This window comes from Herbidospora galbida, from assembly GCF_005233835.1.
Classification (GTDB): domain Bacteria; phylum Actinomycetota; class Actinomycetes; order Streptosporangiales; family Streptosporangiaceae; genus Herbidospora; species Herbidospora galbida.
The window spans coordinates 1-55,099 of sequence record NZ_SZQA01000043.1 but is presented as its reverse complement, the minus strand read 5'-3'; the positions used below and the strand labels follow the sequence as shown (position 1 = coordinate 55,099).

The window sequence follows — 55,099 nt, the reverse complement described above, 5'->3', positions numbered from 1 at the left end:
ATCAACCGGCTCAAACGCCACCGCGCCATTGCCACTCGCTACGACAAACTCGCCGTCCGCTATGAGGCCACCATCCAGATCGCCGCTCTCAACGACTGGCTGACCCGACTTCGAAACAGGCCCTAGCCGGTTCTAGGCGATGCGCTGACGCCGTCGCGACGCCGTCGGGAGCCCGGAGAGCGGCAGCGACTCCGGGCACATCGCCTCCAGCTCTTCCTTCCTGGCCCGCTTGAGCCAGGCGACCCGCGCGGCCAGCACCGCCGACACCAGCAGCAGCGTCGTCAGCCCGGTCGCGACCGGGTCGTAGGCCTGCCTCGGCCGCACCGGCACCTTGCGGGTGTCGCTCATGAGCTCGGGGATGAGCTGGCCCGGCCAGAGCAGCGGCGGGGCGACCTCGTCGACGCGGACCGGCTCGGGCTCGGCGACCGGCGGGGGCGTGGGCTCGGGCGAGGCGGTGATCGGCTCGCCCGAGGTGACGAACTGGGGGCGGGGCTCCGGCCGCCGCTCCCTGCGGTCGTCGCGCCGGCCGCTCGTTGCGGGCTCGGTGGACTCGGCGGGGTCGCTGGGCTTCACCCGCACCGGCTCGGCGTCGAGCGTGGGCGCCGGGCTGTGGCCGCAGGAGGACGCGCAGACGTCCACGGAACCGCCGTCGCTCGTCCCGGTCTCGACGCCGGTCGACGACTCCTTCTCCTGGTCCTTCTCCGGCTTGCCGGAGTCCTTGTTCTGCCCGGGAGCCGACGACGACTTCGAGTCGTCGCTGCCGGTCACCCCGCCGACGACCTTGTCGACCGTGTCGGTGACGTCGCCGAGCCCGCCCTTGGTCACGTCGTCGACGACGTCGGTCGCGCCGTCGACGACCTTGCACAGCGTGTCGGTCACCCCCGGCAGCAGGCCGCCCCGGTCGCAGTCGGCGGCCATGGCGGCCTCGGCCATGACCAAGGGGAGGGCGGCGCCGATGGCCACCGCGAGAACGCCGGCGCCGAGGGTGGACGCGCGCCGCCCGATCCTCATGTGCCCCTCCCCAGTCACCGGCGGGGCCCCTCCCCTGTGGGCGCACCGCTCCCGTTGGCGCGCTCCAGTCTCTCCCCAGCGCCGGGTGGATTTCGCGCTGTGTCGCCCTTCGGTATCCAGGTGTGATACGCGAGACCATTTCTCGTTCGGTTTCTGAACCTTTCACCGGCCACCTGCTGCGGGCCGGGCCGCGACGCCCCGCGCGTTGACGGGGTGCCCGGCCGGTCCGGACGATCGGGTCCATGCAGATCACCGCTGTGATACTCACCGCCGCTCTGCTCGCGGCCCCGGCGCCGTCGCCGACGCCGTCGCCCACCGGGAGCACCGGTCCGCTGGTGTGCCGGACCGGTCCGATCCCCACGAACCCGCCCGTCAACGCCCCGCCGACCGCGCCGGGCGCACCGGTGGTCGTCTGGTGGTTCTTCAACGGCGCGTCCCTGCGCTGGGCGCCGGCGACCGACGATCACGGCGTGGCCTGCTACGAGGTCTACCAGGACGACGGCGGCAACGGGATCATCCGGGCCGTCTTCCAGGGGCCCACCGAGGGCTGGGTCAACCTCCCGACCCCCATCGGGACCAGGATCTATCCCGTCTACGTGGTCGCCGTCGACCGCTACGGCGTGCGCGGCCCCCGGTCGCCGGTCACCCAGGTGCGCATCAGCAACGACATCGTGCAGCCGCAGCCGAGCCGCCCGATCGCCGCCCCGCTGAGCCCCACCAGCGTGCGCCTGTCGTGGACGCTGCCCTCGTACAGCTCACCCGCCTCGGCCTACCAGGTCATCTCGAACGGGCAGCTGCTCACGACGGTCCCGGGCACCACCGCGACCCTCACCGGGCTGACGCCGGGCACCGAGTACTCCGTCACGGTCCGCCCCGTGTACCTGGACGGCAGCTGGGGGTACGAATCGCCGCCGGTGGTCTTCACTCCCAGCACCCCCAGCGTGTCGTGCCAGGTCTCCTACTCGGCCAGATCCTGGGGCACCGGCATGAGCGCGAACGTCGCGATCAAGAACACGGGCGACGAGCCGATCGAAGACTGGGACCTCGCGTTCACCTTCCCCACGAGCGGGCAGCGGCTGGAGCGGGGCTGGTCGGCCGAATGGGCGCAGAGCGGTCAGCGGGTCACCGCCACCGGCATGAACTGGAACAAGGACATCGCGCCCGGCCGGACCCTGTGGATCGGTTTCAACGGTGAGCACACCGGCGCGAACCCCGCGCCGGCCGACTTCACCGTCAACGGCTCCGCCTGCGCCTGACCCGCAGGCGGCGTTCACCCGGGAGGCCCTGGGCGAGGTGTCACGACGACACGTCGTCCAGGGCCTCGCGGATCTCCCAGGGGAGTACGAGCGTCTCGGACTGCAGCACGCCCAGCAGCTGGGCGTGGGTGCGCGCGCCCACGATCGCCGAGGCGACCCCGGGCCGGTCGCGGACCCAGGCCAGCGCCACCGCCAGCGGCGAGGCGCCCAGGCCCTCGGCGGCGGTCACGCACGACTCGACGATCCGGCGCGACCGCTCGTCGAGATAGGGCTGGATGAAGTCGGCGAAATGCGGCGTCGCGGCGCGCGAGTCGGCCGGGATGCCGGTCCGGTACTTGCCGGTCAGCACCCCCCGCCCGAGCGGCGACCAGGCCAGCACGCCCGCGCCCACGTGGGCGGCGGCGGGGATCAGCTCGTCTTCGGCCTCACGGGCCACCAGCGAGTATTCGACCTGCGCGGCCACGATCGGGGCCCGCCCCGGCGCCGAGCGCTGGTGCACCCCCGCCGCCGCGACCTGCCAGCCCGCGTAGTTGCACACCCCGGCGTAGGCGGCCCGCCCGGTCGAGACCGCGATGTCGACGGCCAGGAGGGTCTCCTCCAGCGGTACGTCGGGATCGAAGGCGTGCAGCTGCCATAAGTCGACCTCGTCGACGCCCAGGCGGTCGAGCGAGGCGTCGAGGGCGCGGATCAGGTGGCGTCGGGAGCCGTCTTTGCCGCCGGGCGTGAGCACGGCCTTGGTGGCGATCACCAGGTCTTCTCTGGGGACCACCTCTTTGACCAGCCGGCCGATCAGCCGCTCGGCGTCGCCGCCCGCGTAGACGTCGGCGGTGTCGACCAGCGTGCCGCCCTCGTCGGCGAACGTCATGAGCTGTGCGGAGGCCTCGTCGGCCGACGTGTCGCGCGCCCAGGTCATGGTGCCGAGGCCGATGCGCGAGACGGACAGGCCGCTGCGCCCGACATATCGCTGATCCATTGCGAGTCAGAGTATCGCGTTTGAGGCTCTAAGCTGGCCGACCGTGAACGTCTTTGAGGCGGTCGTCCTCGGCATCGTGCAGGGGCTGACCGAGTTCCTGCCGATCTCCAGCTCGGCGCACCTGCTCATCGTGCCCAAGCTGGCGGGCTGGGAAGACCCCGGAGCCGCGTTCACCGCAGTCATCCAGCTCGGCACCATGCTGGCGGTGCTGATCTTCTTCTGGCGCGACATCCTGCGGATCACCGGGGTCTGGCTGCGCAGCCTGGCCGACAGGGAACTGCGCGACCACCTCGACGCGCGCATGGGGTGGTACATCATCCTCGGCACGATCCCGATCTCGGTCGCCGGCCTGCTGTTCTCCGACGCGATCGAGGGACCGGCGCGCAACCTCTGGCTCAACTCGGCCATGCTGATCGTGTTCGGGCTGATCCTGCTGGGCGCCGAGCAGTTCGGGAAGAAGGCCAAGCAGCTGTCCGACCTGGGGCTGAAAGACGGCCTCATCATCGGCGCGTGGCAGATGCTCCCGCTGATCCCCGGCGCCTCGCGCTCGGGCTCCACGATGACCGGGGCGATGTTCCTCGGCTACACGCGCGAGGCGGCGGCCCGCTACTCCTTCCTGCTGTCGATCCCGGCGGTGGTGCTGTCGGGCGTCTACGAGATGCGCCACGTCGGCGACGGCGGCGGCCCGCCCCTGGTCGGCACCCTGGTGGCCACGATCGTGTCCTTCGTCGTCGGCTACGCCTCGATCGCGTGGCTGCTGAAGTGGGTGGCCAAGAACTCGGTCAACATCTTCGTGATCTACCGGGTGTTCGCCGGCACCCTGCTGCTGACCCTTCTCGGACTGGGCGTGATCACGGCATGACGACCCTTCTGCTGCTGCGCCACGGCCTCACCCCGCTGACCGGGCCGGTCCTGGCCGGGCGCGCGCCGGGCGTCCATCTCGACGAGCGGGGCCGCAAGCAGGCCGCCGACGCCGCCGAGCGCCTCAAGGACGTGCGGTTCGACGCGGTCGTCTCCAGCCCGCTGGAGCGCTGCCGCGAGACCGTCGAACCTTTCAGCGCCGAAAACCTCCAGATCGACGACCGATTCGCCGAGTGCGACTACGGCGACTGGACCGGAAAGAAGCTCGGCGACCTCGCCAAGGAGCCCGAGTGGCGGGTCGTGCAGGCCCACCCGAGCGCCGCCGTCTTCCCGGGCGGCGAGTCCCTGGCCGCCGTCTCGGCCCGCGCGGTCGCCGCCGTCCGCGACTGGAACGCCCGGCTGGGGGAGCGGGCGACCTATCTGGTCTGCTCCCACGGCGACGTGATCAAGGCGATCGTGGCCGACGCGCTGGGTCTCCACCTCGACCAGTTCCAGCGGATCAACGTCGATCCAGGATCGGTCACAGTTATCGAATACACCCCCATACGCCCCTTTCTTCGCAGACTTAACGACACCCGAAATTTCGGGCTTCCGGAGCCGCCTCCGGAGCACAAAGATGGGGGAGAAAACATCGCCGGGAGCGACGCCGCCGTCGGCGGCGGAGCCGGGACCACGTAAGGTCGGGGCTATGCCGGTCTTCGATTACGATCCGCCTGAAAGGTTCGTGGCCGGTGCCGTTGGGCAACCGGGCGCGCGAACCTTCTTCCTTCAGGCGAGGGCGCAGGGGCGCCTTACGACGGTATCGCTCGAGAAGTTCCAGGTCGCCGTGCTGGCCGACCGGCTCGACGAGTTGCTCGACGAGGTGCTGCGCCGCAGTGGCGGCCGCGCCCCCGTCCCGGCCGTGGCTCCCGGAGAGGTCTCCGACGAGGGCCCCCTCGACACCCCCATCGAAGAGGACTTCCGGGTCGGCACCATGGCCCTGGCGTGGGATCCCGACACCGCCCAGGTGATCATCGAGGCGCAGGAGGCCACCGCCGAAGAGGAGGAGGACCCGATCTTCGGCGATCCCGACCGGCCCGAGCCCGCCGTCCTGCGGGTGCGCATCAGCGCCGCCGCCGCGCGCGCCTTCAGCCGCCGCGCGCTCGACATCGTGGCCGCCGGGCGGCCGCCGTGCCCGCTGTGCGGGCAGCCCCTCGATCCCGAGGGTCACATCTGCGTCAGGCTCAACGGACACCACCCCGGGGGACTCACCGCATGACCGCTGAGAACGCGGAAGAGGGGACGAGACTCGACGACGCGGCGGCCATGCGGCTGCTGCGCGGCGGGCGGCTCGAGGTCGCCGGCCGCCTGATCGAGGCCACCAACATGACCCTCTACTGCACGATCAGCGCGGGCGAGCAGGTCGCGGCCTGCGTCTACAAGCCCGTGGAGGGCGAACGCCCGCTCTGGGACTTCCCCGACGGCACCCTCGCCGCCCGTGAGGTCGCCGCCTACGAGGTGGCGGTGGCCACCGGCTGGCGGCTGGTGCCGCCCACCGTCTACCGCGACGGCCCCTTCGGCCCCGGCATGGTCCAGCTCTGGATCGACGCCGACCCCGACGCCGACCTGATGGCCGTCATGCGCAGCCGCCAGCCCGCCCTGCGCCGCATGGCCGTCCTCGACGCGGTGATCAACAACGCCGACCGCAAGGGCGGCCACCTGCTGCCGCTGCCCGACGGCCACGTCTACGGCGTCGACCACGGCGTCTGCTTCTCCGTCGACACCAAGCTCCGCACCGTTCTGTGGCAGTGGAAGGGGCGGCCGCTCTCCCGCGAGGCGGTGGCCGTCCTGGTCCATCTCGATCAAGAACTGGAAAGAGGACGACTCGGACGAAGATTGCGCGAACTGCTCACCGCAGCCGAGGTGGAGGCGACCTGGAACCGGGTACGCAGACTGCTGGACACCGGAATCCACCCTTACCCCTCGGGCGACTGGCCCGCGATCCCCTGGCCCCCGATATAACTACTTTCCCGGAGCCTCACTGAGCTGGACGTAGCACTCTATTTCCGGCACTCTGCATGAGTCTCTACCGATAGTGGAGGGAACGGGCATTGTGTACGGTCATCGTGAGCTTCGACCCCGATGCGGAGTCGCCGATCCTGCTGGCCGGGGTCCGCGACGAGTTCGTCAACCGCCCCTGGATGTCCCCCTCCGCCTACTGGCCCGACCATCAGGGCGTCGTCGGCGGCCGTGACCTGCTGGCGGGCGGCACCTGGCTGGCCCTCAACCCCGCCGCGCGGCGCGTCGCGGCCCTGCTCAACGGCCACGGCCTGCTGACGAGTTCGCCCAACCGGGCCTCCCGCGGCGAGCTGCCCCTGCTGGCCGCCTCGGGCGGCGAGATGCCCCTGGTCGAGCTGACCCGCTACGACCCCTTCCACCTCCTGCTCGGCGGGCTCGACGGCGTCCGGCTGTGGACCTGGACGGGCGACCGGCTCTCCGAGGAGAAGCTGCGCCCCGGCACCTACGTCGTGGTCAACGCCGGCCTGCCCGACCCCGCCGAGAACCCCCGGGTGGCCCGCTTCCAGCCCGCCTTCGCCAAGGCGCCCCGGCCCGGTCGGCCGAACGGTGGGAGCCCCGAACGCTATTGGGGCGAGTGGCTCAGCCTCGCCTCCGGCGACGGCCTGCCCTACGAAGACCCGGCCGCCCTGCTGGTCCGCCACGAGCTGAGCGACGGCCGCCTGTTCACGTCGCTGTCGGTCAGTCTCGTCGCGCTGGCCGAATCGGGCGTCCGCTACGACTTCCTGCCCGCACCCGACGATCTCCTCACCTGGCATCCGGTGGACATCCCGCGCGAGGCACGCGGATAGGCTCACACCATGCAATCGTGGTCTTCGTCGAACGTCCCCAGCCTGCCGGGCCAAGGTCACCCGCTCCGCCTCTACGACACCGCCGCCCGCGAGATCCGGACCACGGAGCCCGGCCCGGTGGCCCGCATGTACGTCTGCGGCATCACCCCCTACGACGCGACCCACCTCGGCCATGCGAACACCTACCTGGCCTTCGACCTGGTGAACCGCGCCTGGCGCGACGCCGGCCACGAGGTGCACTACACGCAGAACGCGACCGACGTCGACGACCCGCTGCTGGAGCGCGCCCAGCGCGACGGTCAAGACTGGCGGGAACTGGCCGAAGACCAGATCGAACTGTTCCGCACCGACATGACCGCCCTGCGCATCCTCCCCCCGGCCGAGTACGTCGGCGTCACCGAGGTCGTCGACCAGGTGGCCGCCCTCATCGAGCGGCTGGGCGAGGCGACGTACACGATCGACGGAGACGTCTACTTCGCCCGCACCGCCGCGCCCAAGTTCGGCGCGGTCTCCGGCTACGACGAGGAGACCATGCTGGCCCTGTTCGGGGAGCGCGGCGGCGACCCCGAGCGGCCGGGCAAGCGCGACCCGCTCGACTGGCTGCTCTGGCGGGCCGAGCGCCCCGGTGAGCCCTCCTGGCCCTCGGCCTTCGGCCCGGGACGTCCCGGGTGGCACGTCGAGTGCACCACGATCGCCCTGGCCAACCTCGGGCCCGGCTTCGACGTCTCGGGCGGCGGCAGCGACCTGATCTTCCCCCACCACGAGATGGGCGCCTGTGAGGGCCACGTGGCGACCGGCGAGTGGCCGTTCGCGAAGGCCTACGTCCACGCCGGCATGGTCGGCCTCGACGGCGAGAAGATGTCGAAGTCGCGCGGCAACCTGGTGTTCGTCTCGAAGCTGCGGCAGCATGCCGACCCGATGGCGATCCGGCTGGCCCTGCTCGGCCACCACTACCGCGCCGACTGGGAGTGGACCGACGCCGACCTGACCGGGGCGACCGCCCGGCTCGCCCGCTGGCGCGAGGCCGTCGCCCGGCCGGCCGGTCCGTCGGGCGCCGCCGTGCTGGAGACCGTCCGGGAGCGGATCGCCGACGACCTCGACGCCCCCGGCGCGCTGGCCGCGATCGACGCCTGGGCCGCCGCCGAGGGCGACGACCCGAAGGCGCCGGAACTTGTCCGCGACATCGCCGACGCACTGCTCGGGATCACCCTCTGATCGGTACGCTGCCGTAAGAGGGCCCCAAAAGTGAGGATCGCGGTTGAAGCGGCTATTGGTAGGTCTCCTCCTGATAGCGGGATGCACGACCGCGCCACCGCCTCCCGTGACGCCGAAGAGCGCCCCCACCCCTGAGTTCACGATCACGGCCGGCCTGCGGCACGTCGCCAACGTGCCGCCCGGCGCGCCGTTCGACACCCCCCAGTCGTTCGGGACCGACCTGGCCTTCCAGGGGACGTACGCCTTCGCCGGCAACTACGGCGGCTTCACCGTCTACGACATCGGCGACCCCACCCGGCCGACGGTGGTGACCCGGGTGCTCTGCCCCGCCGACCAGAACGACATCTCGGTCTACGAGAACCTGCTGTTCCTGTCGGTCGACGTGCCCCGCGCCGGGCCCGACTGTTCGAGCGGCCCAGGCGACCCGTCGTCGTCGACGCAGTTCGAGGGCGTCCGGATCTTCGACATCTCCGACGTCGCCAACCCCCGCTACGTCACGGCCGTCCGCACCCGGTGCGGGTCCCACACCAACACGATCGTCCCGGGCGAGGGCGTCCACCACGTCTACGTCTCGTCCGCCGGGCCGGTCCCCGACACGGCCAACTGCCCGGCGCCCCACGAGCTCGTCTCGGTCATCGAGGTGCCGGCCGCCGACCCGGCCGCCGCGCGGGTCGTGGCCACCCCCGTGCTGTTCACCGACCGCGACCCCGGCCGGTTCGGCGGCTGCCACGACGTCAGCGCGCTCCCGGCGAAGAACCTGGCGGTGGCCGCCTGCTACGGCGACGGCCTGCTGCTCGACATCACCGACCGGGCCGACCCGAAGGTGCTCCAGCGGGTCACCGACCGGGAGAACTTCTCGATCTGGCACTCGGCGGCCTTCACCCCCGACGGGACCAAGGTCGTGCTGAGCGACGAACTGGGCGGCGGGGCGGCCCCGATGTGCACCTCGAAGGTGCCGAGGAACAAGGGCGGCACGGCGATCTACGAGATCACCCCCGACCGGCGGATGAGGCCGCTCGGCCTGTTCAAGATCCCGAGGACGCAGGGCGGCACGGAGAACTGCGTCGCCCACAACGGCAACGTCATCCCGGTCGAGGGCCGCGACCTGATGGTGCAGGCCTGGTACCAGGGCGGCGTCTCGGTCTGGGACTTCACCGACCCGGCCGGGGCCCGCGAGGTGGCCGCCTTCGAACGCGCGCCCCTGGCGGCCGGCACGCTCGGGGGGTCGTGGTCGGCCTACTTCTACAACGGCTACATCTACTCCAGCGACATCACCCAGGGGCTCGACGTGCTGGAGCTCACCGAGCCGTCGGTCGCCGGGGCGAAGCGGCTGCCGGGGCTCAATCCGCAGACGCAGGAGTAGTGCCGCGCCTGGCCGCCGCCCATCGGGCCGCGCGGTCGGCGGCGCCGTACAGGACCGGGGTGGAGAGCACCAGGTTCACGGCGCGGCGCCTCGGCTCGTGGACCAGCCAGTGGCGGGCCGCCGCGACCGAGGGGCGGGCCAGACGGCCCTCGGCGACCATCTGGTCGCCGGTCTTGAGGCTGTCCTTGTAGCCCTTCTCGCCGCGGCCCAGGTCCATCAGGGTCACCCCCGCCTCGGCGACCGCCCGGCACAGCCGCAGGCGGTGGATCAGGCCGGGGGAGTAGAAGGCGAAGGCCGGGTCGTAGACGGGGAACCAGGCGATGATCGTGGTCTCGGTGCGGACCCCGAAGTTGCCCGCGACCAGGGTGTCGCCGGCGTAGAGCAGGCCGAGGGTGCCGGTGAACACGGGGGTCCGGACGTCGTGCAGGCGTTCGGTGACGGCGACCACCCACGGCTCGGCGAAGCGGTCGGGGCGGCCGGTGCGGCGGTACTGCGCCGACTTCCACCGCTGGAGGGTGCGCAGGGCCGCGCGGTCGGGCGAGTCGAGCGTGAACCGGACCTCGCCGACCTCGCGGGCCAGCCGCCGCTCCTTCTTCAGGGTCGACTTGTAGATCTTGCTCGACCGCTCGGCCAGCCCCTTGGCGTAGACGTCGTAGCCGCCGGTCAGGTCGATGACCGGGGAGGGGTGCAGGGCTTTGTGGCTCGGTACGAACTGGCCCGGGTCGAGGTGGTCGAAGGCCCAGACCTTGAGGTCGCAGGCCCGCAGGAGCTCCCTCGGGGGCACCTCCAGACCGGGTTCGGCCGCCATGCCCTGAAGGTCCGAGAGCACCGAGCCGATCGGCAGGCCGACCGCGCCGCGCCGCTCGAACGGGAAGAAGGCCCGGCCGCCGTCGACCACGGCCACGTGGGCGTCGACGCGGACCGCGCCGACGGCCCGGGTGTACTCGGGGGCCAGGAACGGGTTCGGGCGGCGGCCGTCGAGGCGCTCCAGCGCCCGCCACGCGGTCATCTGCGCCTCGGAGAGCTCCGAGGGCCGCACCACGTCGATCCTCACGCGCGGCCCCGCATCTTCAGCGCCCGGTCGGCGAGCGCGTGCAACCGCGGGTTGCCGACGATCGTCCGCTTGATCCGCCGCGCGGGCGCGGTGCGCAGCCAGTGGAGGGCCGAGGCCGCTCCCGGCCGCCGCGCCACCCCCTCGGACAGGGGGAGGGTGCCGTTGCAGATGGTCTGTTTGTAGTCTCCGGCGGTGCCGGTGTCGATGTGCCGCAATCCCCGGGCGGCGGCGGCCTCGACCAGGCGTAAATGGTGGATCAGGCCGGGTGAATACGATCCGAGTTCGGGATCGTAGGCGGGGAACCAGCCCGCCATGACCCCTTCGCTGACCAGGCCGAAATGCGCGGCGACCGGTCTGTCGCCGATCTTCAGAACCGACAGCGGGGCGCTGAATTCGGGCGTCTGGACGTCGCGCAGGCGTTCGATCAGCGCGGCCACCCACGGTTTCGCCGTGCGGTCGGCGCGGCCGATGCGGCGATACTGGTCGGACTTCCAGCGCAGCAGCGCGCCGAAATGATCATTTGACGCGTATTCGTAGGTCAGCGGGCCGATGTCCCGCTGGATCTTGCGCTCCTTGTAGGCGATTGTCTTGTACGACTTCGGCGAAGTCTCGCGAAAGAATTTGATATATCCGTCATATCCGGATTCGAGGTCGAGCAGCATCGCCGTCCGATTCTCGTCCGAGGTGAACCACGGCTGGCCGCCGACCAGATATTCGAACTCGAAGACGTCCAGCCCGCAGCCTTTCAGCAGGTCCGAACCGTCGGTCTCGAATCCGGGCCGGTGCACCAGACCCTGCGCGAGGGTGAGCCACGCGGCCAGCGGCCGGGCCGCCCTGGGGCCGCACGGCTCGAACGGCAAGAACCCCGCCAGGTCGGTGTCCTCCCAGATCACGGCCACCCTGGCGGTGTCGCGGACGTGGCTGACCGCCTGCGCGAACTCGGGCGCCAGCCACGGGCTCGCCAGATGGGGGGAGGCCCGGCGCATCTGTCTCCACGCCGATAATTCCGGCTCGCCGAGATCGCGGGGACGTACGACATCGATCTTCATATGCGATGAATTCCGGTGACCTAGGGGGCGATGACCGCGCCATACTAAAGCGAGACGCGGACGGCCGAAGGCCGGCCGTGGCTCGCGTGGTGAGAATGTCCCGAAAAGACACGCGAATATCGCTCCGTCCTCCGACCTGAGGTGCTGCCCCCTATGACCGCCGCGCCAGTCTCCATCGACGACATCGACCTGGGCAGCCTCTCGTTCTGGGGCCGGCCACATCCCGAGAGACTGGCGGCCTTCGAGCGGCTGCGGCAGATCGAGCGGCCGATGTACTTCGGGGAGCCGCGCGTCCCCGGCCTGCGGTCGGGCAAGGGGTTCTACGCGCTGGTCCGGCACCGGGAGATCACCGAGGCGCTGCGCAACCCGGGGGTGTTCAGCAGCTACCCGTCGGTGTCGATCCCGCCGCCGCCGTTCTGGGCCAAGTACATCTTCGGCAACTCGATGGTGAACCTCGACGACCCCCAGCACGGCCGCCTGCGCCGCATCATCGCCCGCGCGTTCACCCCGCGCATGCTCGACAAGAGCGAGCAGGACGTCACCGCCAACGTCAACCGCATCATCGACGGCGTCGTCGCCGCAGGTCCGGGCGGTGACTTCATCACCCAGATCGCCAACCCCATCGCGGCCGGCGTCATCTGCGACATCGTCGGGGTGCCCGAGGAGCACCGGGGGCTGGTCATCGAGCGGGTGCACACCTGGGCCGACTACACCGGCGTGCGGCCCGGCTTCCTCTCCTCCTTACGCCTGGCCGCCAAGAACACCATGGGCCTGGTGGGCCTGCGGCGGATGGTCATCGAGCTCGGCAAGGAGCGCCGCAAGAACCCCCGCGAGGACGTCATCTCGCAACTCGTCACCGCCAACATCGACGGCGAGAAGCTGACCAGCATGGAGCTCGGCGCGTTCTTCACCCTGCTGGTCACCGCCGGGATCAACACCGCCAGCAACGCCATGGCCCACGGGCTGCGGCTCCTCACCGACCACCCTGACCAGCGCGAACTCCTGGTGAACGACTTCGACAAGCACATCGGCACCTGCATCGAGGAGATCGTCCGCTACGTCACCCCCGGCATGCGCACCGGCCGGACGATCAAGGTCGAGCACGAGGTCGGCGGGCAGGTGCTCAAACCGGGCGACAAGGTCGTCCTCTACTTTCTCTCGGCCAATCGCGACGACTCCGTCTTCGTCAATCCCGACGCGTTCGACATCACCCGTGACCCGAATCCACATGTCGGGTTCGGGGCCCCAGGCATCCATTTCTGCCTTGGTGCGAATCTCGTCCGGAAAGAACTCACTGTGGCGTTCCGGGAACTGTTCCGGCGCCTTCCGGACATCCACGCCATCGGCGAAGGCCGCCAACTACGCTCCAACTTCGAGAACGGTCTGACCGAGTTGCGATTCGGCTTCTAGATTCCGGGGTACACCGCGATTTCTTTCTTTCGCCCTATATCGTGTCGGGGTGGCTCGAGAGAATCGGCGGCACTGGCGGCACGCGCGCCGTTCCCTCCGCACCAGGCTCGTCATGCTCTTCGCGACAGTGACGGTCGCCGGTGCGATCGGCGCCCTCGTCCTCGCGATGTCCGGGCCCCCGGCCGTGCCCTGGGAGCCGTTGGGCGACCAGGGGGAGTCGGCGCCCGAGGCGGTGGCCGGTCCGGCGGCGGCCCGCCCGATCGTGATCGGCGGCGGCGCGCCCGCCGGTTTCCCGATCTGGGGCTTCTCCCACACCCGGTTCAGCGTCGACTCGGGCCCGCCCGAGGTCACCGCGGTCGCCGAGCGGAGCCTGGCCCGCGGCCGGATCATCCAGAACCAGCACATCATGGGCTTCGGCACCCTCAACCCCGAGCCCTCGCCCGGCAAGTACGACTGGGACAGCATGGACAGCCGGATGGCCGCCATCAAGCGGTCGGGCGGCCTCCCGGTCATCACGCTCTGCTGCGCCCCCGACTGGATGGTCGGCGGGAAGCCCGGCGAGACCGACTGGGAGAACAACTTCACCCAGTCACCGCTGCGCAAGCACTACAAGGACTTCGCGAACCTGGCCGCCGCCGCGGCCAAGCGCTACCCCCACGTCCGCCACTTCATCGTGTGGAACGAGTTCAAGGGCTTCTTCAACGAGGGCCTGAAGCGGTGGGACTACGAGGGCTACACCGAGATGTACAACCTCGTGTACGACGCCCTGAAGAAGGTCAACCCGAAGATCCAGGTCGGCGGCCCCTACATCAACGTCACCGACCGGCCGGGCTGGAGGTCCGAGGTCTCCGGCCCGTGGGGCAGCCAGGACCAGCGCGGCCTCGACGCGATCAGGTTCTGGCTGAAGAACAAGCACGGCGCCGACTTCATCGTGGTCGACGGCACCTCCGAGTCGTCCAAGGGCATGTACCCCGACGAGTTCAGGGCGCTGGCGAAGTTCTCGGCCGTCAACGGGTGGCTGAAGAAGCAGACCAAGCTGCCGATCTGGTGGGCGGAGTGGTACTTCGAGCCCGCCGAGTCCGACTGGACCACCGGCCGCCGCCTGGCCGTCCAGGCCGCCGCCATGATCGAGTTCGCCAAGAGCGGCACCGCCGCCGCCCTCTACTGGTCGCCCCAGGGCGAGGGCCGCGAGTGCGACGGCTGCCTGTGGACCAACCTCGACCAGCCCAAGGCCGGCCAGCCGCTGCCCGCCCTGACCATGCTGCAGGACTTCGCGCGCTGGTTCCCCGCCGGGACGCGCCTGGCGAGCGTGCGGTCGACGCATCCGGCGATCAGGGTGCTGGCGTCGTCGAAGAAGCTGGTCGTGGTCAACACGCGGGGCGAGGAGACCAGGGCCCCGGTCGACGGCAAGCAGCTCACGCTCAAGTCCTACGAGGTCCGGTGGATCAACCGATGACATGGCCTGCGGTCAGCGTGGTCGTCTGCACGACGGGGAACCGGCCCGAGATGCTGCGCGCGGCGCTGGCGTCGATCAGGGCGCAGGACTACGAGGGCGACGTCACCGCCGTCATCGTCTTCGACCGGTGCGACCCCGACAAGGAGGTCCTGTCGGACGACCCGCACCGCCGGGTGACGTGGACGACCAACGAACGCGTCCCGAACGTGGCCGGGAGCCGCAACAGCGGCATCCTCGCCGCGCCGGACGACCTGGTCGCCTTCTGCGACGACGACAACACCTGGCGGCCGGCGAAACTCCGCCTCCAGGTCGAGGCCCTCCGAGCGAACCCCGACGCGGCGCTGGTCTCGTGCGGGATGGTGTCGACGCAGGAACGCCTCTGGCCGTCCTCCCACATCACCTTCGACGACCTGCTGCGCTCCCGCATCCCAGCCGCGACGACGTCCTCGTTCCTGATGCGCCGTTCGCTGCTGACGGGCCCGGTCGGCATCTTCTCCGAGGAGATCCCGCGCGGCTTCGCCGAGGACTACGAGCTGCTGCTGCGCTGCGCCCGGCACGCGCCGATCCCGTACGTGCCGGAGATCCTGGTCGAGGTGCCGCCGCACGAGGGCTCCCACTTCTACGGTCGCTGGTCGATGATCGCCGACTCCCACGAATGGCTGCTCGACCACTACCCCGAGTTCCGCCGCGACCGCCGCGGCTACGCGCGCCTGGCCGGCCAGGTGGCCTTCGAGAGCTCGATGGCCCGCGACTGGGGCCGGTCGCTGACATGGGCCCGCCGGGCGTTCCTCACCTCTCCGATGGAACCGCGCACCTATGCGGCGCTGGCCATCTGCTCCCGGCTGGTGTCCGGCGAGTGGATCATCCGTCAGGTCCAGGCGCGGGGTAGCGGGACCTGAGCTCCTAGTCGATTGCGTGATGCAAGTTCTGCTGTCTAGAGTAACTTGCATCACGCAATCGACTGCAAGGAGACGTCGTGAGACCAAGCTCGGCACTACTCCGTGCCAGCAGGTGGCCGGGCGTGCCCGATCGCCTGACGGCCCTGCTGGCCGTCCAGCTCCTGTCCGAGCGCAGAGACCGGGAGGGCCTGGAGCACTTCTCGGCGCTCAGCGCGGAGCGGCCCGGCTCGGCGCTGGCGCGAAGCCTCGCGGGCGTCTTCAGGGCCCGCCTCCACGGGCCGGTCGAGGAGGCGCTCGCCGACCTCGACGACGCTGCCGAACGCGAGCTCGGCCTGCCCCACTATTTCCGGGGCACCACCCTGGCGGCTCTTCCCGGGTGCGCGGGCCGGGCCGGCACCGCCATCGCCGATCTGGAATTCGTGCTCGCGGTACGCGACCAGTTCCCGGCCGGTTTCCTGCACGCCGTCCAATGGGCGCTGGCGCGCGCGTACGAGTGCGCGGGTCGCCCGCAGGACGCCCTTGAGGCGCGCCGGCGGGTCGGGCACGACCGTGACGTGGCGCTGGCCACCGACTACGTGGCCGACGCCGAGCACGGAATCCGGTTCGGCCCGCCCCGCCTGGTGGAGAGGGCCCCTGGCGTCCACCTCGCCCAGGGCTACGACTTCGCCGACTTCGGGTTTGTGGTAACCGGCGACGGCGTCGTGGCGATCGACGCCGGCAGCGACCCCCGCCACGTGGAAGCGGCGCTGCGGGACCTGCGCGAGGTCACCGACCAGCCGGTCACGCACGTGATCCTCACCCACGCTCACTTCGACCATGTGGGGGGCCTCGACGCCTTCACCGACGCCCAGGTCATCGCCCAGGCCCGCTTCCCCGAAGAGCTCAGGTCACAGGCCGGGAGCCCGCCGCCGTTCCCCTATCTCCTGCCGCGCGGCCGGGATCACCGCAAGCAGGCCGTGCCCGACCGGCTGGTCGGCTCGGCCGAGACGCTGACCGTCGGCGGGGTCGAGTTCGGGCTCATCCCGATCAGCGGCGGCGAGAGCGCCGACGGGCTGGTCGTCCATCTGCCCGCCACGGGCGTGGTGTTCGTGGGAGACATGTGCATGCCTTACCTCGGGGCGCCGTTCGTCGCCGAAGGCTCGGCGGAGGGTCTCTTCGAGGCCATCCGGACCGTCGGCGACCTGCGGCCGAACCTGCTGCTCCACGGGCACACCGGGTTGACCGACAACTTCACCGTCGAGGCCCTGCCCGGTCTGTCGGCAGCCCTGCGTGAGCTGCACGCCGTCGTCCTGGCGGGGGTCGCCGACGGGCGTCCGCTCGTCGACCTGCTCGAACTCGACCACCTGCCCGAGGTGCTGCGCGACCACCCTGCGGCGATCACGCCCTACCTGGTGATGCGCGACGGCTTCGTGCAGCGGGTGAACCGGCAGGCGACCGGCTACTGGCGAGCCGACGGAACGGGGGTGGAGCACTTCTCCACCGCCGAATGGGCCGTCGCGCTCGACCTGCTGGGCGGCGGCGGCCCCGACGCCTTCGCCAAGACCGGCGAGGAACTCCTCAGCCGGGGCGATCCCGCACTCGCGCTGCGGATCGTCGAGAGCGGGCTGCTCCGTCACCCGCGCGAACCCGCGCTCGCCGCGCTGCGGCAGCGGCTCCTGCTGGCGCTCGTCGAACGGAACCAGTTCCTCGATCCGTTCAAGTTCGCCTACTACGCGGGACTGGCCGGGCTGACTCTGGCCCCCGCCGGCTGAGCCCCCGGACCGGGCTCCATGTCGCAGTCGTGCGGTCCGAGCGAACGGCCGCAACGGCCGCAGGTGAGCCCGGGCTGCAGCGACCCGCCGCAGCCCCGGTGCCGGACCAGCAGCGGTGGGCCGTCGGGCGACCGGTGCCGGTCGCCCCACAGCAGCAACGACATGATCACCGGCCACAGATCGAGGCCGGCCGGAGTCACGTGGTATTCGTACCGATCGGGCCGGGTCTGGTAGAGCCGCCGTTCCAGGACGCCGGCTTCGCAGAGCTTGCCGAGGCGGTCGGAGAGGATGTTGTGGGCGATGCCGAGGTCGGCCCGGAAGTCCTCGAACCGGCGGGTGCCGCGCAGCGCGTCGCGCACGATCAGCAGCGTCCAGCGTTCGCCGACCACTTCGAGCGTGCGGGCGATCGAACAGACCTGGCCTTCGTACGTGCGCGGCAGCATCCGCCCATCCTAGGTCCATTGCATCACGCAAGTCAGGGGTGGGACCGTCAGACGCTCAGCAGCATGAACCTCTCCAGCACGACCCAGCCCGCCAGCAGCAGGAACGGGATCGACAGCCACGCCAGCCGCCGGCTCCAATACCAGGTGCCGGGGCGCTGCCGGATCCGGATCACCTCCCGGGTCAGCACGATCACCACGAACACCGCCAGCGCGATCAACCCGTAGGGCGTCCACGGAGTCTCGCCGATGCGGAACGGCGTCCCCCGGAGCTGGGGCGCGATCCGGCCCGTCGGCTGCTCCTTCAGGGCGTAGACGGCCGCGTCGTCGTTCCAGACCAGGGTCTTCAGGTCGGGGTGCCGGGCCAGCGACACCCGCATCTTCGGGCCCCAGTCGGCCGGGTAGTTGGCGTCGATCTCCAGTGACGCCTCCTGGCTGCGGGTGGCCAGGATGAAGGAGCCGGGCCCGGCGTCGCGGAGCTGTTCGACCACGTTGTCGACCTTGTACGGGTCGCGCCCCGCCGTCGCCCTGATCTGGCGCACCCGTTCGACCCCGGTCAGGCTCCACGAGATCGACGAGCCGCCGTCGCCCTCGGGGACCAGGTAGAGGATGCGGGTGGTCTCCAGATCCTGCTCGTAGATGTAGTCGATGGCGGCGCGTTCCTGGGGGGAGGTCCACTCGTACTTCTCGTTGCCGAACCGGGCCAGCAGGAACGCGCCCGCGAGCCCCAGCACCAGGGCGCAGGCGACGACCGGGCGCAGTTTCGCCAGCACCGGGAAGCGGCGCTGGGGCGGCACCTTGCTCGGCAGGCCCGGGTAGAAGAGGTAGGCCACCAGGATGCTGGTCGCCGGGAGGGTGAACAGGTAGACGCGCAGGCCCAGCTCGCCGCCGTAGCTGAGCATGGCCAGCGACAGCACCGGCACCACCATCATCACGAAGACGACCCGGTCGCCGACGCCCTTCTTCAGCCGCCGCAGCAGGCCGATCCCGGCCAGGCCCAGGATCACGCCCGTGATGGCCAGCCGGGTGTAGAGCACGATCAGGCGTTCGGGGTTGGTGGAGCTGATCCGGCCCGTGGTCTGCGAGGTGAGGTTGCCGCCCACCTGGCCCACCGAGCCGACCATCGCGTCGAGGTGGCCCGACCAGTAGGCGACGGCCATGTAGTTGACGTACGCCGCCACGATCGCGCCGAACAGGACGACCATCATGAAGCTGAGCCGGGTGCGCCGGAACGCCACGAAGCCGAGCAGCACCCCGCACATCATGAACGGCGTGATCTGGTGGGACGTCGCGGTCGCCACGAAGATCATCACGATCAGGACCAGGATGATGATCCGGTCGGTGACCGTGGTCTTCTTGGGGGCGCGTTCGCCCGGGATGAGCGTCCAGCGGCGCTTCCAGAACGAGGAGGCCGGGTCGACGCGGAGGAACCAGGTCACCAGGATCGCGACGAAGAGCAGGTAGAGCAGGTACGTCATGCCCTGCGGCGAGAAGTAGTCCTGCCCCACCCACTGCGACACCACGAAGATCATCAGAGCCAGCCACTTGGCCCGGCGGTCGGCCTGCAGCCGCCTGACGATGACGATCAGCGGGATCAGGTAGGCGACGTTGGAGATCAGCGGCCACCAGTTGAGCAGCGCCGCCGCGTCCTCGACCCCGGCCGCCCTGATCATGAACGCCGAGAAGACCGAGAAGCCGGGCCAGTTGAAGCGGGCGTCCAATGCCGTGAGGGTCTCGCCGGTGCGGGCGATGTAGTCGACGAAGCCGCCGATCGTCCAGGCGACCGGGAACCGGGGGAGCGGCTCGACCAGGACCGCCGCGCCGTGCAGGGCGAACATGACGGCCAGGATCTGGAACAGCAGCAGGATCGGCCGGTTGCGCTTCTGGGTGAGGGTGTCGAAGAAGCTCAGGATCAGCAGCGCGACGGCCAGCAGGGCGACCGGCGGCATGACCGACACCAGGCCCAGCCCGGTCATCGCGTAGAGATCCACGCCGACCAGGCCGGTGGGGCGGGCCTTCATCGCCAGGACGTACATGACCAGGGCCTGGATCGTGATGACGGCGCCCAGCCACTCACGCGGCTGCCGCGCCAGCAGGCCCGCCCTCGTCACCCACCCGCTTCGCCTGGGCGGGGCGACCGGTGGCGTCACCCGCTCGGGCACCACGACGAGCTCACCGGCGGGCGCGACGTCCCACCCGGGCGCGACGACCCGGATCAGCCCCGAGGTCGCGAACTCCTCGGTCTTGGGCCCGACCTCGGCGTCGCTCCAGCCGACGTGTTCTTCGGCGGAAGGCCCGTCCTGGTCGTCGGCCGCAGAATCGTCGCCGGACTCTTCTCCGGAGGCTTCGGGCTCTTCTCCGGGGGGCGGTTCTTCGGTGGGCGGCGGAGCGTCGTCGTCGCCGTCGGGGCCGTCGACGATCGGGTCGGAGCGGGTGGCCGTGGTCAGCCGGCGGATGCCGCCGAAGGGGAGGGCTACGGGTTTGATGGTGTCCACCGTTTCCGAGTCGTCGGAGGTGTGCCGCGACGGTGGGGGTTCGATCGAGGGCACGGAATCTGTTTTCGAACCTTTCGGCCGGCAGAGCCGGAACAGCGCGGGGGCCACCGCCGCCGCGGTGACACTCTGCGTGATGACCAGCGCGATGCCGACGCCCTCGATGCCGTGGCGGGGCAGCAGCAGCCACGTCAGCCCGAGGGCCAGCACGCACCGCGCCGCCTGGATGTAGAGCAGCGGGCGGCCGCGCCCCATGGCCCGCAGCGCGCCCAGGTAGAGCTCGACGAACGCCCGCGCGAGCGTGGCCAGGGCGATCAGGCGCAGCAGGGGGGTCCCGTTGTCGGCGAACTCGGCGCCGAAGACCGACAGGACCAGCGGCGCGGCCGCCACCACCAGGGCGATCATCGGGATCAGCACGGTCAGGCTGCGGTGCAGCGCCCGGCGGGTGTTGCGGCCGAGCGCGGCGGGGTCGAAGGAGCCCTCGACGGTCAGGCTGGTCGCCATCGTGAACGCGAAGATCTCCAGCAGGCCGCCGACGGTGACCGCGATGCCGTAGTAGGCGTAGGTCCGGTGGTCGACCTGGGTGGCCACCACGACCGGCACCAGGTAGATCGCCGCCAGCGTGAACACCGAGCCGAAGTAGTCGCCCCCGGCGAACCGGACGATCCGCCTCAGCGAGGGAGGGGTCCGGTGCGCCGTCTCGGCGACGTGGCGCGGGATCACCCGGGCGAAGAGCAGGTAGTTGACGGGGAGCACGGCCAGCGCGCAGGGCACGATCCAGGCCAGGAACACCTGCCACGAGACCACGTCGCCGCGCGCCGCCACCAGGAACGCGCACGCTGCCACGGCGGCGACCTTCACGAACCCGACGGCCACGTTCACCACGGGCACCCACGTCGAGCGCCGCAGCGCCGACAGCACCACCTCTTGCAGCGTGTAGACCGACCACACGATGACGACCAGCGCGAACACCCCGGCGGGCAGCCAGCCCCACAGGATGCGGAACCCGGGCTCGTCCTTGGTCACCACGATGAACACCGCCGTGGCGGCCAGGCCGAGGCCGCCGCCGAGCAGGTAGACCGCGCCGACGAACCGGCCCGTCGCCCGCCCGGTCTCCGGCACGAACCGGGTCAGCGCCCCCACGAACCCGAACGAGGTGAGCGCCGCCAGCATCCGCATGGCGTTGATCAGCGCCTGGCCCTCGCCCACGTCGGCGGCGGGGAAGAGCCGGGCCGCGATCACCCAGTAGCCGACGCCGAGAGCCGCCCCGATGCCCGCGTTGACGACCAGCGCGTAGGCGTTGCGCAGCAGCGGATCCTGGAGGTCGGCGGGCAACCGCCGGCGAAGCGTCTCGGTCACCGGTTCTCAGTCATCACGGGTCAATTGCGGTCGGGCCGGTCGGGTCAGGCGGCGCCCTGGTCGGCCGGGACCCCCGCCCCGGCGTTCACCTCGGCGGGGGCCGGCAGCCGGGCGTCGCGCTCGCGGAGGATCGTCTTCAGCACCCGCCAGCCGTCGCGGACCGTGCGCAGGTTGCTGGTGCCGTGGATGCGGCCGCGTTCGTGGCTCGGCACCTCGTGGACCTTCAGGCCGGCCTTGGCGGCGCGGATGTTCAGCAGGGTCTCGACCTCGAAGCCGGCGCAGTCGGGCGCCAGGACGTCGAGGCTGCTGGCCCAGAACGCGTTGTAGCCGTAGCAGAGGTCGGTGTAGCGGGTGCCGTAGATCAGGTTGACCAGGCCCGACAGCACCAGGTTGCCCAGGCGGCGGCCGAGGGTGATGTCGTCGCTGCCGCCGCCGTGGGTGAAGCGGGAGCCCTTGGCGTAGTCGGCCCCGGCGACCAGCGCGGCGACGAAGCGGACGATCTCGCGGCCGTCGGTCGAGCCGTCGGCGTCGATCATCACGATGATCTCACCGGTGCAGGCGGCGAAGCCGGCCGCCAGCGCGTCGCCCTTTCCCCGGCCCGGCTGGGCCACCACCCGCAGCCCGGGACGCAGCCGCCGCGCCACCGCGACCGTGTCGTCGGTGGAGTGGCCGTCGACCAGCACGACCTCGTGCACCCACCGGGGGAGCGTCGCGAAGACGTGGGGCAGGTTCTCGGCCTCGTTCATCGCGGGGACCACGATGCTCACCCGAGGTGCGATCGCCATTAAAGGGGTTATTGTGGTGAATGACCCTAAATGGGATATAGGACGAGAAATGCTGCTCTCGGGATTCATGGTGCGGGGATCCTCCGGGGCAAGGTGCGTGCTGCGTCGTTGCAAAGGGGGCACGATTGCCATCGCGAGCTGCGAGGACGTGAAACGTACCAGGGATGGGCTCGCCTTGGGAACCGCGTCCGTCCGGATGTGTCCGGACCGGAACGCGGCCGAATCAAGGAGCGCTAAGACGCTACATGTCCTGATCTCGTGCCGGGTGGAGATCCCGCCGAAACACGCCAGGACGTAAAGAAGATCTTCATTCGGCCCCCACCTCGTATCACCAGGAAGTTCCCTCGCTGGACGTTAGGCGTATGTACGTCCACATTCCAGGTGTATTAGAACGATGTATACATCTGAGCAAGATTGATCACGGCAGTCAACCGTCGCGACCAATTCTGGTCAGATCTACCGAAAGTCCGAAAGGTCGATCTCTGGCCCGTGATCGAAGACGCGCTCCGGCCGTTCGGCGAACATCACGCCCCGGCGCGGCGGCGACGCCTGCTCCAGTTCCCAGGCCAGCGGGCTGAACCGGCGGCCGACCATCCGGTGCCACACCCGCTCGCGCAACTCGGGCAGCAGGTCGTAGAGGTAGTCGCCGGGGCAGCGGGTGTTGTTCAGGTCGCGGTGGCCGACGATCGCCTCGTAGGGGTCGAGGTCGTAGGTCGCGCACAGCCACGCCGTCAGCTTCACCAGCGACCCGAGCAGGGCGAGCGGCGGGCTGGTGCGGGCGTAGGTGCCCTCGTTCTCGATGCCCAGCGAGGTCCGGTTGTGGTCGGCGGTGTGCGCGCCCACGGCGTGCATGCCCCGGGAGAGCGCCAGCAGGGTGCGGTTGCGGCCCTCCATGATGTGGCCGCCCCGGCTGATGGTGAACTGCTCGCCGATGTCGTCCCACCGGTTGCGGCGCATGTGGTGCTTCTGGATCGCCCGCGAGAGCCGGTAGGCGTGCTCCAGGCTGTCGTCCATCGTGTTGGACGTCGCCGTGTGGTGGATCACGATGTACGCCGGGGCCCGGCGCAGGATCGTCGCCGTCTCCCGGGGTTCCCGGGCCTCCCATTCGAGCCGTTCGTGTATGCGGGGCCGGATCGGCCCCCGCGTGGCCTCCGCCCGGGGGACGCCCAGCAGGGGGACCGCGGCGCCCGCGACACCGAGGGTGAAACCGAGCGAGAGGACGTGGCGGCGGTCCAGGGGCATGCGCGCTCCTCCGAGAGGCGGGAGGAGATTCGGTTACACAGCGTGACAGGTAGGATGAATACCGCGAGAACGCCGTGCCCAAACCGGGCATCACACCTGTGCCAGGAACTTCTCCCGCTCCTCGGGGGCCAGCCGGTCGCTGAACAGCATTCCGTCGAGGTGGTCGGCCTCGTGCTGCAGCACCCGGGCCAGCAGGCCGACGGCCCGGACGGTCACCGGCTTGCCGAACATGTCGCGGCCCCGGGCGGTCACCGAGAAGGATCGTTCCAGGGGCCACCAGATGCCGGCGGCCGACAGGCAGGCCTCGTCGGCGACGACCGTGCGCTCGGAGGTCTCCAGGCGCGGGTTCACGATGTGGCCGGCCCGGCCGTCGAGGGAGAACGCGAACACCCTGAGGGGGACTCCGAGCTGGGGCGCGGCCAGACCGGCGCGGCCGGCTCCGGCGCGGAGGGTCAGCGTGAGGGACTTGACCAGCTCACGCAGTTCCTTGTCGAAGGTGGTGACGTGTTGGGCTACGGTCCGTAGCGCTGGATCGGTGAACGGGACGATCTGATGGGCAGTCACTGCACGCTCCCCGCGGCGCTTCTGTGGGCAGATACACAGTGCGAGCCACGGCCGGCCTGCGGCCGTCCGCGTCTCCTGTTTCTTCTGGCAGATTCCCGGCGCGAGCCACGGCCGGCCTGCGGCCGTCCGCGTCTCGCTGGCGACACCCGAACGAAATGCCCGGCCCGCACTCGCCCTAATCGCGGTTAAATCCGCGTTGCGCCGGTGCGTCGTGTGAGTTTCTTGTTTCGTACGTGCGACCCACTTAACGGGCGCACCGTCACCGATCGTCAGTGTGCGTAACGGCGGCCTCCTACGTTCCAGGCAACCCTGGAAACCGAGGAAGGACCCCCTCATGGCACGCTGGATCGCCGACTGGCGCCCCGACGACTCCGACTTCTGGGCCGCCGGAGGGCGGCAGGTCGCCCGCCGCAACCTGATCTTCTCGATCTTCGCCGAGCATCTCGGGTTCACGCTCTGGACGGTGTGGAGCATCGTCGCGGTGCGCCTGAGCGCCTACGAGTTCACCACCGACCAGTTGTTCTGGATCGTCGCGCTGCCGAACCTGGTGGGGTCGGCGCTGCGGCTGCCGTACACCTTCGGGCCGGCGAAGTTCGGCGGGCGCAACTTCACGGTGGTCAGCGCGCTGCTGCTGCTCATCCCCGCCGGCCTGCTCGCGGTGGCGGTCGGCAATCCGGCGACGCCGTACTGGGTCTTCCTCGTCATCGCCGCGACCGCCGGGCTGGGCGGCGGCAACTTCGCCTCCAGCATGGCCAACATCACCTACTTCTACCCCCAGTCCAAGCAGGGGGCCGCGCTCGGGCTCAACGCCGCCGGCGGCAACATCGGGGTCTCCTCGGTGCAGCTGGTGATGCCGCTGGTGATCGGGGCCTTCGGGCTCGCCGCGGCCGGGCTGTTCTGGGTGCCGTTCATCCTGGCGGCGGCGCTGGGCGCCTACTTCTTCATGGACAACCTGACGGTCGCCAAGGCCGAGCCGCGCGAGATGGCCAAGGCGGCGGCCAAGCCGCAGACCTGGATCATGTCGGTGCTCTACATCGGCACCTTCGGCTCGTTCATCGGCTACTCGACCGCCTTCCCGCTGCTGCTCACCTCGCAGTTCCCCGAGCAGTCGGGGCTGACCTCGCTGGCGTTCCTGGGCGCCCTGCTCGGCTCGCTGATCCGGCCCGTGGGCGGCTGGCTGTCCGACCGGCTCGGCGGCGCGGCGGTCACGCTGTGGAACTTCGCCGCGATGGCGGGCGCTGTCCTCCTCGTGTACGCCGGCCTCGCGGCCCACAACGTCCTCCTCTTCTTCGCCGCCTACCTGCTGCTCATCGGCACCGCGGGGGTCGGCAACGGGTCGACCTACCGGATGATCCCGGCCATCTTCCGGGCCAAGGCGATCGAGGGACTGGAGCCGGGCACCCAGGCCTACGACGACGCCCTGGCGGCCGGACGCCGCGACGCCGCGGCGGCCATCGGCTTCATCTCCGCCGTCGGCGCTTTCGGCGGGTTCTTCATCAACCGCGGATTCGGCTCCTCCATCGCCGCGACCGGGGGAGCCGGGGCGGCGATAACCGCTTTCGCCATTTTCTATGGCATTTGTTTCGTTCTGACCTGGTTCTGCTACCTGCGACGTCACGCCACCGGGACCACGCCCAGCCTCGCCGCCGCCCGTGTTTAACGCACGAACGGCAGCTTGTAGCACAGCGGTAACAGAAGGGACCCAGCGGTGAAACCCCCTGAAAGCACCATCGGACCCATGTCGTTCTCACTTTCCGCTCCGGCGTCTGTGATGTCGCCGCTGCCCGAGGGGACGGCCACGCACTGCCCGTACTGCGCCCTGCAGTGCGGCATGCACGTCACCCAGACCGATCTCAACCAGGCGGAGATCACCCCCCGCGACGACGTGCCCGCCAACCAGGGCGGGCTGTGCCAGAAGGGCTGGACCGCCGGCGCGCTGCTGCGCTCGCCGCACCGGCTGACCACCCCGCTCATCCACGGCAAGCCGGCGGGCTGGGACGAGGCCCTCGGGTACGCCGCCTCCCGCATCGCCCGCATCCAGGACGCCCACGGCCCCGACGCCGTCGCCGTCTTCGGCGGCGGCGGGCTGACCAACGAGAAGGCCTACCAGCTCGGCAAGTTCGCCCGGGTCGCGCTGCGCACCAGCCAGATCGACTACAACGGCCGGTTCTGCATGTCGTCGGCCGCCGCCGCGACCAACCGGGCCTTCGGCCTCGACCGGGGCCTGCCCTTTCCGATCACCGACCTCGGCGACGCCGGCGCGGTGCTGCTGGCGGGCGGCAACGTCGCCGAGACCATGCCGCCCTTCGTCCGCCACCTCAACCCGGCCGGGCTGATCGTCGTCGACCCCCGCGAGACCCCCACCGCGCGGCTGGCCGCGCTGCACCTGCAGAACGCCCCCGGCACCGACCTGGCCCTCGCTCTCGCGCTGCTGCACATCGCCATCGCCGACGGCCACGTCGCCGAGGAGTACGTGGCCGCCCGCACGACCGGCTTCGACGCGGTCCGCGACAGCGTCTCGGCCTGGTGGCCCGAACGCGCCGAGCGCGTCACCGGGGTCCCGGTCGCCGCCATGCGGCAGGCCGTCGCGATGCTCGCCGAGGCGGGCAACGCGGTCGTGCTCACCGGGCGCGGCGCCGAGCAGCACGCCAAGGGCACCGACACCGTCACCGCCTACATCAACCTGGCGCTCACGCTCGGCCTGCCCGGCCGCCCCGGCTCCGGCTACGGCTGCGTCACCGGCCAGGGCAACGGCCAGGGCGGCCGGGAGCACGGCCAGAAGGCCGACCAGCTCCCCGGCTACCGCAAGATCGACGACCCGGCGGCCCGCGCCCACGTCGCCGCCGTCTGGGGCGTCGACCCCGCCGACCTGCCCGGCCCCGGCCGCTCCGCCTACGAGCTGCTCGACGCGCTGGGCACCCCCGAAGGCCCCAAGGGCCTGCTGCTGTTCGGCTCCAACCCGGTCGTCTCCTCGCCCCGCTCCGGCCACATCGCCGGGCGGCTCGCGGCGCTCGACCTGCTGGTCGTGGCCGACCTCGTGCTCTCCGACACCGCCGAGCTGGCCACCGTCGTCCTGCCCACGGCCCAGTGGGCCGAGGAGGCGGGCACGATGACCAACCTCGAAGGGCGCGTGCTGCTGCGCCGCCGGGCCGTCGCTCCGCCCTCGGGGGTGCGGAGCGACCTGGAGATCCTCTCGGGCCTGGCCGAACGCCTCGGCCGGGGCGGCTCGTTCCCGGCCGACCCCCGCACCGTCTTCGACGAGCTGCGCCGGGCCAGCGCCGGCGGTCCCGCCGACTACTCGGGGATCACGTACGAGAAGATCGCCGACCAGGGCGGGGTCTTCTGGCCCTGCCCCGCCGACGACCACCCGGGCACCCCGCGGATCTTCCTCGACCGCTTCCCCACCCCCGACGGGCGGGCGCGCATGGTCGTCGTCGACCACCGGCCGCCCGTCGAGGACGTCGACGCCGACTACCCCTATTACCTGACCACCGGACGCCTGCTGGCCCACTACCAGAGCGGCGCCCAGACCCGCAGGGTGGCCGACCTCACCGAGGCCGCCCCCGAACCGTTCCTCGAACTGCATCCCGACCTCGCCGACCATCTCGGCATCCGCCCCGGCGACATGGTCAGGGTGACCGGCCGGCGGGGGGTCACCGAGGCGACGGCCCGGATCAGCGCGGCGATCCGGGCCGACACCGTTTTCCTGCCCTTCCACTGGGAGGGCCCCAACCGGCTGACCAACCCGGCACTCGACCCGGTCTCGCGCATGCCCGAGTTCAAGGTGTGCGCGGTCAACCTCGCGGTCGTGGGAGGTGGCCGATGAGGGGCATCGTCGTGGTGGGCAACGGCATGGCCGGATCCCGCTTGGTCAGCGAGGTGCGCGCGCGCGACAAGAAGGCGCGGGTGACCGTGTTCGGTGCGGAGGAGCGGGCGCCGTACAACCGGGTGCTGCTGTCCAACGTGCTGGCCGGCACCACCCGGGCCGACCAGGTGCGCCTGCACGGTCCCTCCTGGTACGACGACCACAACGTCACCGTGCACCTGGGCACCGAGGTCGTCGCGATCGACCGGGAGACCCGCTGCGTCATCACGGCCGACGGCGGGCGCACGCCGTTCAGCGTGCTGGTGCTGGCCACCGGCAGCGAACCGATCGTCCCGGCGGTGCCCGGGGCCGAACGGGCCATCGCGTTCCGCACGATGGACGACTGCGAGCGCATCCTCGCGGCGGCGAACGCGGCCCGGCGGGCCGTCGTCATCGGCGGCGGGCTGCTCGGCGTCGAGGCCGCCCGCGGCCTGGCCGGACGCGGCCTGCCGGTCACCCTGCTCCACCTCAAGGGCCACCTGATGGACCGCCAGCTCGACCACGAGGCCGGGCAGGTGCTCGGCGACACCCTCGAAGGGCTCGGCGTCGAGATCATGACCGGCGTCACCGTCACCGGGATCACCGACGGCAAGGTCGAGCTGACCACCGGCCACGTCGAGGCCGACCTGGTCGTGGCGGCCTGCGGGGTCCGGCCGGTCACCGCGCTGGCTCTTGACGCCGGTCTGCACGTCGAGCGCGGGATCGTCGTCGACGACGAGATGCGTACCGACGACCCGGCGATCTTCGCCATCGGCGAGTGCGCCCAGCACGACGGCCAGGTCTACGGCCTGGTCGCGCCCTGCTGGGAACAGGCCGCCATCGTCGCCGACCTCATCACCGGCGCCGACGCGCGGGCCCGCTACCGGGGATCGCGCCTGGTCACCCGGCTCAAGGCCAAGAGCGTGGAACTGGCCGCGATGGGCGAGACCCACCTCACCGACGCCGACGCCGAGATCGTGCGCTTCACCCACCGGCGCGGCGGCACCTACCGCAAGCTCGTCATCCGCGACGGCCGCCTGGTCGGCGCGATCCTCGTGGGCGACCCGGCCACGGTCGGCACGCTCACCCAGCTCTACGACCGGGGCGGCCCGCTGCCCGCCGACCGGTCGGGGCTGCTGTTCCCGGGCCTGGCCGGCGCCGCGCCGGTCAGTCCCAGCCCGGTACGCATGCCCGACGCGGCCCAGGTCTGCCGCTGCAACAACGTGACGAAGGGACAGATCAGGGCCTGCTGGGAGGCCGGAGCCCGCGACGTGGCCGCCGTGGCGGCGGCGACCCGGGCGACCACCGGATGTGGCAGTTGCGCCGAGACGGTCGGCGGAATCGTGGAATGGCTGTGCGAACAGGAAGGGGCGAGCGCATGACCCGCGTTCTCATTGTCGGTAATGGCCCGTCCGCGCACCGGCTGGCCGAGACGCTCACCAGCAAGGGCTTCGCCGGGTCGGTGACGATCCTGGGGGAGGAGCCCCGGGGCGCGTACGACCGGGTGGCCCTCACCACCCACCTGACCGAGGGGCGCGACCTCGCCTACCCCGACATCCCGGGCGTGACGGTCTTCGTCGACACGAAGGTCGTCTCGATCGAGCCCGCCGCGAAGACGGTCAACGGCTCGATCCCCTACGACGTGCTGGTCCTGGCGACCGGCTCCGCGCCGTTCGTGCCGCCGGTGCCCGGACGCGACCTCGACGGCTGCCACGTCTACCGGACCATCGACGACCTCGACGCCATCAGGACCTCCGCGAAGACCGCGACGGCGGGCGTCGTCGTGGGCGGCGGCCTGCTCGGCCTGGAGGCCGCCGACGCCCTGCGCGGGCTGGGCCTGGAGACGCACATCGTCGAGATGAGCCCGTGGCTGATGCCCCGCCAGGTCGACGAGGGCGGCGGAGCCGTGCTGAAGAAGCACGTGGAGTCGCTCGGCCTGACCGTGCACACGAGCTCGGGCGTGCTCGGCATCGAGGGCGGCGAGCGCGTCACCGGGCTGCGCACCCCCGACAAGGGCCTGATCGAGGCCCAGGTCGTGGTGTTCTCCGCCGGCATCCGGCCCCGCGACGAGCTGGCCCGGGGCGCTGGGCTCCAGGTCGGCGAGCGCGGCGGCATCGTGGTCGACGACGGCATGCGCACCAGCGACCCGTCGATCCTCGCCATCGGCGAGTGCGCCCTGCACGACGGCCAGATCTACGGCCTGGTCGCGCCGTGCATGACGATGGCCGAGGTGGCCGCCGACCGCATCATGGGCGGCCAGGCCGCGTTCACCGGCGCCGACCTGTCGACCAAACTCAAGCTGCTCGGTGTCGAGGTGGCCCAGTTCGGCGCGATGGCGGGCGCCCTCGACGTCACCTACCTCGACCCGGTCGCCGGGGTCTACAAGAAGCTGTTCGTCAGCGACGACGCCTCGACCCTGCTCGGCGGCATCTGCGTCGGCGACGCCGCCCCGTACACCACGCTCCGGTCGTTCGTCGGCGCCGAGCTGCCGGCCGCCCCGAGCGACCTGCTGTTCAGCCCCACGGCTGTGGAACTGCCGGGGGACGCACCGGTCTGCTCGTGCAACAACGTGACCAAGAACGACGTCACCGCGGCCATCAAGGAACACGACCTCACCGACGTCCCCGGGATCAAGGCCTGCACCCGGGCAGGCACCACCTGCGGCAGCTGCGTGCCGCTGCTGAAGAAGATCCTGACCGAGTCGGGCGTCGACACCGGGTCGGGCCTGTGCGAGCACTTCGCGCACAGCCGGGCCGAGCTGTTCACGATCGTCCAGGTCCGCGGCATCACCACGTTCACCCAGCTCATCGACGAGCACGGGACCGGCCGGGGCTGCGACATCTGCAAGCCCGTGGTCGCCTCGATCCTGGCCTCCCTGCACAACGGCCACGTCCTGGAGGGCGAACAGGCCGCCCTGCAAGACACCAACGACCATTTCCTAGCTAACCTACAAAAAAATGGGACATACTCGATCGTGCCCCGGATTCCGGGGGGCGAGATCACCCCAGAGAAACTGATCGTGATCGGCGAGGTCGCCCGGGACTTCGGCCTGTACACCAAGATCACTGGAGGCCAGCGCATCGACCTGTTCGGCGCCCGCGTCGAAGAGCTGCCGCGCATCTGGCGGCGCCTGGTCGACGCCGGGTTCGAGTCGGGCCATGCCTACGGCAAGGCCCTGCGCACGGTGAAGTCGTGCGTCGGCTCCACGTGGTGCCGTTACGGCGTACAGGACTCGGTGACCCTCGCCATCGACCTGGAGCTGCGCTACCGGGGCCTGCGGTCGCCCCACAAGCTCAAGTCGGCCGTCAGCGGCTGCGCCCGCGAGTGCGCCGAGGCCCGGTCTAAGGACTTCGGGATCATCGCCACCGAGAAGGGCTGGAACCTCTACGTCGGCGGCAACGGCGGCTTCACCCCCCGCCACGCCGACCTGCTGGTCCAGGACGTCGACACCGCGACCCTGATGCGCACGATCGACCGGTTCCTGATGTTCTACATCCGCACCGCCGACCGCCTCCAGCGCACCTCCGCGTGGCTGGAGAACCTCGAAGGCGGCCTCGACCGGCTCCGCCAGATCGTCGTGGACGACGCCCTGGGGATCTGCGCCGACCTCGACGCCCAGATGGCCGCCCACGTCGCGACCTACGCCGACGAGTGGCGGGCCACCCTCGACGACCCGGTGAAGCTGCGCCGCTTCGTCAGCTTCGTGAACGCGCCCGGCACGCCCGATCCGACGATCAGCTTCACCACCGAGCGCGACCAGATCAAGCCCGAGATCCTGCAGGTGATGAGCCGATGACCCAGACCACCGTGTTGGAAACCGCGGGGGAACGCGTGTGGGAGCCCGTGTGCCCCCTTCCCGACCTGCTGCCCGAGCGCGGCGCCTGCGCCCTGATCGGCGGCGAGCAGGTCGCCGTCTTCCGAGCCCACGACGGGTCCCTGTACGCCATCGGCAACCAGGACCCCTTCAGCGGTGCCTACATCCTGTCCCGGGGGATCGTCGGCACCAGGAACGGGGAGCCGACCGTGGCCTCCCCGATGCACAAACAGGTGTTCTCGCTCATCAGCGGGGTGTGCCTGGACGATCCCGGGACTGTGATTCCGACATTTCCGATTCGCGTCACCATGGGGATGGTTGAGGTGAGCGTCAAATGACCGCACTGCTCGAAGAGACGCAACTGGCCGCACTGGCCGAGGGGCTGTCTCCGGAGACCGCGCCGAACGCGCTGTCCGGCTTCACGATCGGCGTCACCGCCACCCGCCGTCGCGAGGAGTTCTCGGCGCTGCTCGAACGCCGGGGCGCGCGCGTGGTGAGGGCGCCCGCGATCCGGCTGGTGCCGCTCTCGGAGGACGTCGACCTGATGGCCGCCACCCGCGAATGCCTGGCCTCGCCGGTCGACGACGTGGTCGTCACCACCGGCGTCGGGTTCCGCGGCTGGGTCGCCGCCGCCGAGGGCTGGGGCCTGGCCGGCCACCTGACCGCCCGGCTGGCCGACGCCCGGCTGCTCACCCGCGGCCCCAAGGCGCGCGGCGCGGTCAGGGCCGCCGGCCTCACCGACCACTGGACCCCCGCGACCGAGTCGTGCGAGGAGGTCCTGCGCTACCTCCTGAGCCAGGACCTGCGGGGCCGGCGCATCGCCATCCAGCTGCACGGCGAGCCGCTGACCGGGTTCGTCGCCGACCTGCGCGCCGCCGGAGCCGAGGTCATCGAGGTGCCGGTCTACCAGTGGCTGCCCTACCGCGACACCTCGCCGCTGCGCCGCCTGGTCAGCCAGGTCGCCTCCGGCGCGATCGACGCCGTGGCGTTCACCAGCGCCCCGGCCGTGCACGCCATGCTCAACGCGGCCCGCGCCGACGGGCTGGAGGAGGCCCTGCTGGCGGCGTTCCGGGGGCCGGTGACGGCGGCCTGCGTCGGGCCGGTCACCGCGCAGCCGCTGGTCGCCAAGGGCGTGCCGGTGATCCAGCCCGAGCGCTCGCGGCTCGGCTCGCTGGCCCGCACGCTGGCCCGGCACCTGCCGGAGAAGAGCGTCACCCGGCTCACCGCCGGAGGCCACGAACTGGAGATCCGGGGCCACGCGGTGGTCGTCGACGGCGAGCTCAAGCCGCTGCCCCCGGCGCCGATGGCGGTGCTGAAGCGGCTCGCCGACCGGCCCGGCCACGTCGTGGCGAGGGGCGACCTGCGGATGGTGCTGCCGGGCGGGCCCTCCCGCGACTCGGCCGAGCACGCCGTCGAGATGGCCATCACGCGGTTGCGCCGCGCCCTCGGCCCGAGCGGCATCGTCGAGACGGTCGTCAAGCGCGGCTACCGCCTGGCCTGTGACCGGGAAGACGTGTGACGACCCTCGTCATGGCGGCCCACGGCGCCCGCAGCCCCGAATGGGACGCCGTCCTCGCCGACCTGGCCGGGCGGGTGCGGCGGACCCGGCCGAAGACCCCCGCCCGGCTCGCCTTCCTGGAGCTGAGCGACCCGCCGCTGGAGCGGGTGCTCGCCGAGGTCGCGGGCCCGGTCGTGGTGGTGCCGCTGCTGCTCGCGGGTGGCTACCACGTCCACATCGACCTGCCCGAGGTGATCGCCCGGGTGCGTCCCGACGCGGTCGTCGCGGGCCCCCTGGGCCCGCACCCGCTGCTCACCGAGGTGCTGGCCCGGCGTCTGGCCGCGGCCGGGCTGCGGCCCCGCGACGCGGTGATCCTGGGCGCGGCCGGCTCGTCCGATCCGGCGGCCCTCGCCGCCGTGCGCGCGGCCGCCCGCCTTCTTTCCGTACGCCTCTCGCGCCCTGTCACCGCCGCGTTCGCGTCGTCGGGCCGGCCGGGGATCGACGAGGCGGTGGCCGCGATCAAGGAAGGCCCGGCGCCCCGGACGGTGGTGGCCTCCTACCTGCTGGCCCCCGGCCTGTTCCACACCCGCCTGGCCGAGAGCGGCGCCGACGTGGTCAGCGCCCCTCTGGGCGTCGACGACGACCTGGCCAGGCTGGTGTGGCACCGCTACGACGAGGCGCGTCAGGGATCCAGCCGCAGCTCCCGCACGATGGCCTCGGCCGCCTCCGGCCGCGACGGCTCGGAGTCGGCGCCGGTGAAGATCTCGTAGTAGGCGTGCCGGAAACAGCCGGCCAGCAGCAGCCGGGCGCTGGACTCGGGGTGCACGTCGGCCCTGACGCGCCCGAGCTCCTGCTCGCCGGCGAGGTAGGCCGCCAGCGGCAGCACCTCGCCCTCGGGCCCGAGTTCGGACTCGCGCATGGCCTGCCGGAAGCGGACTGTGAGGATCGGGGAGACGAAGGCCGGGAGGGCGGCGGCCTGGATCTCCGTGTAGTAGTGGATCCCGGCCAGGGCGACCGGCCGCAGGTTCCCGGTCACGTCGCCGTGCCCGGGGCGGAGGTCGTGCAGCAGGCGGAGCCACGACGGCAGCCGGTCCTGCAGCAGGGCCAGGAAGGTCTCGACGGCTTGGGCCGGGGTGGTGCCCCGGATCTGGGGAGTGGCGGCTCCAATCGGTTCGGTGGTGCCCGTTTTCATCCGCATCGCCATGTCGAGGACACGCCGGCGGGTTTCCTGAGAGGAATGGTGCGGTTGTGGGGAGGGAGTTACCATTTTCGCCCTTGTGCGCGCAGTCCACAGAAGACGCTTTGTGAGGAAGGAAGCGCTAATTATTACCTCATAAGGACGGTGAAGTGGGAGGAAACCAAGCATCCGGTTGCCACCGGATGAACCGTCACGGTGTCAAGGCCGGACCCCTCCGCCGCGTGCCCGCCCAGACGACGGCGGTGACCGCGACCAGCAGCGCGCAGGGGAGCAGCATGATCGTCGATCCCGCCCCCGCCGACCGGTCGGCCCCCGCGAGCGGATCGGCGTGCGTGGCGACCATGAACAGGTAGACCAGCAGCGCCGCCCGGCCGAACACGGCGGGCCGGAACGCCGACACCACCGAGCTCAGGGACGCGCCGCGCACTCCGTACAGCCAGCGCTGGAGCAGCATGCTCCACGGGATCAGCAGCGCGATCGAGACGAGGTTGGCGGCGTGGTAGACCGGCGTGAACTCGGCGCCGCCGGAGATCGGGTTGGCGCGGCCCATCGACTCGTCGATCGCCGAGCCGACGACGCTGATCACGCCGCCGAAGCCGAACAGCCCGACGAGGAGCAGCACGAGGGCCAGCACGCCGCGCCCGACCCGGCGCCGGTCGCCGGTGAGCACGAGATGGTAGGGGAGGCCCGGCGGGATCCGCCGGGCGGAGGAACGGGATCGCATGCCTCCAGCCTTCTGCGGGCCCGTTCGCCCCAGCAGTGCCGTCGCTCACGAGATCCGATGCGATCCGCACGTCAGCGGCGTGACATTTGTCAGATCCAGCCCCGCTCGGCGGCCACCCGGACGGCGTCGTGCCGGTTCGCCGCACCGAGCTTGGCGATGGCGGCGGTCAGGTAGTTCCGCACCGTCCCCCCCGAGAGCGACACCCGCCGGGCGATCTCCTCCACGGGCGCGCCGTCACGTGCGAGGGCCAGCACGTCGGTCTCGCGCGGGGTGAGCGGGGAGTCCCCGGCGCTGATCGCCTCGGCCGCGAGCTCCGGATCGACGTGCCGCCCGCCCGCCGCGACCTTCCGGACGGCGGCCGCCAGGTCCCGCGCCGACGTGGTCTTCGGCAGGAACCCGAGCACCCCCGCCGCCAGCGCCGCCTTGAGATACCCGGGCCGCCCATGGGAGGTCAGGATCACGCACCCGCACCCGGGCAGGTCGGCCGCCAGCCGCCGCGCCACCTCGATGCCGTCGGCCCCGGGCATCTGCAGATCGAGCAGCGCGACGTCGGGCCGCACCCGCAACGCCGTCACCACGGCCTCGTCCCCCGACGCCGCCCGCCCGACGACCTCGAAGTCGTCGTCGAGTTCGAGCAGCCCGGCGACGGCGTCACGAATGAGATGCTCATCGTCGGCGACGAGAATTCGGATCACGCTGACCCTCCCGGAATCGGCACCACGGCCTCCAGCAGAAACCGGTCTCCCCCGCGACGGACGTCGACCCGCCCCCCGAGCGCCCCGATCCGCACCGACATCGCCCGCAACCCGCTACCGCCGCCCGTGGCCGGTTCGGGGGCGGCGCCGTCGTTGACGATCGTGAGGCGAATTCCGCCGTCGGTCGCCGTCGTCGTGAGGGTGACCTCCGTGGCCGCCGAGTGGCGCAGGACGTTCGTGACCCCCTCGCGGACCACCCACGCCAGGGCCTCGGCGCATTCCCCGGGCACCGGGTCGCCGGTCACCGTGCAGCGGATGCCGGCCGAGCCGAGCAACGCGCGCGCGCCCGCCACCTCGCCTTCCCACGTGACCCTGACCTCGCCGCGCACCACGCGGCGCACCTCACCGCCGGCCTCCTCGGCCAGCCGCCGGACCCCGGCGAGTTCGTCGGCCGCCCGGCCGGTGCCGCCCCGGCGGACGAGTTCGGCGGCGAGTTCGCTCTTGACCGCGATGGCGGCGAGGGTGCGGCCGAAGACGTCGTGCAGGTCGCGCGAGATGCGCAGCCGCTCGTTCGCGAGCGCGAGGGCGGCCCGGTCTTCGTGGGCGCGCTGCAGCTCCCGCAGCACCTGCAGCATCCAGCCGCCCGACCAGCAGGCCCACAGGGTGACGCTGACGACGGCCGCCCCGACGACCAGGAGCGGGACGTCCGCGACGGCGGCCAGGGGGACGGCCAGAAGCAGGATCGCGCCGTTCAGGCAGAGCGTGCGCCGCGCGTCGAGCACGGGCACGAAGCTCGCCGCCACCGACCCGATCGCCGTCGCGATCACCACGCCCCGCACCGGGGCCGTGATCGTGAACGACGCCGCCACGAGCGCCACCAGCGTGAGCCCCCAGGCGATCACCCCGCCGACCGGCAGCCGCCGATCGCGTCCGCCGAGGACGTCGAAACTCCACCGCCCGACCAGGACGTTCCCGGCGACGAGGGCGATCGTCAGTGCGACGACCGCGGGGAACCCGGGGCTCGCCGACGCGGCCGGAAGGGGGGCGAGCGGGGTCGTGACGGCGACGTAGGTGGACCAGCGGGCGTAGGTCTCGAACCGTCGGGCGCTGACCGCCGGCCATTCCCCGACGGGCCTCGGCCGGCCCGACCCGGCGTCAGCCGTCGGTGCCCCGGTCGCGTCGTCGCAGGTAGCGCTCGAACTCGGCCGCGATCGCGTCGCCGCTCGCCTCGGGCAGGTCGGCCGCGTCCTTGCGCTCCTCGAGCTCCTTGACGTATTCGGCGACCTCGGAGTCTTGCGCCGCGAGCTCGTCGACCCCGGTCTCCCAGGCGCGGGCCTCTTCGGGCAGCTCGCCGTAGGGCATCGGGATGTCGAGGAGGTCTTCGACCCGGCGCAGCAGGGCCAGGGTCGCCTTCGGGTTGGGCGGCTGGGCGACGTAGTGGGGCACCGAGGCCCACAGGGAGATCGTCTGGAGCCCCGCGTGGCCGAGGGTGTGCTGGAGCACGCCGATGATGCCGGTCGGGCCTTCGTACTTGGTCAGTTCGAGGTTGAGAACCCGGGCCAGGCCGGGGTCGCTGACCGAGCCCACGATGGGCACCGGCCGGGTGTGGGGGGAGTCGTTCAGCAGGGCGCCCAGGAGGAGGGCCAGCTCGATGCCGAGTTCGTGGCAGAGCCCGACGATCTCCTGGCAGAAGGTGCGCCAGCGCATGTTGGGCTCGATGCCGCGCAGCAGCACGACGTCACGCTTGGCTCCCGGGGGACGGGCCACCAGCAGGCGGGTGGTGGGCCAGGTGATCGACCGGGTCATGCCCTCGCCCATCTCCACGATGGGCCGGGTCACCTGGAAGTCGTAATAGTCTTCCGGGTCGAGCTCCACCAGCGGGGTGGCCTTCCACTCGGCCTCCAGGTGGGCGAGCACCGCGCTCGACGCCTCACCCGCATCGTTCCAGCCTTCGAACGCGGCGATCAGCACCGGGTCGACGAGCTCAGGGAGCCCTTCGAGCTCGATCAAGCCGCCTCCTCACATAGTCGTGGACCCAGCCTAGTTGTAGTGCGCCCCCGAGCGTTATCCGTGGCCACCGATAAGCTGAGGGCCGACACCCCGACTCTCCCCGAGGCCGATACTTCATGTCCGCACATCTGCACGCCGTTCTCTTCGACATGGACGGCCTGCTGGTCGACACCGAGAAGCTGTGGGGTCTCGTCGAGGCCGAGGTGGTCGAACGGCTCGGCGGCGAGTGGGGTCCCGACCACCAGGAGCGCCTGGTCGGCGGATCGTGGGACGCCACGGTCGCCTACATGCTCGGCCTGACCGGGGCCGACGTCGCCCCCGAGGTGGTGGGCCGCTGGCTCCTCGACGGCATGCTGACACGGCTGGAGTCGGGCGTCGAGCCGCTGCCCGGCGCCCTCGAACTCCTCGCCGAGGTCAAGGCCGGGGGCGTGCGCACCGCCCTGGTCACCGCCTCGCTCAGGCCGATGGCCGACGCCGTGCTCGCCTCGATCGGCCGCCACCACTTCGACGTCGTGGTCACCGCCGACGACGTGACCCGCACCAAGCCCGACCCGGAGCCCTACCGGCTGGCCCTGCGCCTCCTGGCCGCCGACCCGCAGTACACGGTGGTGTGCGAGGACTCCCCGAACGGCGTCGCCGCCGCCACCGCCGCCGGCTGCCACGTGATCGCGGTGCCCAACCTGCTGCCCATCTCCCCGGCCCCCCGCCGCACGGTCGTCGAGTCGCTCCTCGACGTCGACCTGCCCCTGATCCGCTCGCTCGTATGGCGCGTATAGACGGTCTAGGCGGCCAGCAGAGGCGCGAGATCGGCCCGGTTGTTCACGCCCAGCTTCGTGTAGACCCGGCACAGGTGGTTGGCGACCGTACGCGGTGACAGCACCAGCCAGTCGGCGATCTCGCGGTTGGTCAGGTTCCAGGAGGCCAGCCGGGCGACCTCGGCCTCCCGGGCGCTCAGCCCCTCGACGCGGGGCGTGGCCCCGCCGATCAGCGCGAGCCCGTCGCGCACGCCCAGCGTGGTGGCCCGGTCGCGCACCACGTGGGCGTGCAGCGGGCAGGCCAGCCGGACGCGCGGGGGAGAGGTGTCCCGCAGCACCGTGATCAGGCCCCGGCGCTCCAGCTGGGCGACGGCGGCGTGGTCGGCCAGGGTGAGTAAGACGTCCAGGTCGACCGGCTCGGTCAGGGCGACCAGCTCGATGGCGGCGGTCTCGGCCGGGGTCAGCCCGGCCAGTTCGGCCTCCAGCAGCTGGCGCAGCCGGGGCGGCAGGGTGAGCTCGCCGTCCCACCGCCAGACGCCGCCGGCCAGGGTCATGCCGGTGCCCGGCAGCAGTTCGGTGATCAGGCGGAGGTTGCCGCCGGTGGTGTGGTGGAGGCGGCGTACCGTCGCGAGGTCGGCGGGGCCGCCCAGGGCGGCGGCCAGCAGGCGGCCGGTCTCGCGGACCGTCAGCGGGGCCAGGTCGATCCGGGTCAGCGCGCCGTCGCGCCACAGGGCCGCGATCGGCTCCGGCAGCGGGGCGCCGGCCGCGACGGTGACGATCGGCGTGGTTCCGTGGTGTTCGGCCAGGTGGGCGACCAGGGCGGCCGAGCTGGGGTCGAGTAGGTGGGCGTCGTCGACGGCCAGCACCGGCGGGATCGGCCCCAGGGCGGCGGCGGCCCACACCACGGGGTTGACGGGGGTGTGTTCCGGGTCGGGCAGCAGGTGGGCGAAGGCGCCGAACGGCACGCCCGCCGCGCGGGCCCGGACGAGCAGGTGGGAGAAGGGTGCCAGCGCCTCGGTGAGCAGGCGGGTCCGCCCCGATCCGGCCGGGCCCGCCACCAGCACCCCGCCCCCGTCGCGGGCCGCCGTCCTGATCTGATCACGTTCGGCCATACGCCCCATGAAAGGCCACATGCCTCCGACGGTAGGAATCCGGCGGGCCGGGCGGATCAGAGTGAACCCCACGGTCCCCCAGGGGTAACCCGGGGGAGTGCCTAGGGGTCGCGCCCTCCTCAGGGAGGAGCACGCGGCGGAGGCCCACGTGACAGGATGGAAATCAGGCCAAATCAATCGAGACGCGGGCGGCCGGGGGCCGGTCGTGGCTCGCGCGGGAACCGCCGCGAACTACCCGAGGGGGCCGGCATGACCTTTGCCCAGATCGCGTGGCTGCCGTTGTGCGCGGGGCTGACCGCAGCCGGAGTGGTGCTCGCGTTCCTCGCGTTCCGGCGCCGGGGGGCGGCCGCGGGCCTGCGCGTGACCGCGTGGGCGCTGCTGCCGCTGGCGGCCTATCTGACCGGGGTGCTGGAGACGCTCTGGAACGTGGTCGCCTCGATCGTCACCTTCGTGACCCGGCTCGTGCTCTCGCCCACGGTGTGGGCAGGGGTTGCGCTGGCCGGGCTTTCGGTGGTCTTGTTCCTGGTGTCGGGGGTCATGCGGGGCCGCACCCTCCGGATCGGGCGCAGGTCCCGGGCCGAGAAGCAGGGCGCCGCGCCCGCCGCGCCCGCCGGGGCGGCCCAGCCCGGCCGGCCGGCGGAGGTCACCAAGCCGATGGCCCGTCCGGTCGAGTCGAAGAATGATGATTTCTCCGACATCGAGGACATCTTGAAGAAGCGCGGCATCAGCTGAGCCCGGCTCGGGAAATCTCGCATGGCGAGACCCAAGTTACCGGCCAGTGCAATGTCACAGATCCGCGACACAACCGAAACGGGACTCCGACATTCTCTTCAAGATCAACACGAATGAGTTTCGCGTGAATCACAGTTGGGCCACATAGCGCCTACTGGGTCTTGTTTACGCAGATCAGCACATAGATTCTGCCTCCGAGACCCGCTCACCATGTGGGTCTGGATCCACATGGGAGCGCTCCGGACGTGTCGTGCTCCCGTCGGCACAACGTCGTCTGGAACCCAGGGGGCCCAACGCATGACCGCACCACTTGACGTCTCCGGCGATGAGCTGAAAGCCACGCCGGAGTCCGTTGCCGAGGGAGCGGGCGCGAAGGCGATCCAGGGGCGGTCTCTTGGACAGATCGCCTGGATGCGCCTGAAGCGGGACAAGGTCGCCCTCACCGGTGCCGGTGTCATCATCTTCCTGATCTTGGTCGCCATCTTCGCACCACTGATCGTGGGCTGGTTCGGGCACCCGCCCAACCAGTTCAACCAGGACCAGATCGACACCATGACGATGATCCCCAAGGGCGGGTCCGGCATCAGCTGGGACTACCTGTTCGGGGTCGAACCCGTCAACGGCCGCGACCTGTTCAGCCGGGTCGTGTACGGCGCCCGGATCTCGCTGCTGATCGCCTTCCTCGCCACTCTGCTCTCGGTCCTCATCGGGACCGTCATGGGCGTCATCGCCGGTTACTTCGGCGGCTGGGTCGACATGATCATCAGCCGGCTCATGGACATCTTCCTCGCCTTCCCCGTCCTGGTCTTCGCCATGGCGCTGGTGGGCGTGCTCGGCCAGTTCGAGACCCAGCTCCAGGTGAAGGGCGACTCCCTCCGCATCCTGCTGCTGATCTTCGTCATCGGCTTCTTCAACTGGGGTTACATCGCCCGGATCATCCGGGGGCAGACCCTGTCGCTGCGGGAACGCGAGTTCGTCGACGCGGCGCGGAGCCTGGGCGCGCGGGGGCCGTACATCCTGTTCAAGGAGATCCTCCCGAACCTGATCGCGCCGATCCTGATCTACGCCACGCTGCTCATCCCGACCAACGTGCTGTTCGAGGCGGCGCTGTCGTTCCTGGGGGTCGGCATCCAGCCGCCCACCGCGACCTGGGGCGGCATGCTCGCCGCGGCGACGAAGTACTACACCGTCCCGCACTTCATGTTCTTCCCCGGTATGGCGATCTTCATCACCGTGCTGGCCTTCAACCTCTTCGGCGACGGCCTGCGCGACGCACTCGACCCCCGGTCGGGTCGCTGACCTTCCACCCTGTTTCCCCGGCTCCTACCAACAAGGGGTTTACGAATGAAGAAGAAAGCACTGGTCGTCTCGGCCGCCGGTGCCGTCCTGGCGCTGGGCCTGTCGGCCTGCGGCGGCGGTGGCACGTCGACCCCGGCTGCCACCGAGGGCGGTGGCTCCACCTCGGCGCCGTCGGCCGGGGCGGCCGGCTTCAACGCCGGTCTTGAGAACGTGACCAACCCTTCCGACGCGAAGGGCGGCACCCTCAAGATGGCCGTCACCGAGGACTGGGACTCCATCGACCCCGGTGACACCTACTACGGCATGTCGTGGAACCTGCTGCGCATCTACGGCCGCCCGCTGGTGACCTACAACCCCGCGCCGGGCGCCAAGGGCCGCGAGCTCGTCCCCGACCTGGCCGAGAGCCTGGGCGTGAGCAGCGACGAGGGCAAGACCTGGACGTACAAGCTGCGCGCCGGTCTGAAGTACGAGGACGGCAGCCCGATCACGTCCAAGGACGTGAAGTACGCGGTGCTCCGTCAGCTCGACAAGGAGACCTTCGTCAACGGCCCGACGTACTTCAACGACTGGCTGGACCTGCCGAAGGACTTCAAGTCGGTCTACAAGACCCCCGACGTCAACACCGACTCGGCGATCGAGACCCCTGACGACCAGACGATCGTCTTCCACCTGAACAAGCCCTACTCCGGCTTCGACAACTTCGCCGCGCTCCCGGCCACCGTGCCGGTCCCGCAGGCCAAGGACACCGGCATCAAGTACCGCGACCACGTGATGGCCTCGGGTCCGTACATGTTCGAGACCGTCGAGCAGGGCAGCCGGTACGTGCTGGTCCGCAACCCCAACTGGGACCCGGCGACCGACCCGATCCGCAAGGCGCTCCCGGACAAGTACGAGATCAGCCTGGGCGTCGAGGCCAACGACCTCGACAACCGGATCATCGCCGGCGACCTGCACGTCGACATCGCCGGCACCGGTGTCCAGCCGGCCGCCCTCGGCTCCATCCAGGCCGACCCGGCCCTGCGCGAGCGCGCCGACAACCCGGTCTCGGCCCGGACCTGGTACATCTCGATCCTCAACGACAACCCGCCGCTCGACAACGTCGAGTGCCGCAAGGCGGTCATCTACGCCGCCGACCGCGTCGGCCTGCAGAACGCCTACGGCGGTCAGCTCGCGGGTGACATCGCCACCTCGCTGATGCCCTCGGGCATCGGCGGCTGGAAGAAGCTCGACCTCTACCCGACCGGCAGCGGCGACGAGGCCAAGGCCAAGGAGGCCCTGACGGCCTGTGGCCAGCCCAACGGCTTCGAGACCACGATGACCTTCCGCTCCGACCGTCCGAAGGAGCAGGCGGCCGCCGAGTCGATGCAGCAGGCGCTCGCCAAGGTCGGCATCAAGCTGACCCTGAAGGGCTTCCCGACCTCGGAGTACTTCACCGCCTACGCCGGCAAGCCCGCCTACACCAAGGCCAACGGCATCGGCCTGGCCACCAACGGCTGGGGCGCCGACTGGAACGACGGCTTCGGCTTCCTGTCGCAGATCGTCGACAGCCGCACCATCCGCGAGGCCGGCAACTACAACCTGTCGGTGAAGGACCCGGCCATCGACGCGCTCGTCGACAAGGCCTTCGGCACCTCCGAGACGGCCGCCCGTGACGCCGTCTGGGGCGAGATCGACCAGAAGGTCATGGAGGGCGCCTACGTCCTCCCGGCCGTCTACGCCAAGGGTCTGCTGCTCCGGGGCAAGGGCGTGACGAACCAGTTCGTCACCGGCGCCTTCGACATGTACGACTACCTGGCGCTCGGCGTCCAGCAGTAGTAAACCGGCCTTAGGTTCGGCAGGCAGGGGGCCGGTCCCACCGGACCGGCCCCCTATCGCCGAGGGGGGACAGTGGTCACCTACATCATTCGGCGCCTGATCGGCGCCCTGGCCATGCTGTTCGTTGTCAGCGCGGTCACTTTCTCGATCTTCTTCGTGGTGCCCCGCCTCGCGGGCGTGACGCCGGACGACATGGCCAACCGCTATGTCGGACGCGCGGCCACCGCCGCAAACGTGCAGGCGACCGCACAGAAGCTCGGGCTGTACGACCCCGTCGTCGTCCAGTACGGCCGATGGGTGAAGGGCGTCTTCGTCGGGTCCGAGTACGACTACGGAGCCGGCGTTGAGCACTGCCCCGCCCCCTGCCTCGGTTACTCGTTCGTCACCAAGCAACCGGTCTGGCCCGACCTGGTCGACCGGCTCCCCGTGACGCTCTCGCTCGCCGCGGGCGCCTCGGTCATCTGGCTGGTGATCGGCGTCTCGGTCGGCGTGCTCTCCGCGCTGAAGAGACGCTCGATCTTCGACCGGGGAGCGATGATCATCGCCTTGGCGGGCGTGTCGCTGCCACCCTTCTTCACGGGTCTGGTGGCGCTCTCCCTGCTCTCGTACGGTCTGGGCATCACCGCCCCCGGCGGCGCCTACGTCCCGTTGTCGGAGAATCCGGCCCAATGGGCCTACAGCCTGATCCTGCCCTGGCTCACCCTGGCCTTCCTGAACGCCGCGGCCTACGCCCGGCTCACCCGGGCCGGCATGCTCGACACGATGGGTGAGGACTACATCCGCACCGCGAGAGCCAAGGGCCTCAAGGAGAGCAAGGTCATCGGCAAGCACGGCCTGCGCGCCGCGCTGACCCCGATCGTCACGATCTTCGGTCTCGACGTGGGCATCCTCGTCGGCGGCGCGATCCTGACCGAGAACGCCTTCTCCCTCCAGGGCCTCGGCAAGTACGCCACGACCGCCATCGCCGCCAACGACCTGCCCAAGATCATGGGCTTCACCATGCTGGCCGCGTTCTTCATCGTCGTGGCCAACCTGATCGTCGACCTGCTGTACGCGGTCGTGGACCCGAGGGTGCGGCTGTCATGACCTTCCTCCAGCTCAACGACCTGAAGATCCACTTTCCGACCGACGACGGCCTGGTCCGGTCGGTCGACGGCCTGTCGTTCCAGCTCGAGCGCGGCAAGACGCTGGGCATCGTGGGCGAGTCGGGCTCCGGCAAGAGCGTCACCTCGCTCGGCATCCTGGGCCTGCACAAGGGCGGCCGGGCCAAGATCTCCGGCGAGATCTGGCTCGACGGCGAGGAGCTCGTCTCGGCCTCGCCCGAGCACGTGCGCTCGCTGCGCGGCAAGAAGATGGCGATGATCTTCCAGGACCCGCTGTCGGCGATGCACCCGTACTACACGGTGGGCGACCAGATCATCGAGGCCTACCGGATCCACAACAACGTCTCGAAGAAGGTCGCCAAGAAGCACGCGATCGACATGCTCGGCCGGGTCGGCATCCCGCAGCCCGACCGCCGCGTCGACAGCTACCCGCACGAGTTCTCCGGCGGCATGCGCCAGCGCGCGATGATCGCGATGGCCCTGTCGTGCGACCCCGAGCTGCTGATCGCCGACGAGCCGACCACCGCGCTCGACGTGACCGTCCAGGCGCAGATCCTCGACCTGATGCGCGACCTGCAGCGCGACTTCAACGCCGCGCTGATCATCATCACCCACGACCTGGGCGTGGTCGCCGAACTGTCCGACGACATCCTGGTCATGTACGGCGGCAAGTGCATCGAGTACGGCTCCGCCGACGACATCTTCGAGCGGCCCGAGCACCCCTACACCTGGGGTCTACTGGGGTCCATGCCCCGCCTCGACCGCGAGGTGACCGAGCGCCTGCTGCCGATCAAGGGCAGCCCGCCCTCGCTCATCAACGTGCCGTCCGGCTGCGCCTTCCACCCCCGGTGCGCCTTCGAGCCGCGTACCGGCGGCAAGGGGAGCACGCTGGTGCCCGACCTGGTCGAGACCGAGGGAGGCCACCTGGTGCGCTGCCACCTCTCCCGCGAGGAGCGGCGGGACATCTGGGCCACCGAGATCAAGCCGAAGCTGGAGTCCTGATGTCCGAAACCATCCTGTCCGTCCAGGGGCTGGAGAAGCACTTCCCGGTCACCAAGGGGCTGTTCAAGAGCCAGGTGGGCGCGGTCAAGGCGGTCGACGGCATCAGCTTCGACGTGCGCAAGGGCGAGACGCTCGGCCTGGTGGGCGAGTCGGGCTGCGGCAAGACCACCACCGGCCGCCTGATCACCCGGCTGATCGAGCCGACCGGCGGGAAGATCACCTTCGAGGGTCACGACATCACGCACATGAAGCAGGGCAAGCTCCGCCCGCTCCGGCGTGACATGCAGATGATCTTTCAGGATCCGTACAGCAGCCTGAACCCCCGGCACACCGTCGGGGCCATCGTGGGCGCGCCGTTCCGGATCCAGGGCATCGAGACCGAGCAGGGCACGAAGAAGGCCGTACAGGACATCCTGGAACTGGTCGGCCTCAACCCCGAGCACTACAACCGCTACCCGCACGAGTTCTCCGGCGGCCAGCGGCAGCGCATCGGCATCGCCCGCACCCTCGCCCTGAAGCCCAAGCTGATCATCGCCGACGAGCCGGTCTCCGCGCTCGACGTGTCGATCCAGGCCCAGGTCGTCAACCTGCTGGAGGACCTGCAGAACGAGCTCGACCTGACCTACGTGGTGATCGCTCACGACCTGTCGGTCGTCCGGCACATCTCCGACCGGGTCGCGGTCATGTACCTCGGCAAGATCGTCGAGGTGGGCGAGCGGGCGAGCCTCTACAGCTCGCCGATGCACCCCTACACCAACGCCCTGCTGTCGGCGGTGCCGATCCCCGACCCGAAGCAGCGCGAGGGCCGCGAGCGCATCCGCCTCACCGGTGACGTGCCCTCGCCGCTCAACCCGCCGCCGGCCTGCCGCTTCCACACGCGCTGCTGGAAGGCCCAGGAGATCTGCAAGACCCAGGAACCGCCGCTGGCGGAGCTCGCCCCGGGCCACGCGGTCGCCTGCCACTTCCCGGAGAACGCCCCGTCGACGACGGAGACCCCGGCGACGGTGGCCTAGTAGCCGGCCGCCCGCCTCCCGAGCGGGCGGCCCGCCAGGTCCTCCACGACCTCTTTGTACGCGGTCCGCAGGTTGATCCGGATCACCCGCCCGTCGGGCAGATCCACCCGCACGCGAGCCATGACCCCTCGCTTCAAGACGCCCTCCCCAGGCCAGCCAACGGTGACGATCGCGCCCTCGCGAATGAAGGAATGTGCCTCGTCGGGCCCGGACGGCTGGTGCACCACCCTGTCGGGGTAGACCGTCAGATCGCCGGGCACCCACCCGTGGTGGGAGAACGCGTGTACCGGCACCGGGAAGCCGTGCACGATTGCGGTGACCGTCACCGACCCGTCGGGATTGCGCATCGGGACGGGCGGCCGGGGGCGGAGGCCGAGCCGCACCAGCACCGCTTCGACGGTGAGCGCCGGCAGCAGCCAGACCAGCAGCGCGGCGGCCTTCAGCCGCCGCGCGGGCGAAGCCTTCATCATGGCCGCCTCCCCTTCGAATGGTTCCCCTATGTGCGGATATATCCCAAGAAGCAGGTCAAGGGCTCGCTTCCGGACGAAAAGTCTGGAAACATCCGATCATCTAGCTTTGGGTAAGTGATCGGAAGTCGTACATGAGTCGAATCGGGTTAAGGGCGGCACTCGAACTGGTGCGCGCCCCGGCCACCCTCTCCGTCCCCGGCGACACCATGGCGGGCGCCGCGCTCGCCGGGCGCAGCGGAACCCCCGGCCTGGCCGCCGCCTCGGTGCTGCTCTACTGGGCCGGGATGGCCCTGAACGACTGGGCCGACCGCGACATCGACGCGGTTGAGCGGCCCGAGCGGCCCATCCCCTCCGGGCGCATCTCGGCCAACCAGGCCCTCGGCATCGCCGCCGGGCTCACCGGCGCCGGGATCGCCGCGGCCACGCTCGCGGGCGGCAAGAAGGGCTTCGCCATCTCCGCGCTGCTGGCGGGGGCGGTGTGGGCGTACGACATGGGCCTGAAGCACACCCCGGCCGGTCCCGCCTCGATGGCGGCCTGCCGCACGCTCGACGTGATGCTCGGCGCCGGCCGTCCCACGCCGATGGCCTTCGCCGTGGGCGCCCACACCTACGGGATCAGCATCCTCGGCCGCGCGGAGGTGTCGGGGGCGAGCCCGGCCACCGTCCGCGGCGCCCTGGCCTGTACGGCCGCCGCCACCGGTCTCGCGGCCGTCTCGGTGGCCAGGGGCGCGGGCTCGGCGGCCGACAAGGCCACCGCGGCCGCCCTCATCGCCGGGTACGCCGCCAGCGGCGGGAAGGCGACGCTGGCGCTGCGCGGCAAGCCCGACCCCGAGCAGGTCCGCCAGGCGGTCCGGGCCTCGATCATGGGCTTCGTGCCGCTGCAGTCGGCCGCCGTGGCCGGAGGGGGCAAGACGCTCTCCGGGCTCGGCCTGCTGGCCGCGCTCCCCGTGGGCCGCTGGCTCTCGTCGAAGATGTCGACGGCATGAACTTCGGCTACTGCTCCAACGGGTTCCGCGACCACTCCCTCGACGACGCGCTCAGCGTGCTCGCCGACCTGGGCTACACCGGCGTCGCGCTCACCCTCGACCACGGCCACCTCGGCCCCGACCCCACCTTCGACGAGGTCAGCCGGGTCGCGACGAAGCTCGGCCGCCTCGGCCTGAGCGTCGTCGTGGAGACCGGCGGCCGCTACACCCTCGACCGGTTCCGCAAGCACTACCCCACGCTGCTGCACGAGGACGCGGGGGCGCGGGTGGCGTACACGAAGAGGGCCATCGAGGTCGCCGCCGACCTCGGCGCGCCGGTCGTCCACCTCTGGAGCGGCATCCGCCCCGCCGAGGTGCCCGACGACCTGGCGTGGGACCGGCTGACCGCGCACTGCGAGACCCTGCTGGCCGACGCCGAGGAGCACGACGTGGTGCTCGGGTTCGAACCCGAGCCCGGCATGCTCGTCGACGACCTGGCCTCCTACGAGCGGCTGCGCAAGCGGCTGGGGGAGCCCGACCGGTTCGGGCTGACCCTCGACATCGGGCACTGCCAGTGCCTGGAACCCTGGCCGGTCGCCGAGTGCGTCCGGCGGGCGTCGCCCTACCTGGTGCACGTCCAGATCGAGGACATGCGGCGAGATGTCCACGAACATCTGGAGTTCGGCGACGGAGAGATCGAGTTCGCGCCCGTCATGGCGGAGTTGCGCGGATTCGACGGGATGATCGCGGTCGAGCTGGCCCGGCACAGCCACGCCGCCCCGGCGGTCGCCCAGAGATCCATCGAATTCCTGCGACGTCATTCCTGAGGACATAACCATGCTCGTTATCAACGTGGTCGGGCTCACCCCGCGCCTGCTCGCCCACATGCCCAACGTGTCGAAACTGGGCAACGCCGCCGCTCTCACGCCGGTGCTGCCCGCGGTCACCTGCTCGGTGCAGGCCTCCATCGTGACCGGCGCGATGCCCCGCGACCACGGCATCGTCGGCAACGGATGGTACTTCCGCGACCTCGGCGAGGTCTTCCTGTGGCGCCAGCACAACGCCCTCATCCAGGGCGAGCAGATCTGGGACGTCACCCGCGACCTGAAGACCGCCAACGTCTGCTGGTGGTACGCCATGGGCACCAACTCCGACTTCGTGGTGACCCCCCGCCCGATCTACCACGCCGACGGCGCCAAGTCGCCCGACGCCTACGTGCGCCCCCCGGAGTGGCACGACAGGCTCGTGAACGACCTGGGCGAGTTCCCCCTGTTCACCTACTGGGGCCCGAACGCCGGCATCACCTCGTCGAACTGGATCGTGGGCGCCACCCGCAAGATCATCAACGAGGAGAAGCCCGACCTCACGATGGTCTACATCCCGCACCTCGACTACGACCTGCAGCGCTTCGGCCCCGACTCCCAGCAGGCCATCGACGCCGCCAAGGCCGTCGACACGGCCCTGGTCCCGCTGCTCGACCAGAACCCGGTCATCCTGTCGGAGTACGGCATCACCAACGCCTCCAAGGCCGTCGACATCAACCGCGCCCTGCGCCGCGAGGGTCTCCTGGAGGTCTACACCCAGGTCGGCATGGAGTACCTCGACCCGTGGACCAGCCGCGCCTTCGCGGTGTCCGACCACCAGATCTCGCACGTCTACGTGCGCGACTCCGCCGACATCCCGCGCGTCCGCGACCTGATCGCGGGCCTCGACGGCGTCGACGAGGTCCTCGACCAGGCCGGCAAGGAGAAGTACGGCCTCGACCACGAGCGCGCCGGGGAACTGGTCGCCGTGGCCGAGCCCGACGCCTGGTTCACCTACTACTACTGGCTCGACGACGACCGCGCCCCCGACTTCGCCAAGCTGGTCGAGATCCACCGCAAGCCCGGCTACGACCCCGCCGAGCTCTTCATGACCAGCAAGGCCATCGCCGCCAAGGCGCTGCTGCGCAAGAAGATGGGCTTCCGCTACGAGATGTCGGTCGTCCCCCTCGACCCGAAGCAGGTGAGCGGCAGCCACGGCCGCCTCCCCGACTCGCCCGAGGACGGCCCGGTGCTCATCGGCCCGTGGGACGGCGACAGCTACCACGCGACCGACGTGAAGGACCTGCTGCTGAAGGAACTGCGGCGGAAGTAGGTCCGGCTCACGGGCCCGGCGCCGCACGGCTCCGGGCCCGGGATCCCGGCCGTTACGGGTGGGCGCCGGGCGTGATCAACCCGGTCTCGTACGCCAGCACGACCGCCTGCACCCGGTCGCGCAGCCCCAGCTTCGTCAGCACGTTGCCGACGTGGGTCTTCACGGTCGTCTCGCTGACCACCAGCTCACGGGCGATCTCGGCGTTGGACAGGCCCTTGGCGATCAGCTTGAGGACCTCCAGCTCCCGCTCGGTCAGCCGGGCCAGCCGCGTCGGCGACGCCTGCTGCTGGGCCGACGGCAGCCGGCTCGCGAACTTGTCGAGCAGCCGCCGCGTGACGCTCGGCGCCACGATCGCGTCGCCGCCCGCCACCACCCGGATCGCCTGCACCAGCTCGGCGGGCGGCACGTCCTTCAGCAGGAACCCGCTGGCCCCGGCCCGCAGCGCCTCCACGATGTACTCGTCGAGGTCGAAGGTGGTCAGCACCAGCACCCGGGGCACGTGCGCCGACGGCGCGGCGTCGCGGACGATGCGGCGGGTCGCCTCGATGCCGTCCATGCCGGGCATCCGGATGTCCATCAGCACCACGTCGGGCAGCAGCGCCCGCGACTGGTCCATCGCGGTCGACCCGTCGCCCGCCTCGCCGACCACCGTCACGTCGGTCTCGGCCTCCAGGATGAACCTGAACCCCGTGCGCAGCAGCGGCTGGTCGTCGACCAACAGCACCCTGATCGGCATTTATCTGTCCTTGAGGGGAAAGCGGGCCCGGACCTCGAATCCGCCCCCCGGTCGCGGGCCGATCCGCAGAACTCCACCATAGAGGGCAACTCGCTCCTTGATGCCCACCAGACCGTGCCCCTTGCCGCCGTTCTCGCGTTTGAGCACCAGCCCGTGCCCGTCGTCTTCGACGTGCACCATCAGCTCGCTGGGCTCGTGGCGGACGGTCACCCACGCGCGGGCGGCCGGGCCCGCGTGCCGCAGGCTGTTGGTCAGCGCCTCCTGGACCAGCCGGTAGGCGGCCAGGTCGACGCCCGGGGGCAGCTGCCGCGTCTCGCCCTCGAGCCAGAGCTGGGTGGTCAGCCCCGCCTCGCGCATCTGGTCGACGAGGCCGGGCAGGTCGTCCATGCCGGGCTGGGGGCCGCGCTCGGCCGGCCCGTCGGTCCGCAGCACGCCGACGATGCTGCGCATCTCGGCCATCGCCGTGCGCCCCATCTCCTCGATGGAGATCAGCGCCTCGCGCGCCACCTCGGGGTTCTTCTCGAGCATCGTGCGTGCTGCGGCGGCCTGCACCGTCATCACCGAGACGTGGTGGGCGACGACGTCGTGGAGCTCCCTGGCGATCCGCGACCGCTCCTCGGCGCGGGCCGCCCGGGTGTCGGCCTCGCGGGCCCGTTCGAGCCGGTCGGCCCGGTCGACCAGCTCCCCGAGATAGGCCCGGCGCAGCCGGATCGTGCGCCCGACCACCCACACCAGCGCCGTGACGACCACGACGATCGCGTGGTCGGCCCAGCCGAGCTGCTCGTTGGCGGGCAGCGCCCCGGCCAGGTAGCAGGCCATCACCAGCACCGCCGCCAGCACGCTCAGCGCCAGGCCCCGCTGCGTCGCGACGGTGTAGAGCAGGATGATCGCCGCGAAGTCGGCCAGCCCTGGGTTGTAACCGAGCCCGGTCAGCAGCAGACCGGGCACGCTGGTCGCCACCAGGAGCAGGAACGGCCACCGCCGCCGGAACGCCAAGGGAAGCGTGCACGCGGCGATCAGCAGCAGGCTGGGCAAGTCGGCCGGCCGGCCGAACACCGGCACCCCTTCCCAGCCGGCGGTCGTGCCGGGCCCGACGGACAACGCGAAGAGCAGCGAGGACGCGGTCACCACAACCGCGAGGACTGAGTCGCTGATCAGCTGCCGACGGGGGGAGGTGCGCACGCAATCAATTTAGGCGTCCTCCGGCCCACAGACCTCATCCCCAAGAACGAGCCCGGAGCTCAGAGCTCGTCGGTCGCCGCGCGGGCCGCCAGCCGCCGCGTCGGCCGGGGCCTCTCCTCGGGTACGGGCGGGGGAGTGCCCCCGAACTCGGGGCAGAGCGCCTGGTGGTCGCACCAGCCGCACAGCCGGGAGGGCCGGTGGTGCCACTCGCGGGTCGTCAGCGACCGCTCGATCGCCTGCCACAGCGCCTCGACCTTGCGCTCGGTCGCCCGCAGGTCGGCCTCGTCGGGCTGGTAGCGCAGCACCTCGCCCTGGCCGCTCAGATACATCAGCTGGAGCAGCCGGGGGATCTCGCCGCGCTGCCGCCACAGCACCAGGGCGTAGAACTTCATCTGGAACAGCGCCTTGGCCTCGAAGTGGGGCCCGGGGGCGGCGCCGGTCTTGTAGTCGACCACCCGGATCTCGCCGGTGGGCGCGACGTCGAGCCGGTCGACGTAACCCCGCAGCAGCAGGCCGCTGTCGAGCACCGCCTCGACGTAGAGCTCCCGCTCGGCCGGTTCGAGCACCGTCGGGTCTTCGAGCGTGAAGTAGCGGTCGACCATGCCGCGCGCCTGCTCCAGCCACTCGTCGCGCTCGGCGTCGCTCGCGAACAGCCCCTCGTAGGCGGGCTCCTCCTCCAGCAGCCGCCGCCACTGCGGGTCGAGCAGGTCGCGGGCGGCCGCGGCGGTGCGCGCCCCGGGCGGCAGGTCGTAGAGGCGTTCGAGCACGGCGTGGACGAGCGTGCCCCGCACGGCCGCCGGCGAGGGTTTCTCGGGAAGCTGGTCGATCACCCTGAACCGGTAGAGCAGCGGGCAGGTCATGAAGTCACCGGCACGGGAGGGGGACAGCGCGCCGATGACGGCGCGCTCCTCGGTCAGGGTCATGCCCAGACGATAGGCCATGCCCCCGACACTTCCGAGGCCCGCCGGGGCCGGTGGTGGCGCGTAGGATCCATGCCAAGGAAGGGGAACCAGACCGTTATGAGCACACCGTCCCCAGGGCTGCGGATGGGCCGCCCGTTCGGGATCCCGGTCTACGTGTCACCGACGTGGCTGATCGTCGCCGCGTTCATCACGATCACGTACGAACCGGTGGCCGCCGGGCAACTGCCGGAATTCTCATCGTTCGTCCACTACTCAGTCGCCCTGCTCTTCGCGGTGCTGCTCTACATATCGGTGCTCGTCCACGAGCTGGCCCACTGCGTGGTCGCCAAAGCCTATGGTCTCCCGGTCAAGCGCATCACCCTCTACCTTCTGGGCGGCGTCTCGGAGATCGAGCAGGAGCCCGACACCCCCGGCAAGGAGTTCCTGATCTCCTTCGCCGGTCCCGTCGCCTCTCTCGGCCTCGCAGGCGTCTTCTTCGGCGTCGAGCAGCTCCTCCAAGAGGGCACGATCCCCCAGGTCCTGCTCTACATCCTGTGGTTCTCCAACGTGATCGTGGGCGTGTTCAACCTGCTGCCCGGCCTGCCGCTCGACGGCGGCCGGATGCTCAGGGCCGGGGTGTGGCGGCTCACCCGCAACGCCAACTCGGGCACCGTCGCCGCCGCGTGGGTCGGGCGGGGCGTCGCCGTCGTCGTGGTGCTCTACCAGCTCGTGCTGCCGCTGATGGCCGGGCAGGAGCCCGACTTCACCGCCATCGTCTGGTCGATGATCCTGGCCTCGTTCATCTGGATGGGCGCCACCCAGTCGCTGCGCGTCGCCAAGGTCCGGTCCCGGCTGCCCCAGGTGCGGGCCCGCGCGCTGGCCCGGCGGGCCCTCCCGGTAGCGGCCGACGTGCCGCTCGCCGAGGCACTCAGGAGGGCCCGCGAGGGCGGCGCGGGGGCGCTGGTGATCGTCGACCACGAGGGCCGTCCCACCGGGATCGTCAATGAGGCGGCCGTCAACGCGACCCCCGAGGCGCGCCGCCCGTGGATCACCGCCGGGTCGCTGGCACGCTCCCTCGAACCGGCCCTCGTCCTGGGCGCCGACCTGGAGGGGGAGTCGTTGATCGACGCGATGCGCGACAACCCCGCGGGCGAATATCTGCTCGTCGAACGGGGCGGCGAAATCTACGGCGTGCTCGCCACCGCCGACGTCAACCGGGTCTTCACGGGCGTCTGACCAGATCGGGAGCGATCACCCCCACTCGTCATCTGGCTCGCGCACCACTAATGTTCTGGTCAAACGATCAGAAGTTAGGTATGGCCGGAGGAGAGTTCTGTGACGGAGCAGGGCGCGGGGGTGGTCCGTCCGCTTCCGGGTGACGGTGTGGTCGCTCACCTGAACGGGCTGGCGCTGGTGTGCGGGCCGGGCTCGGCGCAGGTTGAGGAGTTGCTCGACGCGGTGCGGGAGACCGCAGAGAGCGGCGGCGACGGACGGGCCCTGGTCCGTAAGGTCGCCCAGGTTCTGGCGCGCTCCATGAGCGACGAGCCGCCGACGATCGCGGTCGCCGGTCCCACGGGCGGCGGCGTGGCGGTGCTGGTGTCGGGCGCGGCATCGGCCCACCTCTTCGGCGCCCCCGACGGCGACTTCGTGGTCTCGGGACAGGACGCCCTCACCTGGGCCGACCGCCTGGTGGCCGGCCCGGTGGGCCGGGTCGAGCTGCGGTTGCCCGGCTCGGGCCCGTCCAGCCCCTACTCGCGTCTCGACGGCGGGGTGGTCGCGGGCGGCGGCGCCGAGATCGACTACACGGCGACCGGCCACACGATGCACCGGCCCCACCCGATCCCGCAGCCCTCTCCGCCGCCCCAGCCGGGTCATCCCTACGCCTCGCAGCCCTCGGGCCCGCAGCAGCCGATGATCCCCCACCAGCCGCCGCCCCCGGCGGGCGTCCCGCCGTACGGCCAGCCGTCCTACGACCCGCCGCCGCCCTACGAGCCGGCCCCTTACGACCCGCCGCCGATGGGCGGCCCGATCCAGCCGCCGCCGCACCCCGGCCCCGGCCCGTTCGGCC

Annotated in this window: 49 protein-coding genes and 1 pseudogene; 31 read left to right on the top strand and 19 right to left on the bottom strand. The window is 71.0% G+C overall.

Features of this window, described 5'->3' with window-relative positions:
• Nucleotides 1–132: 132 nt before the first annotated feature.
• Nucleotides 133–1,011 carry a hypothetical protein gene (locus FDA94_RS33020; protein ID WP_137250994.1) on the bottom strand — a complete coding sequence of 293 codons (879 nt, stop codon included), beginning with the start codon at nt 1,009–1,011 and terminating at the stop codon, nt 133–135.
• A gap of 242 nt (nt 1,012–1,253) precedes the next feature.
• Between FDA94_RS33020 and FDA94_RS33015 the strand changes: the two genes are divergently transcribed.
• Nucleotides 1,254–2,267 (top strand): cellulose binding domain-containing protein, encoded by a 1,014-nt coding sequence (locus FDA94_RS33015; RefSeq protein ID WP_137250993.1) that lies wholly within the window; start codon nt 1,254–1,256, stop codon nt 2,265–2,267.
• Nucleotides 2,268–2,307: 40 nt separating this feature from the next.
• Here the strand turns inward: FDA94_RS33015 and FDA94_RS33010 are convergent, their stop codons facing one another.
• Nucleotides 2,308–3,240, bottom strand: coding sequence for an aldo/keto reductase (locus FDA94_RS33010; RefSeq protein WP_137250992.1), 933 nt, complete (start codon nt 3,238–3,240; stop codon nt 2,308–2,310).
• Nucleotides 3,241–3,283: 43 nt separating this feature from the next.
• Here FDA94_RS33010 and FDA94_RS33005 point away from each other — a divergent pair, with 43 nt between their 5' ends.
• The 7 genes from FDA94_RS33005 to FDA94_RS32975 all read left to right on the top strand — a co-directional run bounded on the left by FDA94_RS33005 (nt 3,284) and on the right by FDA94_RS32975 (nt 9,525).
• Nucleotides 3,284–4,102, top strand: a complete 819-nt coding sequence (locus FDA94_RS33005; protein ID WP_137250991.1) for an undecaprenyl-diphosphate phosphatase — start codon at nt 3,284–3,286, stop codon at nt 4,100–4,102.
• Entirely contained in the window at nt 4,099–4,779 is a 681-nt protein-coding gene (locus FDA94_RS33000; protein WP_137250990.1) for an MSMEG_4193 family putative phosphomutase, read from the top strand. Before FDA94_RS33005 ends, FDA94_RS33000 begins: the two co-directional genes overlap by 4 nt.
• 10 nt (nt 4,780–4,789) lie before the next feature.
• Complete coding sequence (locus FDA94_RS32995; protein WP_062348601.1) at nt 4,790–5,359, top strand: DUF3090 domain-containing protein; 570 nt, start codon at nt 4,790–4,792, stop codon at nt 5,357–5,359.
• Entirely contained in the window at nt 5,356–6,102 is a 747-nt protein-coding gene (locus FDA94_RS32990) for an SCO1664 family protein (RefSeq protein ID WP_137250989.1), read from the top strand. Before FDA94_RS32995 ends, FDA94_RS32990 begins: the two co-directional genes overlap by 4 nt.
• Nucleotides 6,103–6,206: 104 nt before the next feature.
• The gene (locus FDA94_RS32985) at nt 6,207–6,947 is read left to right on the top strand and encodes an NRDE family protein (RefSeq protein ID WP_246060281.1); all 741 of its coding nucleotides are present in this window, start codon (nt 6,207–6,209) and stop codon (nt 6,945–6,947) included.
• A gap of 9 nt (nt 6,948–6,956) precedes the next feature.
• Nucleotides 6,957–8,162 carry a cysteine--1-D-myo-inosityl 2-amino-2-deoxy-alpha-D-glucopyranoside ligase gene (mshC, locus tag FDA94_RS32980; protein WP_137250987.1) on the top strand — a complete coding sequence of 402 codons (1,206 nt, stop codon included), beginning with the start codon at nt 6,957–6,959 and terminating at the stop codon, nt 8,160–8,162.
• 106 nt (nt 8,163–8,268) lie between these two features.
• Complete coding sequence (locus tag FDA94_RS32975; protein WP_170991232.1) at nt 8,269–9,525, top strand: LVIVD repeat-containing protein; 1,257 nt, start codon at nt 8,269–8,271, stop codon at nt 9,523–9,525.
• On the opposite strand, the gene FDA94_RS32970 is transcribed toward FDA94_RS32975, so the two are convergent.
• Together FDA94_RS32970 and FDA94_RS32965 are read right to left on the bottom strand one after the other, a co-directional pair.
• Nucleotides 9,503–10,579, bottom strand: a complete 1,077-nt coding sequence (locus FDA94_RS32970) for a GNAT family N-acetyltransferase (protein WP_137250985.1) — start codon at nt 10,577–10,579, stop codon at nt 9,503–9,505. The two genes, FDA94_RS32975 and FDA94_RS32970, sit on opposite strands and share 23 nt — an antisense overlap.
• Complete coding sequence (locus FDA94_RS32965; RefSeq protein WP_246060280.1) at nt 10,576–11,565, bottom strand: GNAT family N-acetyltransferase; 990 nt, start codon at nt 11,563–11,565, stop codon at nt 10,576–10,578. Before FDA94_RS32965 ends, FDA94_RS32970 begins: the two co-directional genes overlap by 4 nt.
• 216 nt (nt 11,566–11,781) lie before the next feature.
• Here FDA94_RS32965 and FDA94_RS32960 point away from each other — a divergent pair, with 216 nt between their 5' ends.
• From FDA94_RS32960 to FDA94_RS32945, 4 genes are all read left to right on the top strand, one after another.
• Nucleotides 11,782–13,038: a cytochrome P450 gene (locus FDA94_RS32960; protein WP_137250983.1), complete on the top strand. Its 1,257-nt coding sequence runs from the start codon at nt 11,782–11,784 to the stop codon at nt 13,036–13,038.
• Between the two features lie 49 nt (nt 13,039–13,087).
• Nucleotides 13,088–14,494, top strand: a complete 1,407-nt coding sequence (locus FDA94_RS32955) for a GH39 family glycosyl hydrolase (protein WP_137250982.1) — start codon at nt 13,088–13,090, stop codon at nt 14,492–14,494.
• Complete coding sequence (locus tag FDA94_RS32950; RefSeq protein ID WP_137250981.1) at nt 14,491–15,393, top strand: glycosyltransferase family 2 protein; 903 nt, start codon at nt 14,491–14,493, stop codon at nt 15,391–15,393. Before FDA94_RS32955 ends, FDA94_RS32950 begins: the two co-directional genes overlap by 4 nt.
• 122 nt (nt 15,394–15,515) lie before the next feature.
• A complete protein-coding gene (locus FDA94_RS32945) occupies nt 15,516–17,144 on the top strand; it encodes an MBL fold metallo-hydrolase (protein WP_170991231.1) in 1,629 nt (542 codons plus the stop codon).
• Here FDA94_RS32945 and FDA94_RS32940 read toward each other — a convergent pair.
• From FDA94_RS32940 to FDA94_RS40795, 5 genes are all read right to left on the bottom strand, one after another.
• Nucleotides 17,102–17,587, bottom strand: a complete 486-nt coding sequence (locus FDA94_RS32940; RefSeq protein ID WP_137250979.1) for a winged helix-turn-helix transcriptional regulator — start codon at nt 17,585–17,587, stop codon at nt 17,102–17,104. The two genes, FDA94_RS32945 and FDA94_RS32940, sit on opposite strands and share 43 nt — an antisense overlap.
• Nucleotides 17,588–17,634: 47 nt before the next feature.
• Nucleotides 17,635–21,435: a lipopolysaccharide biosynthesis protein gene (locus tag FDA94_RS32935; protein ID WP_137250978.1), complete on the bottom strand. Its 3,801-nt coding sequence runs from the start codon at nt 21,433–21,435 to the stop codon at nt 17,635–17,637.
• Between the two features lie 44 nt (nt 21,436–21,479).
• The gene (locus FDA94_RS32930; protein WP_246060279.1) at nt 21,480–22,220 is read right to left on the bottom strand and encodes a glycosyltransferase family 2 protein; all 741 of its coding nucleotides are present in this window, start codon (nt 22,218–22,220) and stop codon (nt 21,480–21,482) included.
• A gap of 456 nt (nt 22,221–22,676) precedes the next feature.
• Nucleotides 22,677–23,462 (bottom strand): peptidoglycan recognition protein family protein, encoded by a 786-nt coding sequence (locus FDA94_RS32925; RefSeq protein WP_137250976.1) that lies wholly within the window; start codon nt 23,460–23,462, stop codon nt 22,677–22,679.
• Nucleotides 23,463–23,552: 90 nt separating this feature from the next.
• A complete protein-coding gene (locus FDA94_RS40795) occupies nt 23,553–24,026 on the bottom strand; it encodes a peptide deformylase (protein WP_246060278.1) in 474 nt (157 codons plus the stop codon).
• Nucleotides 24,027–24,360: 334 nt separating this feature from the next.
• Here FDA94_RS40795 and FDA94_RS32915 point away from each other — a divergent pair, with 334 nt between their 5' ends.
• From FDA94_RS32915 to FDA94_RS32885, 7 genes are all read left to right on the top strand, one after another.
• Nucleotides 24,361–25,686 carry an MFS transporter gene (locus FDA94_RS32915; protein ID WP_137250974.1) on the top strand — a complete coding sequence of 442 codons (1,326 nt, stop codon included), beginning with the start codon at nt 24,361–24,363 and terminating at the stop codon, nt 25,684–25,686.
• A gap of 78 nt (nt 25,687–25,764) precedes the next feature.
• Entirely contained in the window at nt 25,765–27,852 is a 2,088-nt protein-coding gene (locus tag FDA94_RS32910; protein ID WP_137250973.1) for a molybdopterin oxidoreductase family protein, read from the top strand.
• Nucleotides 27,849–29,252 carry an FAD-dependent oxidoreductase gene (locus FDA94_RS32905; protein ID WP_137250972.1) on the top strand — a complete coding sequence of 468 codons (1,404 nt, stop codon included), beginning with the start codon at nt 27,849–27,851 and terminating at the stop codon, nt 29,250–29,252. The genes FDA94_RS32910 and FDA94_RS32905 overlap by 4 nt, the downstream gene beginning before the upstream one ends.
• Nucleotides 29,249–31,666 (top strand): nitrite reductase large subunit NirB, encoded by a 2,418-nt coding sequence (gene nirB / locus FDA94_RS32900; RefSeq protein WP_137250971.1) that lies wholly within the window; start codon nt 29,249–29,251, stop codon nt 31,664–31,666. Before FDA94_RS32905 ends, nirB begins: the two co-directional genes overlap by 4 nt.
• Complete coding sequence (gene nirD, locus FDA94_RS32895; protein WP_137250970.1) at nt 31,663–32,022, top strand: nitrite reductase small subunit NirD; 360 nt, start codon at nt 31,663–31,665, stop codon at nt 32,020–32,022. Before nirB ends, nirD begins: the two co-directional genes overlap by 4 nt.
• Complete coding sequence (locus FDA94_RS32890; RefSeq protein WP_137250969.1) at nt 32,019–33,203, top strand: uroporphyrinogen-III synthase; 1,185 nt, start codon at nt 32,019–32,021, stop codon at nt 33,201–33,203. Before nirD ends, FDA94_RS32890 begins: the two co-directional genes overlap by 4 nt.
• A complete protein-coding gene (locus tag FDA94_RS32885; protein WP_137250968.1) occupies nt 33,200–33,952 on the top strand; it encodes a sirohydrochlorin chelatase in 753 nt (250 codons plus the stop codon). Before FDA94_RS32890 ends, FDA94_RS32885 begins: the two co-directional genes overlap by 4 nt.
• On the opposite strand, the gene FDA94_RS32880 is transcribed toward FDA94_RS32885, so the two are convergent.
• From FDA94_RS32880 to FDA94_RS32860, 5 genes are all read right to left on the bottom strand, one after another.
• Nucleotides 33,865–34,374, bottom strand: a complete 510-nt coding sequence (locus tag FDA94_RS32880) for a hypothetical protein (RefSeq protein WP_137250967.1) — start codon at nt 34,372–34,374, stop codon at nt 33,865–33,867. The genes FDA94_RS32885 and FDA94_RS32880 overlap by 88 nt on opposite strands.
• Before the next feature lie 196 nt (nt 34,375–34,570).
• Entirely contained in the window at nt 34,571–35,104 is a 534-nt protein-coding gene (locus FDA94_RS32875) for a hypothetical protein (RefSeq protein ID WP_137250966.1), read from the bottom strand.
• Nucleotides 35,105–35,193: 89 nt separating this feature from the next.
• Nucleotides 35,194–35,799 carry a response regulator transcription factor gene (locus FDA94_RS32870; protein ID WP_137250965.1) on the bottom strand — a complete coding sequence of 202 codons (606 nt, stop codon included), beginning with the start codon at nt 35,797–35,799 and terminating at the stop codon, nt 35,194–35,196.
• The gene (locus FDA94_RS32865) at nt 35,796–36,701 is read right to left on the bottom strand and encodes a sensor histidine kinase (RefSeq protein WP_246060277.1); all 906 of its coding nucleotides are present in this window, start codon (nt 36,699–36,701) and stop codon (nt 35,796–35,798) included. The genes FDA94_RS32870 and FDA94_RS32865 overlap by 4 nt, the downstream gene beginning before the upstream one ends.
• A 253-nt stretch (nt 36,702–36,954) precedes the next feature.
• Complete coding sequence (locus tag FDA94_RS32860; protein ID WP_030452355.1) at nt 36,955–37,809, bottom strand: PAC2 family protein; 855 nt, start codon at nt 37,807–37,809, stop codon at nt 36,955–36,957.
• 116 nt (nt 37,810–37,925) lie between these two features.
• On the opposite strand from FDA94_RS32860, the gene FDA94_RS32855 reads away from it, so the two are divergent.
• The gene (locus tag FDA94_RS32855) at nt 37,926–38,585 is read left to right on the top strand and encodes an HAD family hydrolase (RefSeq protein ID WP_137250964.1); all 660 of its coding nucleotides are present in this window, start codon (nt 37,926–37,928) and stop codon (nt 38,583–38,585) included.
• Nucleotides 38,586–38,590: 5 nt separating this feature from the next.
• Here the strand turns inward: FDA94_RS32855 and FDA94_RS32850 are convergent, their stop codons facing one another.
• Nucleotides 38,591–39,676, bottom strand: coding sequence for a helix-turn-helix transcriptional regulator (locus FDA94_RS32850; protein ID WP_137250963.1), 1,086 nt, complete (start codon nt 39,674–39,676; stop codon nt 38,591–38,593).
• 249 nt (nt 39,677–39,925) lie between these two features.
• Here FDA94_RS32850 and FDA94_RS32845 point away from each other — a divergent pair, with 249 nt between their 5' ends.
• The 6 genes from FDA94_RS32845 to FDA94_RS32820 all read left to right on the top strand — a co-directional run bounded on the left by FDA94_RS32845 (nt 39,926) and on the right by FDA94_RS32820 (nt 46,640).
• Entirely contained in the window at nt 39,926–40,408 is a 483-nt protein-coding gene (locus tag FDA94_RS32845; protein ID WP_137250962.1) for a cellulose synthase, read from the top strand.
• A 297-nt stretch (nt 40,409–40,705) separates the two neighbouring features.
• Nucleotides 40,706–41,707: an ABC transporter permease gene (locus FDA94_RS32840; RefSeq protein WP_137250961.1), complete on the top strand. Its 1,002-nt coding sequence runs from the start codon at nt 40,706–40,708 to the stop codon at nt 41,705–41,707.
• Between the two features lie 45 nt (nt 41,708–41,752).
• On the top strand, nt 41,753–43,522 hold the full coding sequence (locus tag FDA94_RS32835; protein WP_137250960.1) for an ABC transporter substrate-binding protein: 1,770 nt from the start codon (nt 41,753–41,755) through the stop codon (nt 43,520–43,522).
• Nucleotides 43,523–43,594: 72 nt separating this feature from the next.
• Nucleotides 43,595–44,608 (top strand): ABC transporter permease, encoded by a 1,014-nt coding sequence (locus FDA94_RS32830; RefSeq protein ID WP_137250959.1) that lies wholly within the window; start codon nt 43,595–43,597, stop codon nt 44,606–44,608.
• The gene (locus FDA94_RS32825; RefSeq protein WP_137250958.1) at nt 44,605–45,627 is read left to right on the top strand and encodes an ABC transporter ATP-binding protein; all 1,023 of its coding nucleotides are present in this window, start codon (nt 44,605–44,607) and stop codon (nt 45,625–45,627) included. Before FDA94_RS32830 ends, FDA94_RS32825 begins: the two co-directional genes overlap by 4 nt.
• On the top strand, nt 45,627–46,640 hold the full coding sequence (locus tag FDA94_RS32820; protein WP_137250957.1) for an ABC transporter ATP-binding protein: 1,014 nt from the start codon (nt 45,627–45,629) through the stop codon (nt 46,638–46,640). Before FDA94_RS32825 ends, FDA94_RS32820 begins: the two co-directional genes overlap by 1 nt.
• Here the strand turns inward: FDA94_RS32820 and FDA94_RS32815 are convergent.
• Nucleotides 46,637–47,110 (bottom strand): hypothetical protein, encoded by a 474-nt coding sequence (locus FDA94_RS32815; protein ID WP_137250956.1) that lies wholly within the window; start codon nt 47,108–47,110, stop codon nt 46,637–46,639. The two genes, FDA94_RS32820 and FDA94_RS32815, sit on opposite strands and share 4 nt — an antisense overlap.
• A 131-nt stretch (nt 47,111–47,241) precedes the next feature.
• Between FDA94_RS32815 and FDA94_RS32810 the strand changes: the two genes are divergently transcribed.
• The 3 genes from FDA94_RS32810 to FDA94_RS32800 are packed head-to-tail and all read left to right on the top strand — an operon-like array spanning nt 47,242 to nt 50,211.
• Nucleotides 47,242–48,096 (top strand): SCO3242 family prenyltransferase, encoded by an 855-nt coding sequence (locus FDA94_RS32810; RefSeq protein ID WP_137250955.1) that lies wholly within the window; start codon nt 47,242–47,244, stop codon nt 48,094–48,096.
• Nucleotides 48,093–48,902 (top strand): sugar phosphate isomerase/epimerase family protein, encoded by an 810-nt coding sequence (locus FDA94_RS32805; RefSeq protein WP_137250954.1) that lies wholly within the window; start codon nt 48,093–48,095, stop codon nt 48,900–48,902. The genes FDA94_RS32810 and FDA94_RS32805 overlap by 4 nt, the downstream gene beginning before the upstream one ends.
• Nucleotides 48,903–48,912: 10 nt before the next feature.
• Nucleotides 48,913–50,211 (top strand): alkaline phosphatase family protein, encoded by a 1,299-nt coding sequence (locus FDA94_RS32800; protein ID WP_137250953.1) that lies wholly within the window; start codon nt 48,913–48,915, stop codon nt 50,209–50,211.
• A 52-nt stretch (nt 50,212–50,263) separates the two neighbouring features.
• Here FDA94_RS32800 and FDA94_RS32795 read toward each other — a convergent pair whose 3' ends face one another.
• Genes FDA94_RS32795 through FDA94_RS32785 form a run of 3 tightly spaced genes read right to left on the bottom strand, consistent with a single transcriptional unit; the run spans nt 50,264 to nt 53,052 of the window.
• Nucleotides 50,264–50,947, bottom strand: a complete 684-nt coding sequence (locus tag FDA94_RS32795; protein ID WP_137250952.1) for a response regulator — start codon at nt 50,945–50,947, stop codon at nt 50,264–50,266.
• A complete protein-coding gene (locus FDA94_RS32790) occupies nt 50,948–52,129 on the bottom strand; it encodes a sensor histidine kinase (RefSeq protein ID WP_246060276.1) in 1,182 nt (393 codons plus the stop codon).
• 59 nt (nt 52,130–52,188) lie between these two features.
• Complete coding sequence (locus tag FDA94_RS32785; protein WP_137250950.1) at nt 52,189–53,052, bottom strand: RecB family exonuclease; 864 nt, start codon at nt 53,050–53,052, stop codon at nt 52,189–52,191.
• 96 nt (nt 53,053–53,148) lie between these two features.
• On the opposite strand from FDA94_RS32785, the gene FDA94_RS32780 reads away from it, so the two are divergent.
• Nucleotides 53,149–54,267, top strand: coding sequence for a site-2 protease family protein (locus FDA94_RS32780; RefSeq protein ID WP_246060275.1), 1,119 nt, complete (start codon nt 53,149–53,151; stop codon nt 54,265–54,267).
• A 99-nt stretch (nt 54,268–54,366) separates the two neighbouring features.
• Nucleotides 54,367–55,099 (top strand): annotated as a pseudogene (locus tag FDA94_RS32775) (FHA domain-containing protein); the annotation flags it as partial.

Bases quoted from the DNA above. Each gene is read 5' to 3' on its own strand.
- FDA94_RS32925 (WP_137250976.1), bottom strand. From the start codon at position 23,462: ATGCCCCTGGACCGCCGCCACGTCCTCTCGCTCGGTTTCACCCTCGGT.
- FDA94_RS32910 (WP_137250973.1), top strand. From the start codon at position 25,765: ATGTCGTTCTCACTTTCCGCTCCGGCGTCTGTGATGTCGCCGCTGCCC.
- FDA94_RS32965 (WP_246060280.1), bottom strand. From the start codon at position 11,565: ATGCGCCGGGCCTCCCCCCATCTGGCGAGCCCGTGGCTGGCGCCCGAG.
- FDA94_RS32785 (WP_137250950.1), bottom strand. From the start codon at position 53,052: ATGACCCTGACCGAGGAGCGCGCCGTCATCGGCGCGCTGTCCCCCTCC.
- FDA94_RS33020 (WP_137250994.1), bottom strand. From the start codon at position 1,011: ATGAGGATCGGGCGGCGCGCGTCCACCCTCGGCGCCGGCGTTCTCGCG.
- FDA94_RS32810 (WP_137250955.1), top strand. From the start codon at position 47,242: ATGAGTCGAATCGGGTTAAGGGCGGCACTCGAACTGGTGCGCGCCCCG.
- FDA94_RS32990 (WP_137250989.1), top strand. From the start codon at position 5,356: ATGACCGCTGAGAACGCGGAAGAGGGGACGAGACTCGACGACGCGGCG.
- FDA94_RS33015 (WP_137250993.1), top strand. From the start codon at position 1,254: ATGCAGATCACCGCTGTGATACTCACCGCCGCTCTGCTCGCGGCCCCG.
- FDA94_RS32880 (WP_137250967.1), bottom strand. From the start codon at position 34,374: ATGAAAACGGGCACCACCGAACCGATTGGAGCCGCCACTCCCCAGATC.
- FDA94_RS32795 (WP_137250952.1), bottom strand. From the start codon at position 50,947: ATGCCGATCAGGGTGCTGTTGGTCGACGACCAGCCGCTGCTGCGCACG.
- FDA94_RS32840 (WP_137250961.1), top strand. From the start codon at position 40,706: ATGACCGCACCACTTGACGTCTCCGGCGATGAGCTGAAAGCCACGCCG.
- FDA94_RS33010 (WP_137250992.1), bottom strand. From the start codon at position 3,240: ATGGATCAGCGATATGTCGGGCGCAGCGGCCTGTCCGTCTCGCGCATC.
- FDA94_RS32805 (WP_137250954.1), top strand. From the start codon at position 48,093: ATGAACTTCGGCTACTGCTCCAACGGGTTCCGCGACCACTCCCTCGAC.
- nirB (WP_137250971.1), top strand. From the start codon at position 29,249: ATGACCCGCGTTCTCATTGTCGGTAATGGCCCGTCCGCGCACCGGCTG.
- FDA94_RS32930 (WP_246060279.1), bottom strand. From the start codon at position 22,220: ATGGCGATCGCACCTCGGGTGAGCATCGTGGTCCCCGCGATGAACGAG.
- FDA94_RS32950 (WP_137250981.1), top strand. From the start codon at position 14,491: ATGACATGGCCTGCGGTCAGCGTGGTCGTCTGCACGACGGGGAACCGG.
- FDA94_RS32890 (WP_137250969.1), top strand. From the start codon at position 32,019: ATGACCGCACTGCTCGAAGAGACGCAACTGGCCGCACTGGCCGAGGGG.
- FDA94_RS32815 (WP_137250956.1), bottom strand. From the start codon at position 47,110: ATGATGAAGGCTTCGCCCGCGCGGCGGCTGAAGGCCGCCGCGCTGCTG.
- FDA94_RS32940 (WP_137250979.1), bottom strand. From the start codon at position 17,587: ATGCTGCCGCGCACGTACGAAGGCCAGGTCTGTTCGATCGCCCGCACG.
- FDA94_RS32850 (WP_137250963.1), bottom strand. From the start codon at position 39,676: ATGGCCGAACGTGATCAGATCAGGACGGCGGCCCGCGACGGGGGCGGG.
- mshC (WP_137250987.1), top strand. From the start codon at position 6,957: ATGCAATCGTGGTCTTCGTCGAACGTCCCCAGCCTGCCGGGCCAAGGT.
- nirD (WP_137250970.1), top strand. From the start codon at position 31,663: ATGACCCAGACCACCGTGTTGGAAACCGCGGGGGAACGCGTGTGGGAG.
- FDA94_RS32825 (WP_137250958.1), top strand. From the start codon at position 44,605: ATGACCTTCCTCCAGCTCAACGACCTGAAGATCCACTTTCCGACCGAC.
- FDA94_RS32995 (WP_062348601.1), top strand. From the start codon at position 4,790: ATGCCGGTCTTCGATTACGATCCGCCTGAAAGGTTCGTGGCCGGTGCC.
- FDA94_RS32855 (WP_137250964.1), top strand. From the start codon at position 37,926: ATGTCCGCACATCTGCACGCCGTTCTCTTCGACATGGACGGCCTGCTG.
- FDA94_RS32820 (WP_137250957.1), top strand. From the start codon at position 45,627: ATGTCCGAAACCATCCTGTCCGTCCAGGGGCTGGAGAAGCACTTCCCG.
- FDA94_RS32780 (WP_246060275.1), top strand. From the start codon at position 53,149: ATGAGCACACCGTCCCCAGGGCTGCGGATGGGCCGCCCGTTCGGGATC.
- FDA94_RS32800 (WP_137250953.1), top strand. From the start codon at position 48,913: ATGCTCGTTATCAACGTGGTCGGGCTCACCCCGCGCCTGCTCGCCCAC.
- FDA94_RS33000 (WP_137250990.1), top strand. From the start codon at position 4,099: ATGACGACCCTTCTGCTGCTGCGCCACGGCCTCACCCCGCTGACCGGG.
- FDA94_RS32845 (WP_137250962.1), top strand. From the start codon at position 39,926: ATGACCTTTGCCCAGATCGCGTGGCTGCCGTTGTGCGCGGGGCTGACC.
- FDA94_RS32960 (WP_137250983.1), top strand. From the start codon at position 11,782: ATGACCGCCGCGCCAGTCTCCATCGACGACATCGACCTGGGCAGCCTC.
- FDA94_RS32915 (WP_137250974.1), top strand. From the start codon at position 24,361: ATGGCACGCTGGATCGCCGACTGGCGCCCCGACGACTCCGACTTCTGG.
- FDA94_RS32905 (WP_137250972.1), top strand. From the start codon at position 27,849: ATGAGGGGCATCGTCGTGGTGGGCAACGGCATGGCCGGATCCCGCTTG.
- FDA94_RS32835 (WP_137250960.1), top strand. From the start codon at position 41,753: ATGAAGAAGAAAGCACTGGTCGTCTCGGCCGCCGGTGCCGTCCTGGCG.
- FDA94_RS32875 (WP_137250966.1), bottom strand. From the start codon at position 35,104: ATGCGATCCCGTTCCTCCGCCCGGCGGATCCCGCCGGGCCTCCCCTAC.